The organism is Halomonas sp. 72 (genome assembly GCF_052379785.1).
Lineage (GTDB): Bacteria > Pseudomonadota > Gammaproteobacteria > Pseudomonadales > Halomonadaceae > Vreelandella > Vreelandella citrativorans.
Map to the genome: position 1 here is coordinate 1 of NZ_JBQSYY010000008.1, position 56,284 is coordinate 56,284.

Below are 56,284 nucleotides of genomic sequence, written 5' to 3' on the forward strand. Positions count from 1 at the left end.
AATGAAATTGCCACTTTCTAAAGCCCTCTCCATTGGAGAGGGCTGTTGGCATGGCTTGGATAGCATGAAACCGCATGGCTGATTTGAGTTGGTAAAGTGTGTTAAAGTTAGTGCTGATAATCCCTTAAAGCGTCAATGTGGTGGCAAGGATGTTTTCCATCGCTACGGTCCAAGTATGAAAACTGGTCAGACATTTAAATAACGAAAGGTGGCTTTGATAGAGCAGTAAGAAATCTTTTTTATAATTCGTGAAAACTCAATGTTTGTTATCTTTAGGGTTGGCGTTTTCAGTCAATGTTGATTGGGTGTTGTAAGTGATTGACGGGTTTGGTTAAGTTTTACTTTATTAAACCGTTAAAAATCGCTTAAGCGATGTTGGTTTAATCCACGTTATAAAGGCTGTGTTATGCCTTGCAGAGACGTATAAGTTAGCTACCTTGTTATGGCAATGACATTGGTCTGAAATTTAATCATACAAGGAGTGGATTAGATGACAGTCAGCAATCTATCTTTTCATAATGTGACCGCCCATAAGCATTACAGCGAGTTAGCGGATTCGCCCTCTTCGCAACATGCGAAATTTTATGATCCCTATCCATCGCGCTTGGCACAGCCTCCTCAAGCACTTTGGCAGGCGCGTCAGGACGCCGTTGTAAAAGGGCGTCACCTGTCAGGGCCTTTAAGCGAACCTCAACTGGATGAATTTGAACGTAAAGGCTTTTTGTTTATCCCGAATCTGATTAGCGGTAGTGAGCTTGATGAGCTACGTGCTGAGATGCAGGCACTTATGAGTACGGATACTTACCGCGATAAAGACTTCAGTATTACTGAGCCTGAAAGTAACGAAATTCGTTCACTGTTTGCGGTACACCACCTTTCAGAACGCTTGGGCGCACTGGCCAGAGATGAGCGCGTGGCGGGCGCCGCTCGGCAGGTGATTGGTGATGATCCTTATGTGCATCAGTCACGCATTAACTACAAGCCGGGGTTCGCCGGTAAGGGCTTTAACTGGCACTCGGATTTTGAGACTTGGCACGCTGAGGATGGTATGCCCGGCATGCATGCAGTGAGTGCGTCCTTGATCCTGACCGATAATCACGAATTTAATGGCCCGCTGATGCTGATTCCTGGCTCGCACAAGAAGTTTGTGCCCTGCATGGGGGAGACGCCAGTGGATAACCATAAGCGTTCGTTGAAAGCGCAGGAAGTGGGCGTGCCAAGCCCAGAGGCTCTCACTGAACTGGTCGCCGAGCACGGTATTGAAGCGCCGAAAGGTAAGGCCGGTGGGCTATTGCTGTTTGATTGCAATACACTGCATGCCTCAAACGCTAACTTGTCGCCGGACCCGCGCAGTAACGTATTCTTCGTCTTTAACCGCCCCGATAATCGCTGCCGCGAGCCATATGCGGCCCCGCAGCAGCGTCCGGACTTTCTAGCCCATGACCCAGGCCATGAGTGGCGAGTCGATAAGTGATTGGGAGGATGAACGATAACCTCGTATTAGGTTGTGGAACATGCACATAGGTAGGGTAAACTGTTGCGTCTGTTGTTAAGAACGCGGCACGTATAATGAGAAGGAGAGTACCCGCCATGCGTCTTGTTCCACAATTTACTGACGGTCAGGCATTTCCCCATGCATTGGGTAAAGTCGTATGTGTTGGCCGCAACTATGCTGATCACGCGAAAGAACTGGATAATCCCGTTCCCAGCGAGCCGCTGTTATTTATTAAGCCTGCGACGAGTGTCGTGGATATAGAGCAGCCGCTGAGCCCGCCTTTTTCTCAAGGCGATGTACACTACGAAACCGAACTGGCCCTATTAGTTGGGGAAACCCTCACCCACGCGACGCCGGATGAAGCGGAACGTGCGATTGTGGGTATTGGTTTAGCGCTTGATTTAACGCTACGCGATGTACAAACGAAGCTGAAAGAGAAGGGCCACCCGTGGGAGATCGCCAAGGGTTTTGATGGGTCTTGCCCGCTATCCAGGTTCCTGCCGCTAAGCCGAGTACCCAACTGGAATGCGCTGGCCTTTACGCTGGAGGTTGATGGTGAAGCGCGCCAGCATGGGGAAGGTTCGGATATGATCTTTGCGATTCCCTCGCTGGTCGCGGAAATGAGCCGTCATTTCACGCTTGAGCCGGGTGATGTCATTTTAACCGGCACCCCCGCCGGTGTCGGTGAATTAACTCGAGGCACATCACTGCGCTTAACGCTGACCGGCGGTCTGGAAGTGACAACCACTGTTACTGAATAAGCCAGCGTTGCATAGTGAAAGCGCCCCTTGGTCATCCAGGGGGGACGCTTTCTATTGGTGCTGAAAAGTAAGGCAAAAAAGTAAGGCGATAGCGTTACTCTAAATACGTATAGCCTTCCAGTCCTTCGTGCAGGCTTGCCGCAAAGCTTTCCTGCTCTTGCTCTGAGAAATCGCTATTGACGATCTGCTCAGTCAGCTTTTGCATAAGTTCCTTGGCGTCAAAGTTGACGTAGGCCAGTACATCGGCAACGGTATCACCCGCCAGCGGATTGGAAAGCACCCACTCGCCGTGCTCGTTTAATGCGGCGTCAACCGAGTCGGTATCGCCGAACAGGTTATGCAAGTCACCCAGAATTTCTTGATACGCCCCCACCAGGAAAAAGCCTAGCCAGCGCTCATCTTCCGAGGGCCATTCGGGAAGGGGTAGGGTGCTTTCTACACCTTGTCCATCAACGTAGCTGTCGATACGTCCGTCTGAATCGCAGGTAATATCCTGAATGACAGCACGGCGTGTTGGGGGTTGATTCAGCCCGCTTAATGGCAGTACCGGGAAGATCTGCTCAATGCCCCACACATCAGGCACCGACTGGAACAGCGAAAAGTTAACAAACAGCTTGTCAGCCAGCTTCTCGGCGAGCTCGTCCATAATTTCGCGGTGTGCCCGATTACGAGTATCCAATTGACTGCGCAAACGCGCACAGGCGGCCAAATACAGGCGCTCGCCTTCGGCACGGGCATTGATATCGCTCAGGCCCAGCACAAACCTGTCCTGTAACTCGCTTACTGCCTGCAAGAGGTCATGCCAGGCCTCGACCAGCATGCGCGGCTCCTGAGGCGTGGCAAGCTGGTCGAACACGCGCCACAGGGCATCAACCTGTATATCGTCCCGAGGCGCCTTCTCGGGCGGCGTATCATCAATGCGCTCTTCGCCAATCACATTGGTAATAAGCACTGCGTGGTGGGCCGTCAATGCCCGGCCCGATTCGCTGATTAAATGGGGCTGAGGTAAATGGGACTCTTCGCACAGCTGAGCAAAGGCGCTCACCACGTTACGGGCATATTCACGCATCGAGTAGTTGGCAGAGCAGTAACTGCGCGAGCGAGTGCCTTCATAGTCAATGCCTAGGCCGCCGCCCACATCGACCGTATCAATCGGTGCGCCAAGGGTAATCAGGTTCTGATAAAAGCGGGCACACTCACGCAGGCCACGCTGAATGTCGCGAATATTGGCGATCTGCGAGCCCAAGTGGAAGTGCACCAGCTGCAGGCTTGCCAAGGCGTCCTGGGCGCGCAGCGTTTCCACCACTTCCAGAATTTGGCTGGCAGTCAGGCCGAACTTGGATTTTTCACCGCCGGTATTTTGCCACTTGCCTTTCCCTACTGAGGCCAGGCGCGCACGCAGGCCAATACGCGGGGTAACATCCAGCTCCCGGGCCTCTTCCATGATCATCGCAAGCTCGGAGAGCTTTTCCACGACCAGGTAAACACGGTGGCCAAGCTTCTCGCCCAGCAGGGCAAGGCGCACGTACTCACGGTCCTTGTAGCCGTTACACACGATTAGCGATGACCCGCCGCCCGAGAGAGCAAGCACGGCAAGAAGCTCGGGCTTGCTGCCCGCTTCCAGGCCCACTCGGCCATTACCGCGCTCGGAAGTCGCCAGAATTTCCTCGACCACGCGGCGCTGTTGGTTAACCTTGATGGGGTAAACCGCCGTGTAGCCGCCCTGGTAGTCAATATCACTCATGGCAGCATCAAAGGCGCCGCACAGCTGTTCAACCCGGTCGTGCAGAATATCGCTAAAGCGCACCAGAATAGGCAGGCGTAGGCCCGCCTCCTGCAACTGAATCACCAGCTCACGCAGGGGCAGGGTAGGGCCTTCGGCGTCGCTGCCTAGGGGGCGTACCAGAGCTTGGCCGTGGTCGTCTACATCAAAGTAGCCGCTGCCCCATTGGTCGATATTCCATGTGCGGCGAGCACTTAGTGCTGACCCACTTTGCGTTGCACTCATAAGTCAGCCTCAGGAAGAGGTAAGGCGCCATACGCAATGCGCGCGTTTAAGATGGTATGAAAACGCTCGGGGTCGTGAGGTGTTAAATCGTGAGCCGGTGGGTCAACGTAGACGACCAACAGGCGCGATAACCAATAGCGTAGCGCCGTCATGCGCAGCATTATCGGCCATACGTCACGCTCATCGTGGGTGAGTGGTCGGCGTGCCAGGTAAGCCCCCAGCAAGGCATTATAGCGCTCTGCATTGAGCGTGCCGTCTTCATTTGATGCCCAGTCGTTAATCACGATGGCGAGATCAAACAGTAGGTCACCAGTACAGCCATTATAAAAATCAATGATGCCGCCAAGCTGATCGCCATCGAACAGCGTGTTGTCGCGAAACAGGTCACCATGGATAGCCCCTTGGGGCAGCTTGGCGTACTGACTGAAGGCGCTTTCAAAATCCTCGACTTCGTTTTTCATTAATGCCTGATCATCAGGGCTTAAGTACGCCAATACTTTATGGTGCATGGCCTGTAGCCAGTGCAAGTCGCGGGGGTTCGGACGATGGCCGGAGAAGTGCTGTGAGATCACATGCAAACGCCCCAGCGTGTCCCCAAGCGCCCGGCACTGCGCCAGGTTAGGGGCGACGGGATGACGGCCCGGCATACGCGGAAATAGCAGGGCCGGTTTATCCGCTAGGCTGTGCAGTGCAATGCCATCGCGGTCATGAACCGGGCCTGGCACTGGCAAACGGTGTTCATCCAGGTAGTCCAGCAGGTCGACGAAGAACGGCAGCTCTTCATGTTCACCTTGTTCAAACAGGGTGAGCACCAGTTCTCGGCGCTGCGTGGTAACAAAAAACGTTGAATTTTCGGTGCCGCCCGCGACTCCTTGCAGAGATACAAAGCCACCAACATCAAAGTTGTCTAAAAACGTAGCGACCTGTGCGTCGCTAAGCGGGGTGAATACAGCCATGAAAGTCTCGCCCAGGTTGCTAAGCTGATTATTGTAGCGGCTTGCTGGCTGAGTTGGCAGCGTTGTTAAGCGCTTAAGCGTATTTGTATCCGCCAGTTTATTTCAGCCGCTGGCGCTTAGCGCGTATCATGACCCTATACTTTTTTTGCAATGGATATTGGTTATGGCCCGTGCCCCGATCGTGCTCGTCGATGGTTCCTCGTACTTGTATCGTGCCTTCCACGCGCTGCCGCCGTTAACAACCTCTAATGGCCAACCGACGGGAGCCGTTAAGGGCGTGCTGAACATGCTCAAACGGCTCATAAAGGATTATCCGCAAAGCCCAATGGCGGTGGTGTTTGATGCGCCGGGCAAAACCTTCCGTGATGAGCTCTTTGAAGACTACAAGGCGCATCGCCCACCGATGCCGGATGATTTACGCAGCCAGGTCGCCCTACTGCATGCCTGCGTAAAGGCGCTTGGCTTGCCACTTTTATGCATTGACGGCGTGGAGGCGGATGACGTGATAGGTACGTTAGCGCACCGTGCCACGCAGGCGGGTCGGGATGCAGTGATCTCCACCGGCGATAAAGATATGGCGCAGCTGGTGAATGCGCATATCACGCTGGTCAATACCATGAAAGATGAAACCTTGGATGAGGCCGGTGTGGAAGGCAAGTTTGGTTTGCCGCCTGCTCTGATTATCGATTACCTCGCCTTGATGGGCGATAAGGTCGATAACATCCCGGGCGTGCCGGGTGTGGGCGAGAAAACCGCCTTGGGGCTGCTGCAGGGAATGGGCGGCGGGCTGGATACCATTTACGGGGATTTAGAGCGGGTTAAAACGCTCTCGTTTCGTGGGGCCAAAACGTTATCCAAAAAGCTTGAAGAGCACCGTGAGCAGGCCTATCTCTCCTATCAGCTCGCCACCATCAAAGTCGACTGCGATCTGCCGGTTGGGCTGGATAATTTAGATATTGCGCACCCGGATCGCGAACAGCTGGTTGCGCTTTATAAAGAGCTTGAATTCAGGCAGTGGCTGGCTGAACTGCTGGAGGGAAAAGATGAAGGCGTGGATGACGTAAAAGGCGGCGAACCGGTATCTGACGATGCTGAGGAAACCAGTGATGCGCAGTCAGCCAGCCCTCAAGAGCGCCAGGACCATGTCATCGTTGAGCAAAGCGAACTGGACGCTTGGCTCAAGCGCTTAAAAAGCGCCAAGCGGTTCTGTTTTGACCTGGAAACGACCAGCCTGAATTACATGGAAGCCGAAATTGTGGGAATTGGACTGGCGCTCGACGCCGGTGAAGCGGCCTATATTCCGCTGGCCCACGACTATTTGGATGCTCCCGCTCAGTTGGATAGAGCCAAGGTTTTAGCTGCGCTCAAGCCGCTGTTCGAAGATCAAAAGACCATCAAGATTGGCCAGAACCTCAAGTACGATATTTCCGTATTGGCCAACTACGACATTATCGTTGCTGGAACGCTGGCCGATACGATGCTGGCCTCTTATGTACTGAATTCCACGGCAACGCGCCACGACATGGATTCGCTGGCGCTTAAGTACCTGGGCGAGAAAACCACCTCGTTTGAAGAGATCGCTGGTAAAGGCGCCAAGCAGTTGACCTTCAACCAGATAGCGTTAGAGCAGGCAGCACCTTATGCCTGTGAAGATGTGGATATTACCCTGCGCTTGTACGATGTGTTGCGCCCGCAGGTAGATAAAGAGGGGCGCCTGGCCCAGGTGCTGGATCACCTGGAGCTGCCGCTGATCAAGGTGATTTCCCGCATTGAGCGTAACGGCGTGGCGATAGATGCTGAGCGCCTACACGCGCAGAGCCAACAGCTGGATAAGCGCATTCGTGAACTGGAAATTGAAGCGTTTGACCTGGCCGGGCGTGAGTTTAATCTGGGCTCGCCCAAGCAGTTAGGCGAAATTCTGTTTAATGAGCTGAAGATCCCTGTTCTCAAGAAAACACCCAAAGGCGCGCCATCAACGGCCGAAGCGGTGCTTGAGGAGCTGGCGCTGGATTACCCGCTGCCCAAGGTCATCATGGAGCATCGCGGGCTTTCCAAGTTGAAGTCCACCTACACCGATAAGCTGCCGCGCTTGATCAACAAGGCAAATAACCGGGTACACACCAGTTATCACCAGGCGGTCACCGCCACCGGTCGTCTCTCTTCATCGGACCCGAACCTGCAGAACATCCCCATTCGCACCGAAGAGGGGCGCAAGATTCGTCAGGCGTTCATTGCCCGGCCCGGCTATCGCATTGTTGCCGCTGACTACTCGCAGATCGAGCTGCGCATCATGGCGCACCTTTCAGAAGACAAGGGCCTGCTGGAAGCGTTTGCCGAGAATCGCGATATCCACACGGCCACTGCCGCGGAAGTCTTCGGCACCGCGCTGGACAAAGTGTCCAGTGATCAGCGGCGTAGTGCTAAAGCGATTAACTTCGGGCTGATTTACGGTATGAGCGCGTGGGGCCTTGCGCGCCAGCTGCATATCGAGCGCAATCAGGCGCAAACCTATATCGACCGCTACTTTGACCGCTACCCAGGCGTGGCTCGCTATATGGACCGGATTCGCACCCAGGCCGCGGAAGATGGGTTTGTGGAAACCGTGCTGGGGCGCCGCCTGTACCTGCCGGAAATCCACTCGCAAAACCGCAACCGCCGTCAGGGCGCCGAGCGTACCGCGATCAACGCGCCCATGCAGGGCACCGCCGCGGATATCATCAAACAAGCCATGATCGACGTGGACGCTTGGCTTGCAGAGGGCGAGTTCGATGCGCTGATGGTCATGCAAGTACATGATGAACTGGTGTTTGAGGTGAAAGAAGAGCAGGTGGAAGCGTTTATTGGTGAAGTGCAAACGCGTATGCAAGCCGCCGCCGAGCTTAAAGTGCCGCTGATTGTCGAAGCCGAAAGCGGGGTTAATTGGGATGAAGCGCATTAAAAAGTAAATAGTGCGCACATGAAAACGGCCCGCCAAGTGGCGGGCCGTTTTGTATGCGTGGGGAGGGCTTAGCGCCAGCCGACGCGGTCAAAAATACGAATGGCTTCGGGGTTATTCTCACCCAGCACATTAATATTCAGCTCATCCTTTTTGAAGTCACCCCATGACTCTAATACCGGGTCTTTCTTGACACCGTCGACGACCGGGAACTCATAGTTACGCTCGGCGAAGATTTCCTGGGCGCCATCAGATGATAAGAACTCCAGGAATTTAATGCCGTTTTCCGGGTTTTGCGCATTGGCTACCAGGCCTGCACCGCCAACGTTAACGTGGGTGCCACGGTCGTTCTGGTTGGGGAAAATTACCCCCACCTTGCGCGCTGCTTCACGGTCAGACTCGTTGTCGGAATGGAGCATACGAACATAGTAGTAGTGGTTGGCAACGGCCAAGTCACACTCGCCACTAGCGACCCCAAGAATCTGGTCAGTATCACCACCTTCCGGGTTACGTGCCAGGTTGTTAACCACGCCCTGGGCCCACTCTTCTGCACCCTCTTCACCGTGATGCTCAATCATGGAGGCAAGCAGCGACTGGTTATAGATGTTGTTGGAGGAGCGAATGCACAACTGGCCTTCAAACCGAGGATCGGCTAAATCTTCGTAGCTTTCGATCTGGCTGGGGTCGAAGTTATCGCGGTTATAGAAAATTACCCGTGCACGCTGGCTAAAGCCAAACCATAAATTGTCAGGCTGGCGCATTGACTCCGGCAGACGCTCGCTCAGTACCTCAGAATCCACGCTTTGGAACAGGCCGTCCTGCTCGGCGCGCCATAAACGGCCCGCATCGACCGTCAGCATGACGTCGGCGGGGCTGGCAATGCCCTCACGCTGCATGCGCTCCATCAGTTGGTCGGAGTCGCCTTCCAGAACGTTCACTTCGATGCCCGTCTCGTCGGTGAACGCTTTATAGAGGATTTCATCCGAATCGTAGTGGCGGGCAGAGTAAATGTTAACCGCATCGGCAAGTGCTGTACTTGATACAGCAGCGCCCGCAAGAATGGCGGCGATAGAGACTGAAAGACGTGTTGTTTTCATATAGTTAGCGTCCTAAATGATTATGAGAATAAGTTGCATTAAGTTTTAGTATTGAATACTTTCGCAGTACCCGCGTCAAGGGAAAAAAGAACAAGGTGTTCGTGGTTGTGCAACCCTGCGTGCATATCAAGCGAATGAAAAATACAATGGTGTTGATATTCAACGCAGCCTGCCTAGCAGCACGCCAAAAGTGCTGGCTAAGTGAGACGCTGATTAAATGAGGTAATGGTGACATTATGGCAGTAACCGTATCAGCTCCCGATAACGCCACGTTACAGGCGCTTTCGCTACACGATGTCCACCATACGTATGCAGCAAACCAGGTGGTGAAAGGTGTCTCGTTAGAGATTTCCCCTGGAGAAGTCGTGTGTCTGCTGGGGCCATCGGGGTGCGGTAAAACCACGCTATTACGTATTGCTGCAGGGCTGGAAGCCCTTCAACAAGGTAGCGTTAGCCTGGAAGGGCAGGCCGTCGCATCACCCGACCAACGCCACCTTCCGCCGGAAAAGCGTAATGTCGGCCTGGCATTTCAGGACTCGGCGCTTTTCCCTCACTTAAGTGTGCTGGAAAACGTCACATTTGGGCTCAAACAGATGCCCGCGCGTCAGCGCCGCGAACGCGCGGTCGAGCTGTTGACTCAGTTGGGGATGGCGGATTACATCGATACCTACCCGCACATGCTGTCTGGCGGGCAACAACAGCGCGTCGCTTTGGCCCGGGCGCTTGCGCCAACACCCAAGTTGATGCTGCTCGACGAACCCTTTTCGAGCCTGGATGCACGGCTGCGTGACCGCATTCGTGACGATACGCTGCACGTGTTGAAGAAGCTTGGGTCAGCCACGTTACTGGTGACCCACGACCCGGAAGAAGCCATGTTTATGGCCGACCGAATTGCCCTCATGCGCGATGGCCGAATTATTCAAACGGGCACGCCGCGCGAGCTTTATTGCACGCCGGTCGACCCGTTTGTGGTGACCTTTTTTGGTGAAGTAAATGAGCTCAGCGGCACGGTTAAGCAGGGCCGTGTGCAGACTCCGGTAGGTGAAATAGATGCCAGCTGGCTGCCCGAAGGCAGTAAGGCGCGGATTATGATTCGCCCTGAGGCGCTGCGGCTTCAGGAACGCGACTTGCCCGCAGCCGCCCACCGCCATAGCCACGTGGTCATGGCAAAGCTACTCGGGCGTTCCAGCCTCATTCATTTGTGCGCCCACGGGGCTGATGGCCAGGAGGCGCATCTACATGCCCGCGTGCTTGGCGTCTTTCTGCCCCAGGAGGGCCAGCCGATTGATATCGACCTGGACCACTCTCAGGTGTTTGTGTTTCAGGATGAAGCCTAGGTAGACTTCCCCGTAGATTTACTGAGTATGGCTGCCGGGCCGCGCCCGGCGCATGGCCAGGCTAAGCAGAATCACCGGCAAGATGCCGACCACCACAATAGCCAGCGACGCGGTGGAGGCCTCAGCCAAGCGCTCATCAGACGCCAGGCTATAAGCACGCACCGCCAGAGTATCGAAGTTGAACGGCCGCAGGATAATCGTCGCGGGCAGTTCTTTCATTACATCCACAAACACGAGAATTCCGGCGGCCAGCAGGCTGCTACGCATCAGCGGCGTATGAATACGGCGCAGCGTGCCACCTGCGGTTTGGCCCAAAGTGCGTGAGGCGGCGTCCATATTGGGAGTCACTTTGCCCAGGCTTGCCTCAACCGCATTAAATGACACGGCCAAAAAGCGCACGACATAGGCATAAATTAAAATAAACGCCGAGCCGCTAAACACCAAGCCGATAATTTTTCCGTAGTGGGCGTGTAGCCACGTATTCAGCGTGTTATCCAGCCAGGCAAAGGGAATCAAGATACCTACTGCAACCACCGAGCCGGGAATGGCATAGCCCATCGCGGCGATTCGGGTAAATAGCCGGGCCCCGGGCGAGTTATGTAGCCGGACGCCATAGCTCAACAGCACCGCCAGGCCCACGGCAATCAGCGCCGCGACCATGGCAAGGCTGAGGCTGTTGGTAGCGAAGCGGATAAAGCGCGTGCCCAGCAGGGCGTCGCCCTGCTGAATGGCAAGGTTCAGCAGAATGCCGCTGGGCAATAAAAAGCCGATGACGATAGGCAGCAAGCAGGCGAGCGTTGCGCCGAGGGCGCGCCAGCCATGCAGGCGGTACTCGGGCAACTGTTGGTAGCGGTTGGTGGTATGAAAATAGCGCCGCTTCCCGCGCGAGAAGCGCTCCAGCAGCACCAGCACAATCACAAACGTTAGCAGGCAGGCGGCTAGCTGAGCGGCTGCCACGGGCTCGCCCAGCCCAAACCAGGTGCGGTAAATGCCGGTGGTAAAGGTATCCACGCCAAAAAACTGCACCGCGCCAAACTCGTTGAGGGTTTCCATCAGCACCAGCGAAACGCCACCCACCAGGGCGGGGCGCGCCAGCGGCAGGGCAACGCTTGCAAACAGATGCCAGGGGCCGCGACCCAGCGTGCGCCCTACATCGAGTACGCACACCGATTGCTCAAGAAAGGAGGCGCGGGCGAGCAAATAAACGTAGGGATACAGCACAAACGTGATCAGCGTCGCGGCGCCGCCTAACGAGCGCACGTTGGGGAAGTAGTAGTCGCCGTACTGCCAGTCAAACCACCCGCGCAGCGCACTCTGTAGCGGCCCTGCCACCTGCAAAAAATCCGTGTAAGCGTAGGCGATGACATAGGTGGGCACCGCCAGCGGTAATAAAAGTGCCCACTCGAAGATTCGTTTGCCCGGGAAGCGGCACATCACCACCAGCCAGGCGCTACCGGCGCCCAGGATTAACGTGCCCAGCCCCACCCAGAGCACAAGCCAAAAGGTATTCGACAGATAGCGGCTCAACACGGTGCTCGCCAAGTGCTGCCAGACGCCTTCCGTCGGCACAAAGATATAGCTCAAGACAACCAGAATCGGCAGTGCCACCGTCAGCGCAATCAAGAACAACGCACATGACCAGGGTGTGAGTGATAGCCTAAAGCGGGATATACCGTCAGCGAGTAGCGCCAATCGTGAACGGCGAGCGGGAATGGGCACGTCGTTGTCTCCTAAGACGAGGCTGGCAGGCTGACTCGTCAATGCGAAAAAATAACAGCTGTAAATGGTATCACTTGGGTAGTGTTGCTGCAGCTATCCCTGCGCTCAACTGCTCGTTAAGGTAATCAGCACTCCGTTTAGCCAACGAGTGTTGTGCAATGGGGAAAAACGGCGAAAATAGACCTACTTTTCGAGCTGTTTTTACGCAATAACGCGTGTCAGGAGTCTTGATGCCAAGGTTATCACCACCAAGCGGATTGACGAGAACGTTAAGCATGATTAGTGAGCGGCCAGTTCAAACACTAGTTGCCCATTCCAAGCGGCTGGAGAGGAGGCGTTGGCGTCAACTGGTATGGCTAACCGGTAGGCCTTGCGAATGTCGTGCCCACGCGCATCGGCTGTGGCAGGCTGCTAACTGGACAGCACCTTTATGGGTTGCTCATCAGGCCGATGATGTGCCCGTTGCGCCCTGGATAACGCCCCGTAAGGCGCGCACGCGTTTAGGTGCAGAGCATCAGCTCATCGTGCTGGATGCCAGTGGTGAGGCGGGCTTTGATCCTGACGCGCTAGGCGCGCTGGCAGGCACGTTGACAGCGGGCGGCTTGCTGGTGCTTATGACTCCCAAGCCTTGGGGTCGTCATCCGGACCCGGATTACGCGCGTTTTGCTGACCACCCTTGGCACTGGGAGCAGTTAACGTCGCACTATCTGGCGCGATTGGCTCGCCTGCTTCATGAGCGCACAGATGTTGTCCCTTGGCATGCCCCTGGAGTGCCAAAGCTGCCCCGTTTACCCGCCAGCACGAATTGTCCACAGAGCGTTAGCGATAGCGCGTGTCTCACGGGGGATCAATCGGCTATCGTTGCCCAGCTTGTACGTTTGAAGCGCCGCCGCCCAGTGGTGATTACCGCTGATCGTGGGCGGGGTAAAAGTGCCGCGCTTGGGATCGCCTGCGCACGCCTTTTAGAAAACGGAACCTCGAATATCATTGTGACGGCCCCTAGGTTAAGTGCCGTGGAGAGCCTGTTCGCTCGGCTTGAAGCCCTGTGCCCTGACGGAGCGCGCATCGCCCCAGGGCGCTTTCAACTCGCAGATAACCGCGAGCTGAGCTTTTTGCCCCCGGATGTACTTACCGAGCACGTTGCGGCCAAACAGTTGGGAGGCGATGGCAGCTATTTAATGGTGGATGAAGCCGCGGCGATTCCTGCTGCCTTGTTGGGTCAGTGGCTGGCGGCGTTTCCACGTATTGCGTTTGCGACCACCGTTGATGGCTACGAAGGTTCGGGGCGAGGGTTTGCCTTGCGCTTTAAAGACGTATTGACCCGGCTGACGCCGCAATGGAAAGCCTTGACGCTGGACACCCCCATCCGCTGGAGTGCCGGTGATCCTCTTGAAGCCGCGATCAACCGGTTGCTGCTACTCAAGGCGCCTTTGCCAGCCTTGGGGCAACGTGACAATTACGCGGATAGCTCATATACACTCGAACGTGCCGGCCTTGCCCAGGAGGAAGCTGCTCTTGAAGCGCTGTTTGGCCTGTTGGTGCAGTCTCACTACCGGACCTCTCCAGGTGACGTGCGTCAGCTGTTAGACGGGCCCGGAACCACGCTGCGTCTACTGGGGCAGAAACATGCCCCTCAAGCGGTTCTGGTGGCACGAGAAGAGGGCGGTTTTGATGCCACGCTTGCCGAGCAAGTCGCACGGGGCGAGCGCCGCCCGCAAGGGCATTTGATGGCGCAGTCGCTGGCCGCCCACATGGGCAGCCGTACAGCACTGACCGCCCGCTGGCGACGTGTCGTGCGTATCGCCACTCATCCAGACCGCCGCCGGGAAGGCCTGGGGCAACAGCTTATTGCCGAGGATGTTCAGGAGGCCACGGAGCGAGGCATTGCGCTTTATGGCGCCACCTTCGGTGCCGAAGCGTCGCTACTGCGCTTCTGGCTTGCCCAAGGGTTTCAGCCCGTGCGGCTGGGCATCACCCGTGAAGCGGCTACCGGGGAATTTGCGGTGATGGTTGCCAAAGCGCTGAACGTTGAGGGGCACGCGGTACTGCATTCGTTAACGGCAGGGTTCAGCGCAGCGCTGCCCAGCTTGCTGGCGTTTGAATTAACCACGCTGCCCGCCGAGGTAGTCACACTGTTACTACGCGGGCTGCCTTCTACACCGCTAACCCCAGAAGAGCGCCAAGCCATCAACGATGTCGCCTATGCGCACCGTGACCCGGCGCTGGCGCGGCCTGCGCTACAAGCGCTGGCACGAGAAGCCAGCCACGTGCCCTCATCAGGCATGGCAACCGCGCATCACCAACTGGCGGCGTGGGCCTTTCAAAACCAGCCTTTAGCCGCCGCGCATAATGCGTCCGTTCGTGCACTACGCCAAGCGGTGGGGCAGGTGGCATCAATGCATGCTTTTCCCTCGTCGCCTTGAGGAGTAAAGTGGGTCGATTACCGATAATGAAGAGCTTTTATGAACGCACATTTAGACGCGTTAACGCCGCCTATCGTTTGGCGCCATTTTCGTACGCTGTGTAATACGCCGCGTCCCTCGGGTCAGGAAGCTGCATTGGTCGCGATACTAGAAGCCTGGGCCGATGCTCAAGGGCTTGCTCACGACCGCGATAGTTTTGGCAATTTGCGCATTTGTAAGCCGGCATCACCTGGCTGCGAATACGCCCCAGGGGTTATTTTGCAGGGCCATCTGGATATGGTGGCCCAGGCCAATGCTGGCAGCGCCCATGATTTTTCGCGTGATCCAATAAGCACCTACGTCGCCGATGGTTGGCTGCATGCTGAGGGTACGACGCTTGGGGCTGACAACGGAATGGGCGTGGCGGCTATTCTTGCCGTGCTTGAGGATGCAGCGCTTACCCATGGTCCGCTTGAAGCGCTGTTTACTCTGGAAGAAGAGACCTCAATGGGAGGCGCGCTGAACTTGGCAGAGAACTGGCTGAAAGGCTCATTGCTGCTTAACCTGGACAGTGAAGACCGCGGTGAAGTGTATATCGGCTGCGCGGGCGGTGGCGATGTGGTGGTGGATGCCCAGCTACCCGTTGCCAAGCTACGCGACGATGAGCAACTGGTCGAGATTGCACTGACAGGCCTTAAAGGCGGCCATTCAGGCATGGATATCCACAAGCCGCTGGGCAATGCCAATCGCCTGCTGGTGCGTGCGCTGCGTACCCTTGAAGGGTTTGATGGGCGGCTGGTTAGCTACCACGGCGGTACGCTGCGTAATGCGATTCCTCGTGAAGCGTTTGCTCAGCTGGCCTTGCCCGCTGACGAAGTGGATGCCGCCTTCGACGCGCTAAAAGCGCTGGAAAGTACCCTGCGTGCCGAGCTTGGCAGTGGCGATAGCGGTCTGGTGCTGACGGCAACGCGTGCGGTGAATAATGTGTCAGTAGACCCGCTAACCCTGGACGCCAGTGCCATGTTGGTGGCCGCGCTTCACGCAGCGCCCTGCGGCGTCGAGCGCATGAGCGCTGATGTGCCCGGTGTTGTTGAAACGTCCAATAATCTGGGCGTACTCAGCCTGGAAGAGGGGCGTTTGCATCTATGTGCGCTGGTACGCTCCTTGCACGATACCGCAATGATCGCTTTGGCCGACCGCTTTGAGGCACTGTTTGGGTTGATTGGCGCACGTGTCCGTGTCGAGAATAGCTACCCCGGTTGGGCGCCGAATCCTGGCAGTGCGCTGTTAGCGATTTTTAACAAACGCCATGCCGCGCTGTTTGAGAAAGAACCCGCTGTTAAGGTCATTCACGCGGGGCTTGAGTGCGGCATTCTGGGCAGTAAATATCCCCACCTGGATATGGTCTCGTTTGGCCCGCTGATTCGTGGGGCTCACTCCCCGGATGAGCGGGTGGAGCTTGCATCGGTCGATGAGTTCTGGCGTATGCTGCGCGCGTTGATGGAAGATTTGGCCCAGAAAGGCTAGCCAACCTCGGGCTAAACAAAACGGCACCGCGAGGGTGCCGTTTTTGCATCTATCGCTAAGAAGAGCGCTTATCACTTACCGAGATAAGCGTTCAGCATCCAGATGGTTTTTTCCTGCTCGCGAATGTAGTCGCTGGCTAGTGAGGCTGTCCCTTCATCATCAGCGTCAGAGGCGAGTGAGAGCACTTCGCGCTGAAGCTCAATTAGGACCTGGTATCCTTTGATAATGCCGTTAACGCAGGCTTTGCCGTCGTGTACGTCTTTATCTTCCTGAATATGCGAAAGCGTGGCGTAGTCACTGTAGGCATGTACCGGCTTGTGACTCAGGGTGAGGATACGCTCGGCGACTTCATCTACCTTGGTCAGCAGGTCCGTGTAAAACTCTTCAAACTTGGCGTGCAGTTCAAAAAAGTCGCTACCCTTCACGTTCCAGTGGTAGCCGCGCACGTTCATGTAAAAAATCTGATAGTTCGCCAGCAGGTGGTTGAGTTTCTCGGCAAGCTGGCTGGCACTGCCTTCATGAAGGCCGATGCTATTGGTATCGGTCATGCTGTCTCTCCTTGTTGGAGCCGTGTAGCACGGCTATCAAATCGTTTGATTAGCATAAAACGCTGCTGGAACATTGCAAAACAGGTTTTTTGCATCGTACTCATAGCGTTATGACATTACCGTGACGGCAACACCGCCCGGTTTTAATAACTGGATCTTAAAACGGACCATGTATCGACGTGGCTTTCACGAACGCTGCCTAACAACAGTAATGCTGCCGTTCGAGATGTTTTTCAAGGGGCCGCCGGGGTTAACCATAAACGAATAATTGTTTCACAGCGTGCCGCCAGCAACTCGGCTGTTCTGGGCAAAGCCTGTTCCAGCGTCATGGGGCCATCGGCCAAGGCAAAGGCCGCGGTTACACCTTCATCAAGACAGGCTTGCCAGCCATCGCCCAGGCTGCCCGCTAAAATAACCACAGGTTTACCCAAGCGCTTGGCCGCACGGGAAACGCCAATGGGGGTTTTGCCCGACATGCTTTGTCCATCCAGGCGTCCCTCACCGGTAATGATCAGGTCAGCGTTATTGAGCAGAGTGGGCATATTCGCGTGCTGCATAATCAATTCGATGCCCGGTTTCAGCGTCGCGTTAAGAAACGCGCTGGCTGCAAACCCCATTCCGCCTGCGGCACCTGCGCCGGGCAGGTCTCGGTAGTCATGCGCCAACGCGCTGGCGCAAATGTCGGCAAAGCGGGCAAGCGCCAAGTCAAGCTGAGCTACCTCTTCAGGGGAGGCGCCTTTTTGAGGGCCAAATACCGCACTGGCGCCCCGTTCACCCAGCAGTGGGTTATCCACATCCACCGCTGCTTCCACGTTGAGTGAGGCCAAGCGTGGGTCCAGCCCAGAAATATCCAGCGATTCAAGGCCTGCAAGCGCAGCACCGCCTGGCGCAAGTGGCTTGCCATGTGCATCCTGAAACCTGGCGCCCAGGGCTTGTAGCATGCCAGCACCGCCATCGTTGGTGGCGCTTCCTCCTAGCAGTAGCAGTACGTTTTCGGCGCCCTGGTTAAGCGCTGCGAGAAATAACTCGCCTACCCCAAAGGTGGAGGTTTGTAGCGCGTTGCGCTCTTGAGGGCTTAAGTGTTGTAATCCGCTGGCTTCTGCCAGTTCGATAAACGCGGTACGCTGTTCGCTAAGCCAACCCCAGGCGGCATCGCGGGGTCGTCCAAGTGCATCGTGAACCGTTTGATAGCACCGCTTGGCACCGGTTGCGGCAATTAATGCATCCAGACTTCCTTCGCCACCATCAGCCAACGGGCAGCAGTGTGTTTGCGCGCCGGGGACCGCACTACGTACGCCTTTAGCCATCGCCTTGGCTGCTAATTCAGCGCTTAGGGCGTCTTTAAAACTATCGGGGCAAAGCAGGATATTCATCGCACAATCTCCGCAAATGACGGTCTCTAATCTATTGTAATGATGAGAGGAGCTTAACGCGCTGCTTGCTGATAGACCAGTTGCTGATAGACCCGTTGTGATCATCGCTCGAGGATCTAACATGAAGTCGATACCGATTAGCTTAACCTGCCTGCTGGCGCTGGCTGGCTGCCAGGTGACGCCAGACCGTCTGCCCCAGGCCGAGCCTGCCCCCTCAGCGGCCTGCTATTTTTCTAACAGTGCTGAAAGAGACTCCCAGGAAGTGCTTCGCCAAAGCGTTGCGCTGCTCACCGAATCGGGATTTGAACTGAATTCGACGGATGCGACGTTAGGCCTGGTCACTGCTAGCCGCACCCAAGCGCTGCGTGGCTATTACGATCCTTATGATAACGCCTACGGTTATGGTCGCGGCATACGTGCCTTCGGCGGGTTTGGATTGGGAGGCGGCGGCGGTATCGGCATCGGAATGGGCTTTGGGGGCGGGCTGCAACAGCAGCCAGTCGAGGTCGAACGGGTCTCACTCCTGATCCACGACGACCATATTCGTATCTCGCGCGATATCCGCCGCTTCGACCATCTGGGCGATATGCGGGAGTCGTACAGTGCGAGCAACGATGATTTTTGTCAGCGCTTTCAAACGGCGCTTGAGCAATACAGGAGGCCAACCGGGAGAGGGTTATGAGGCGAGGCCGTTGGGATATCAGGTGGGTAGGCGTGATGCTTTTGAGTACATGGCTTACCGGCTGCGCAACGACGTCGCCGTCTGTCCCGCGTGAGCTTGTCTATCCAGCCTCGGTCGATACGACGTTTCGAAGTGCTGTTGAGCTGATGATGAAGCAAGGGTACGTGATACGCCATGCCGATTTGACCCTGGGGCGTGCAGAAGCCTCGCTAGCCCGCTGGCCTGAATACCGTTTGCAACTGCAGGTGAGTGAAGCCGGGAGTGGTAGCCAGGTGAGTGTCATGGCTTGGCGTGGCAATCAACCATTGGCGCCTTATTTATTGGATCCGTGGCTAGTGGATTTACAAGCAACGTTGGGATTAGCACCGTGAAGCAGTGTGGTGATCAAAGAGTAAGTACTTTTTATAGCGGCAAATGTTGGGCGCTGGGCGCTGGATTGATCGGCTTGCTGATGAGCCCGCTTGCAACCGCACATCCGCATGGCTGGATTGATTTCAGTATCCGAGTCATGACCGACGAGGAGGGCGTTGTGCGCGGGTTGCATCACGCATGGCGGATGGACCCTTTTTATAGCCTGGTGGTGTTTGAAGAGCTCCAGCATGTGGATGGCGTTAGCCTGGAGGTTGGGCTTGACCGGTTAGGCACTGAAATACGCGATAATCTTGCGGGTCAGCACTACTTTACAGACGTTCGTCTGGATGGCGAGCCGTTGGCATTGGGCGAGGTAACCGAATACACGGCCAGGGAGCATGACGGGCGGCTTAGCTTTACGTTTATCCTCCCGCTACAAACGCCCCAACCCTTGGCGGGCCACGTGCTTGATTATCAAATATACGATCCAACGTATTATATCGAGATGGTTCATGAGTCAGAAAATAACCAGCCTAAAGACGACGCCTTGGTGCTGCACGGGGAACCTGCCTGCGAGCTAAGCATCTTAATCGCCGAACCTGACCCTGAGCTGGTCCTGCAAGCTGCTCTGCTGGACCAGGATGAGGAAGCCGAACCAGGGCTTGGACGGTTTTTTGCCGAAACAGGGCGTGTTGATTGCCGCTAATCACAAGCTGCAGACCCGACGAATTCTATGAATGTATGAAATAAGGTAGTGCTTTATGCGATCACTCGTTATGCGCAGGCCCATTATGCTGATTGCGCTATTAGCACTTGCTGCTGGGGCAGTGATATTTTTATGGGAAGGGGGATTACAGGGCACAAGCTACCAGATGCTGGCTTGGCAGCGGAGCTTTAACCGCTCGCTCACGCTGGCGATTACCGAGCTTGCCCGCGAACCTTCTCAAGCCACCTGGTGGGTATTATTGAGCGTCAGTTTTGGTTACGGCGTTTTTCACGCGGCAGGGCCTGGGCACGGGAAGGCGGTGCTGGCAACGTATCTGGCCTCTCATGGGGGCGCCGTGCGGCGAGCATTAGGGCTTTCGTTTGCCGCGTCGCTGTTGCAAGGCGTGACTGCCATCGTCATGGTAGCCATTCTGGTGCACGGCCTGGGGTGGCTAACGCGTCAGGCCATGGGCAGTGTTGTTTGGGTTGAGCAGGCCAGTTTTTTACTCATAACGCTATTGGGTGTTTGGCTATGCGTTCGGGCTTACAAGCAGCTGCGCCGCGCTTATCAGCCTATTGCGTTTTATCCGGTTCAGCACGACCACGGCAATGGCCATCATCTCAATCACGATCACAGCCATGGCCACCACCACTGCTGTGGCGGCGCGCATCATATTGAACCCGAGCAAGCGTTGGATTGGCGTACCGCCATCATGACGGTCGGTGCGATTGGTATGCGTCCTTGCAGTGGCGCGGTACTTTTACTCGGCGCCGCCAGCCTATTGGGGCAGTTTTATATTGGCGTTTTATCGGTACTGGCCATGTCGTTGGGTACAGGAATGACGGTGTCGGCGTTGGCGCTTGCCAGCGTGTTTGCACGCCGCTGGGCAACGCGGCGTTTAGCCAGGCAGCAGCACGCTTCTCAGTCGGCGCATAAAGTGGTGGGCTGGGCGGCGCTTGCCGGCGGCATATTGATTGTTCTATTGGGCGTTATGCTTGTCACGACGAGTGTTTCTCAACCTGCCGGGGCGCCCTTGCTTGGCGAGCCGCCCGCAAGGCAAAGCAGCCCGCTTTTAAGGCCCTGACAGCAGCTAAGCGTTTAAGCGGTCAATATGCGCAATAAGTTGATCGCGCAGGTCGGCAAGTGACTCCAACTCATACGGTTCGGCGCTGCCATTGCCCCATACCGGCGCAGGCCAAGTGGCATCAGCCTGGTGGCGCACGACCACGTGGATATGCAGCTGTTTGACGACGTTGCCCAAGGTGGCGATATTCAGTTTATCGCCCTCGAAGAGGGTTTTCATCACGCTGCCCAGTTGGGTGGCTTCCCGCCATAGCTGGGCCTGGTCAGGCTCGGAAAGCTCAAATACTTCGCTGATATTATTCAGCCGAGGCACCAGAATCACCCAAGGATAGCGCGCATCATTCATTAACAGCACACGGCAAAGTGGCAGGTCGGCGATGGGGAAGGTGTCAGCGTCCAGACGTTGGTCGAGAGTGAAATCGTTCAAAGAGCGCGCTCCAGGTAGTCTTCAATGGTGTATATGATAGCCGATGCTTTGGGTAGATGACGCGGTGTAGGGAGCAACCTTCGGGAAAACAGGCGAAATTACCCAAACACTGTTACGCTAAAAGTACCCCTTGGAAAGGGTAGGCGCTACCAGAGGCGCTGTTGCTAGACACGTTAAGGAGAACTCAAATGAAAAAGCTTTTAGCGACTGGTTTTATTCTACTTATGACAGCAGGCGCGTTGGCCGGTTGTAACACGGTGGCTGGCGCAGGCCAGGATGTGGAAAGAGGCGGCCAGGCCGTTCAGGACGCCGCAAGCTAAGGTCCATGAACCCTTGACGATGTTGAGTGGGCCAGGCAATTGCCTGGCCCACTGTGTGTTTGGCCTGCAGGTTAATAATCATTCGGGGTAGGTTTATGAATACGTGGCGATCCACTTATGGGTTTCAGTACATGAAATTATTAGCCGCCAGCGGCGGCATTATTCTGCTTTCTGCATGCGCTGCCGGTTCTGACACGGCTAGAACGTCGGGTTCGGGCGATCAAAATGGCCAACCGGTATCCATGGACAGCTGCGATACCGCCTCAATTCGCTACGCCATAGGCGAGGCCTTCGATGAAGCGAACGTTTCGCAGTTGCAAAGCGAAAGTCAGTCGCGCCAGGTGCGCGTGCTACGTCCAGGCGATGTGGCCACTATGGACCACCGGCCGGACCGCTTGAATATCCATGTTGATAGTAATGAAACGGTCGAAGCTTTACGCTGCGGTTAGCGCAATATCAGCACTACACAAGCGGCGGTGAGCACTCCCATGGTGACGTTAAATATTCGCCAGGCACCGTCGCTTTTAATCCAATGACCGATCGCCATGCCAAACCCCGCCCATAGCGCCAAACAGGGGAAGGCAACCAGCTCTACAAAACCCACCAGGATTAACGCGTTTGCAACGGTTGAACCCTGATCAGGAATAAACCCCGCGATTAACGCAAGCCCCATGACCCACGCCTTGGGATTGGCGAATTGAAACGCGGCGGCCTGCCAGAAGGTAAGGGGTACGCTGTGTGCCTTGCTCTTTAAATCAGGCGGTGGCGCGCTGGCAATTTTCCATGCGAGGTAGAGCAAGTAAGCACTGCCTAACCAGCGCAGGGCGAACTGTAGGGAAGGATAGCGCTCAAACAGCACGCCTAACCCCAAAGCAATACTGAAAAACAGCAAAAAGCAGCCGCCGACAATACCCACCATATGTGGCAGCGTGCGTTTAAAGCCAAAGTTGGCGCCTGACGCGGTCAACATAATGTTATTAGGGCCGGGCGTTAGGGTCATCGACATCATGTAAAGGGCGGCTGGCCCAAGAATAACCCACTGACTATTCATAACGATCCTTCCAACGCTGGCGATTCACCTGCTCTTTAAGCATTTCAAGCATATCGTAAAGCACCAATTCTGTGATTCGTTGGCTGCCTTCATCGACGGTCAGCCAGCTGTTAAAGCCGCTCTCTGCGGTGCGTTCAACCACTTGCCTAAACTCGGGAGAATGGATACCCAGCGCAAGCTCATCCACTAACCGTTGGGCAACGCCGCTAATAGATGCCTGCATGGCATTCGTGGCGGTTTGGCCCATCGGCAGGCGGTGCAAGCGCTGAATCTCGGGGCTTTCACGTAGCGTGCGGCTTACAAGTTCATCAATGGCTTGCATCGCGTGCGTGCGATTTTGTTGGTACGCCTCGCCCACGGTACTTTCCAGACGCTGCACAATTTCACTAATCAACTGCTTTTTGCGCGGCATGATGACTCGGTCGACCACCCGCTCAGTTAGCGAGTCGCTGGACAGAATTTGCTGCTGTACATTGCCCAAAAGCCGTAGCGCGATACGATCAGAAAGTTCTTCAAGCAGGATATCGTAATATTTAAAGAAAAATTGATATATCGACCAGTGAGTAATATTAATAAGCCGCAGACGATGTAAGCGATGAAGTAATGACACCACACGCAGTATTCTGAGTAGGCGAAAACCGCTTAATGGAATACAGCCCAGAACGTCATACCAGTGCACAAAGGGGTAGAAAAACCAGCGATGATAGCGCCTTTCGGCCACGGCGACGGTCCAGCCCAGCAGAACATCGGCAACAAAAAAAGCGACAAAGAACAGATCAATCGTAAAAAAGCGGCTATGGACTTGGGTGTCGTAAAATGTATAAAAGGTGGGTGCCAGGCCTGCAATGGCCTGGTTAACAGGCTCGATTAAAAACAGTGAATCAAACAGCAAAAGCCCTAAATTAAGCACCACCGCGATGAGAATCAGTAAATCCCAGCCAATATGAGCGTACTCAACGGGCTTGGGCAATTGTGGGTAGCGCCGTCTGGTGGGCATGTAACCTCCTTGTGAATGGGTATTAAAGCAGCATCAAGCGCTTAGCCCACCTGATTCGGCCGCTGCCTGCGACACCTCGTAATATCCGGGCTAGCCTATTAAGCCTGCGCCTGGCAGTTAAGCCTGCGCCTGATAGTGCTGCTGGGTAAGTTTTTCTTCCTGCTCTGTCTGTTTACGATGCTTTTTTCGCAGTGCTGCTTTTTCAAAACGGAGCTGTTGAATAGGGGTGGTAAGCGTCAAAGGGGGAACGCTGGCAGGTTTTCCGTCAGGGTCCACCGCGACCATGGTGAGGTAGCAACTATTGGTATGGCGGATGAGCTTATTACGGATATCTTCGGCGACCACCTTAATGCCGATCTCCATTGAGGAGCGACCAACATGGTTAACGCAGGCCAAAAAAGTGACGAGTTCGCCCACGTGAATGGGCTGTTTAAATAGCACCTGGTCGACGGAAAGGGTGACGACATAGTGCCCCGAATAGCGGCTGGCACAAGCGTAAGCGACTTCATCCAGTTTTTTAAGAATAGCGCCCCCGTGTACTTTACCGCTGAAGTTCGCCATATCGGGCGTCATTAGTACGGTCATTGACAGCTCATGCTGCCCTGGTAAGGCCGTGTGTGCGGCATCTGACATAACGTGTCCTTGGTTAACGCTGCCCGCCCTGTGGGGCGGGCAGATAAAAGCTTAGAACCAGACCAAGCCTATGGAAATAATCACCCCGGTGACAAACAGCTGAATCAGGCAGAAGCCCATAATATCTTTGGCTTTTAGGCCTGCGATGGCAAGCACCGGCAGCGCCCAGAAAGGTTGCAGCAAGTTCGTCCAGGCATCGCCCCAGGCAACGGCCATAGCCACCCGTGAGATATCGGCACCCAGCGCCTGGGCCGCTGGCAGCATCACGGGCGCTTGCACTGCCCACTGGCCGCCGCCGGAAGGCACAAACAGGTTAACAATGCCCGCGCTAATAAACGACCAAAAGGGCAGCGAGGTTGCTGTCGCAAACGAGATTAGCCACTCCGACATGCTTTGGGCCAAGCCTGACTGCACCATAATGGCCATAATGCCGGCATAAAACGGAAACTGAATAACGATGCCAGCGCCACCCTTAATGGCTTCGTTAAGGCTAATCAGTAAACTGCGTGGCGTGCGATGAAGTACGATAGCTAAAAACAGAAACAGAAAGTTCACGATATTCAGGTTTAAGCCGCCGCCCCGAAGAATAAAGTGATCAAGCAGATACAAAAGCCCTGGCACGCCCACCAGTAGCGAAAGTACCAGGCTATTTTCGAGTTTTTCCGCCGGGCGGGTAATACGCTCCTTCGACGCGGGGGCATCTTCAAGCAGCTTGTTATCGACATACACACTGTCTTTTTCGTCGGGCAGCATTAACCGATTAACCAGTGGTACCGCAATAAACAGACACACAACAATCGCCAGGTTAAAAAAGGCGAAGATCGTTGAGCCGGTGCCAATCACGCCAATCGCATCGGCAGTGAAGTGTCCTTCGGTGGCGATAGTCAGCGGCACGGAACCCGCAAGGCCACCGTGCCACACGATGAAGCCCGAGTAGGCACTCGCCACGAGCAAGCGGTAATCCACGCGTACCAACCGAGCTAACTCCTTGGCAAACAGTGCCCCCACCACCAGGCCAAATCCCCAGTTAATCCAGCTGGCCACAAGCGAGACCAGCGTCACCAGGATAATCGCGCCACCGGCACTTTTTGCCGTTCCGGCAAGCTTTTGCAGGATACGCTTCACGGGTGGTGAGCTTGCCAGCATAAAGCCGGTTACCAGGACCAGCAGCATTTGCATCGAGAAGGTTAACAAGCCCCAAAAGCCGTCTCCCCACATGCGCATCACCGCAAGGGGCGTTTGGCGCTCCACGGCAATGGCGGCAGCGGCCGCCACGATCGTCAGTAGCAAAACAAAAATATACGGGTCGGGTAGATAACGCTCAACCAGCTTAACCGCTGGTTTCGATATCATTTTTAGCATGGCGGGCTCTCTTGTTTGTTATAGGAAGTACATGGCTAATATACGGTGATGCGCCATGGCTTTCACATTTAAAGACGTACTTTAGAACGATAGCGCAGCTAGCCAATAACGGGAGGACGGGTTTAAACGCTTATTGCCAACGCGAGTGCCGGTAGCGTCGATAGTAACCAATCAATACACCCGAGCGCACCGTAATAAACAGGGTAAAAGCGAACCATAAGCCATGATTGCCTAGCCCTTGGGTCAGCCACCAGGCCGGCAGGTAAACCAGCATGGCGATAAAGATACTATTACGCATTTCACGCACGGCGGTAGCACCAATAAATACGCCATCCAGAAGATAGCTCCAAACGGCAATCAGCGGCATCACCACCATCCACGGAAGGTATAACGCGGCGGCAGTGCGTACTTCGTCAAGCCCGGTTAAAAGTGCCACCAACTGATTGCCGCCAAGGGCAAACCCCAGTGAGGCACCGGCCGCTGTCCAAAAGGAGAATTGGGCTGCCCTGCGAACAATGAGTGAAAGCTCCTGCCAGTCACGGCGACCAAAGGCGCGACCCACCAGCGATTCTGCCGCGTGGGCAAAGCCATCCAGGGCGTAGCTGGTGAGCATAATAAATTGCAGTAGCACCGCATTGGCGGCCAGCACCGTATCGCCTTGGCGCGCCCCTTGAGCCGTAAAGAAGGCCATGACGAACAGCAAGCCAAGCGTGCGTACAAACAGGTTGGCGTTGATATTGAAAAGGGCCGTATAGGCCGACAGTGCCAGCAGGTGTACACGCGATAAATGCCCAGAAAGCGTTTTAAGTTGGCGCGTCACCAAATAGCCGCCAAACGCTAGTGCACTGTAGTCGGCAATAACGCTTGCCCAGGCAACGCCATTGCTGGTCATGCCCAGGCCCACCACAAACCACAGGTCGAGCACGATATTGACGCTGTTGGTCAGCAACAAAATCATCAGCGTAACGCGAGAGTTTTGTTGGCCTAAAAACCATCCCAATATTGCATAGTTGGCCAACACGGCTGGCGCCGACCATAGGCGTATTTCGGCATATTCACGGGCCAGCGGCGTAGCTACCTCGCTACCGTCCAGCAACCAAAGCCCCAGGGAAATAAGCGGTGACGAGAAAAGAATCAGCAGTGCACCAATCGCCCCAGCAATGATCAGCGATTGGCCCAGTAACAGGCGCACATCGCTATCACTTTCACGGCCGATAGCCTGAGCGACCAGCCCGGTGGTGCCCATGCGCAAGAAACCAAAGCCCCAGTAAAGAAAGCTGAAAAGAGTGGCGCCCAGCGTCACCGCCGCCAGATAACGTGAATCGGGCAGATGCCCAACCACCGCAGTATCGACCAGACCCAGCAGCGGGACGGTAATATTGGAAAGGATAATTGGCCATGCGATGGCCCATATACGCACGCGATCGTCGCTTAGGCAGCGGTAATAATGCGGTACTTCTCTAACAGCTGCTGCTGCGTTTCCTTGCGTGCCGGGTCAAGCGGAATACAGTCTACCGGGCAAACCTGCTGGCACTGTGGCTCATCGAAATGGCCAACGCACTCGGTGCACAGGTTTGGATTGATGATGTAAATCTCTTCGCCGGGCGAGATAGCATCGTTCGGACATTCGGGCTCGCAGACGTCACAATTAATGCATTCATCGGTGATCATCAGTGCCATGGGCATACCTCGCAAATGGCTGGCACACCCGGGAATAGCGGCAAGAAATACCCGAGTGTTTTACTCAACAATGTTAGTGGTTACGTAGTGTAGTGCTTACGCAAGGCTTCTGCGACCTGGGAAGGTACCAGTGGTGAAATATCGCCGCCCAATTTGGCAATTTCACGCACAATCGTGGAGGAAATATACGAGTTTTCTACGCCAGGCGTTAGAAAAACGCTTTCCAGCTCCGGGTTTTGAGCGCGATTCATGTTGGCAAGCTGAAGTTCGTACTCAAAATCGGATGCGCCACGCAGACCACGTAAAATGATGGTGGCGCCTTGCTCGTGCATAAAGGTCGTCAGCAGATTGGAAAAACCCACTACTTCAACGTTGGAAAGCGACGCACAGACGTCTTTAGCCAAGGACATGCGGGCTTCTAAATCAAGGCTTGGCCGCTTGCCGGGGCTGGCTGCTACGGCAATGATGACCTTCTCGAACATCCTCGCGCCACGCGCTATAAGGTCCATGTGACCGTTGGTAATCGGATCAAAAGTGCCAGGGTACACGGCAATATTGACGCGTGGCGTGTTCATTCCGAGGGCTCCTCGTTGATGCTACCAAAGGGGTTATCACTGGTAAGTGATACCGCCTGGGCATAGCCTGGAATATGAATGCGGTCAGCGTGAATATCCAGCTCCGGCCCTTCCAGCACCTCTTCGCCAAACTGATAGCGCGGCGCATAGTGGCCTCTATCCGCTTGAGCCAGATAGGCATCTGCCTGGGCGCGTACGGTTTCACGACGCGTTTTCCAAGCATTGATGGCATCGGCGCCATGGCGCTGGAGCAACAGGCGCTCAGTAACATCGGGTGAAAGCACCACGCCGGTGGCGTTATTGCCGCCAAAGCCCTTGGCATTAATAAAGGCAGCATCTGCCTTAAAGGCGATAGGGGGTTGGAAAAAACGCAGCCGGTCGGCGTAGACATCGTCAGCCACTTCATTAAGCGTGGGGATGCCGGGCAATATGTCATGGGCAAAACTGCCGAGCGCGCTTACCAGCTGGTCGCCCGCTGCCGAGCCTTGGGAGTGGCCAATAAATGACTTGATGGCGACGACTGGCCAGTCGGTAATCCCATTCGCACGGGCAATTTCATCCAGCACATGGGACTCAGTCGTGCGATTTTTCGGCGTACTGGTGCCGTGAGCATGCAGAAAACTGCGCTCTCTTAGTGCTTTTTCGCCTAACAGGTCACGCACCAGCGATGCGGCCTTGCCCAGGGTAATGTAATTGCCAATACCCGGCGCGGAAATCGAGCGTTTAAAGCCGTCAGCGTTAACAAAGACATCCGGTACCGAGCCCAGAATGTCTGCGCCCAGTTCAAGCGCCAACGCGTCATCCATCAACAGGATAAACTGGCTGGCTTCGGCCATGGTAAAACCACAGTTAAGCGCAAACGGTCGGCTGGCGCGCTGGTAATCCGCATCTGTTAATAGCTCCAGGGCATCCAGCGCTTTTAAGCTAGCGTCGTCTGCCAGGGCGCCCATCGCGCGAAAACCTTCAATAATTTCCGGGGTGATCGGCGCGTCAGCGGTGCCTACCATGACCACTCTGCGTCGCCCCGAACGAATATCTTCAGTACCCAAGCGCAGGTTATAGAGAAAACTGGCGCAGGCGCCTAATACCGCCCCGGTACTGCCAACGCTACCCAGCACATAGGCATTTAAAAAGTCGGCGGGCATTTGCCCGTACCCTAACGGCATCTGTTTTGAGGTGGCGCGTTGACCGCTCACCAAACTCTTCATCAAACCGCCCCAGCCAGCATCATCCAACTGACCAATGGAGTTGCCTGCATAAACAGCGATGTGGTCAGGATTAAGCGTTTGGCGCAGCGTCTCCCAGGATAAACCGCTGGCACCCAAGCAGTCGCTGGCGCCAAAAATCGCCATCGAGAGTCCGCGAGGGTGATGCACGCTGCGGTACAGGCTTGCCGGTTCAAAACCGTGAGGAAGCTGCGCTGCTGCACATACTTTGGGGCGCTGAGCATCGGGCAGCAGCGTCTCAAAAACGCCTGCCGGTACGGTGACCTCTACCTCACGGGCGCCCAGTTCGCGGACCTGCCAGTTTTCCGGTAAATTCTCTGGAAGCTGGCGGCGGCGCAGCGTAAAGCGCAGCGGCTCGCTCAACTGAAGGCTGGCCTGACGATTGGCAGGCAGCCCCGGCTCCAGGAACCTGGGGTCCTCGTTGCGGCGAACCAATGTGTGGTTAAGCACCTGATCACGTAACGACTGAGCAGGCGAGTTTACGGGCTGGCCTGCGCGATCGTGCCACCCTTTTTCGGAGTGCTCGACAAGCTGCATAAGGGCCGCCAGGCCCTCCAGGGTCTGGCGCTGCTGGTCAGCGGGAAGGGCATCAAGCACGGTACGACGGAAGGCCTGATGGCCTGAGGTCCTGCCGGCGGGATTGATGCCGCCCATGCCGACAATCACCGGTAAGTGTGACAAGCCGGGTTCCTCGTGGTGCGGTGGTTTTTAATAACAGTTATCGTCAATGGCAGGGTAAAAAGTACGCGGCCATTGAGCTTAATAAATATCTCGGGCGTGATCATAGCACCGGGCACCTTATGACGTCATGCTGCAAGCGCAGGAGACTGATAGAATCACCTCTTTTTAAGTCTGAGGGATGGCATGCAGAACACTTCTCGCCCCGTTATATCCAATCAGCCAGGCCCTCACCATGATCTAGCGCGCCGGGTCGATCGAGCGTTGGCGACGCCACTACGTAAACCTATTGCGGCTCATACTCAGGAAGCATTTGAGCAGGCTAACCGCTGGTATCAAGCGCGTCATGCTCCGCTGATCATCGATGCCGGGTGCGGTGTTGGAATTTCGACCCGCCAACTGGCTGCACAGTTCCCTGACCATGCCGTGATCGGGGTCGACCGCAGTGAAGATAGGCTAGGGCGTGATCATGGCGCGCTACCGGATAATGCGTTGCTGGTCCGGGCGGACCTGGTTGACTTTTGGCGCCTAGCGGATCAGGCGCGGTGGCAACCTGAACGCCACTATTTGTTGTACCCCAATCCGTACCCCAAGGCCGCTCATTTAAAGATGCGCTGGCATGGGCACCCGGTTTTACCCACACTGTTGGCACTTGGTGGCCAGCTTGAGGTGCGTTCCAACTGGCCGCTTTATATTGAGGAGTTTGCCTTGGCAGTCGCGCAAGTGACGGGAAGGCAAGCAGACATCGGCGTATGGACGCCCGATAGTGAGTACTTAACCCCCTTTGAAGCTAAATACGATAAAAGTGGCCAAACGCTTTGGCGCTTACAGGTTCAACTCGAGCGCTTATAACGTTTGTGTTAGGTGAAAAACCTGGCCTGTCCGCGCGGGTGGATATCGCCCTGATAGTGGTAGGTGTGGTGGTGATGCACGTGTTTTCAAAATGAATAGACATTGAGGCCGATAACAGTGACGTACTTCTTTAAAGCAACGGTGCGCAAGTGGCGTGTGACGATGATCGCCGGGGTAGCCGCCGCTTCACTACTGGCGAGCCCTGCGCTATTTGCCGATTTTAGCCGTTTGGGGCGGTTGCAGGATAAGGGGTTTTCGATAAGCGCGGAGGCGCGCCTGCTTGATACTGATGCGTCTGAGTTGCTAGGAAGCATTAACCCGGCGAGCCAGATGGCGCCCGCCTCTGTTACCAAGGCCTATATGGCGGCCGCCCTGTTAAATCGCTTTGGCCCTCAGCATCGCTTTACCAGCCAGCTGGTAAGCAGTGGCGTGATCGATAACGGCATTTTGCGTGGGGACCTGGTGTTTGAAGGCGGCGGCGACCCTGGGCTTACGACAGAAAATCTATGGCGCCTGGTGCAGCGCTTACAAATGGCCGGTGTTAATGAAGTGGATGGTGCGCTCGTCGTAAGCCAGTGGCGTTTTGGCCCTGTCGACTGTATTACCAGCGACCGCTGCAACGCCCGCACCCGTGTGACCAATGCTTATAGCGCGCCGCTTACCTCCGCGGGGGTTAATTTCGGCAGCTGGTGTGTCAACGTAGCCCCTTCTCAAGTGGCGGGTGAGCCCGCTCGTACCACGCTTTGCGATAGCCAGTTACCATTAATTGATATCGATAACCAGGTCATCACACGTCCGGCCAATAGCGGAACCGAAATTAGCGCCGAGCGCGTAACCGATGAGCGTGGCGATGTAATGCGCCTGAGTGGGCAAATTTCGACCAACGCCATGGCTCGGGATATTTATCGAGGAGCCGGCGACGCCGCTGAAGAGACCGCGCAGATACTGCTTGGCATGCTAAACCAGGCGGGCATTGCTGTCAGGGACCCATGGCGTGTCACTTCCACTCAGCCTCTTGCCAGTGCGAAGCGCTTGGCGGCGGTGGATAGCCAGCCGCTACAAGAGCTCCTGCTGCGCACCATGAACTACTCCAATAACTATATGGCTGATGTGCTGGCCTTAAACCTGGTGGAAACGCCGCAAGCCCAGCTGCGTCAGGCGGGTTCAGCGCTGGAAGTTTATGCCGAGAGCTTATCAGGCCACGGTCCTGTCACCTTATATAGCGGTAGTGGACTGACGACAGAAAACCGTACCTCGGCTCATGGCGTTAATGTAATGCTGGAGGACATGTATCTGAAGAGTTCGCTGTTTCCAAGCTTCGTGGCCGCCTTTCAGTCGCCTGCCAACGGCGTCATGCGATTTATTCGACGCGGCTCATCCACGTTTCAAGATAACGTCATGCTCAAAACAGGTACGCTGAATCAGCCTTTTGCCGTACGCGCTGTAGCAGGTTACTTTCGTACGGCCTCCGGGCGTTGGGGTGTTTTTAGTGTATTGGTGAACGGAAGTGGTAACACTCCTTATATAAGCTGGTCTGAGGTGCTTGATCCGTTGTCGCTCGATTTGGACGCAATGATTCTGGCTAATTAATTTCCTCGACGCTTAAAGTGAGACGACTTGCATGAAACCAGAGCATACCGGTCTAACCCATTTGGTGTACTCAACACGCTACTCTTGGAAAGGATTAAAGGCTGCCTTTCGTAACGAAACGGCCTTTCGCCAGGAAGTGTGTATTACCGCCGTGTTGTTGCCTTTTGCCTGGTGGATCAGTAATGACTCGCTAAGCTGGTTACTGCTGGTGGGCAGCTTGTTTCTCGTGCTCATTGTTGAGCTGTTAAACAGTGCGATTGAAAATGTGGTCGACCGCATTGGTACAGAGCATCACGAACTTTCCGGGCGGGCCAAGGATATTGGGTCCGCCGCCGTCATGCTGTCGTTAATAATGGCTGGGCTTACCTGGGGGCTCTTGGGTTGGCAAAAAATCTTTGGCTAGCGTGTAAGCGCTTGGCGGTGAGGTAGCTATGCAACAGGATAATTCGTTTATATCTTTAAACGCGCTGCCTGAGGTGCTTCAGCAAGAGGGCCAAAAGGTGGGCCAGCGGCTGAACGATGCGCTTGGTCAAGCGGATAATACTGCCTCATTGACCCAGCAGCCGCTGCCCTCGGAAGGTTGGCAAGCGCTTACTCAACCACGCCGCGAGGCGCTGGCCAAGGTGCTAAGCGTATCTACCTTTGTGCTGGATACGTTCACCCGCTACCCGGGCTGGCTTGCAACGCTTGAAGCCAACGGCGAATTGGATACGGCACCGGCCCGCCATGATCAACAACAGTGGCTGCACGACGCACTGGAACGCGCAGAAGATGAAGCGGCCATGCAGCGTGTGTTGCGGCGTTTTCGGCGTGCACGAATGGTGGGCATCATCTGGCGGGATCTAAATCGGCCTGATGGTTATACCATGTGGGATACCACTCACGCGGTTTCTCAACTGGCTGAGTTGTGTCTTGAAGCCGCTTTACGTTGGCTTGAAGGTTTTTATGCGCCTCGTTGGGGTATGCCAGCGCCCCGTGCCGATGGCGCTGCCCAGCGCTTGGTCGTTCTTGGAATGGGGAAGCTGGGCGCAGGCGAACTGAATCTCTCCTCTGATATCGACCTGATTTTTGCCTTCCCTGAAAAAGGCGAGACGCAGGGCGGGCGCAAGCCGCTGGAGCATCAGGAATACTTTACCAAGCTGGGCCAAAAGCTGATTGCCGCGCTGGATGCCATGACCGCAGATGGCTTTGTCTTTCGGGTGGATATGCGCTTGCGGCCGTTAGGCGATGGCGGACCGCTGGTAGGCAGTTTTGCCATGCTCTCAAGCTACTATCAGGACCAGGGACGCGAGTGGGAGCGTTACGCCCTGCTCAAGGCGCGCCCGGTGGCGGGAGATATAGAGGCGGGGGTTGAGTTATTGGCTGGCCTGCGCCCGTTTGTATATCGCCGTTACCTGGATTTTGGCGCCATTGAGTCGCTGCGCGAGCTAAAAGCCATGATTAACCGTGAAGTAAAGCGCAAAGGGATGCAGAGCAATATCAAGCTCGGCCCTGGCGGCATTCGCGAAGTGGAATTTGTGGTGCAGGCGTTCCAACTGATTCGTGGCGGGCGGGATACGGAGCTGCAGGTAACGTCGTTGAACACGGCCTTGAATCGCTTGCCCGAGCTGGGGCTACTGCCCCAAGCGGTGGTCGATGAACTAATGCCTGATTATGCATTTCTGCGCGACCTGGAGCACGTCATCCAAGCGCTTGAAGATCGCCAGACGCAAATGCTGCCAACAGATGAGACCGACCAGGCCCGGATTGCTTTTGCCATGGGCTATCAAGACTGGGCACTACTGATGGCGGCGCTTGATGATGTTCGAGAGCGTGTTCGGCGCCATTTTGATGCCGTGATTGCTGACCCCGAGGAGGGTGCGGAAGAAACCAACGACGCAAGCTGCTTGGCGCCTGCGCAGTGGCGTTTGATCTGGCGCAACGAGCTGGAAGCGGACGAAGCAACCGCTTACTTACACAGCGCAGGGTTTGCCGAGCCCGATAAGGTATTGAAGCATCTGCAGAGTTTCTATCAATCGCGCCAGGTGCAAAGTATGCAGCGAATCGGTTTTGAGCGTCTTGATGCGCTAATGCCGCTACTGCTGGCCGCCGTGGCTGAAAATGAGACACCGGATATCGCGCTTGCCCGCGTGCAGCCTTTGATTGAGGCGGTACTAAGGCGAACCGCCTATTTAGCGCTGCTGCGTGAAAATCCTCAGGCGCTTGAGCATCTTATGCGCTTATGCGTTGCCAGCCCATGGATTGCCGAGCGCCTTTCTCGCTATCCGATTCTGCTGGATGAGCTGTTAACGCCAGAAACTCTTTACACCCCAGCGGATAAAGCACGCTTGGCCGATGAGTTGCGTCAAACGTTAAACCGGCTGCCTGAAGATGATGAAGAAGCCCAACTTGAAGCATTGCGGGTATTTAAACATGCCAAAATGCTTCATGTTGCCGCCTCTGATGTCGCTGGTACACGGCATTTAATGAAAGTAAGTGATTACTTAACCTATATCGCTGAAGTGATTCTGGACGCCGTTTTGGCGATGGCCTGGAAACATGTGACCCGTAAGCACGGAGTGCCCAAGGGGCTTAACGACCATGAACCGGCTTTTCTGATTATTGGCTATGGAAAGTTGGGCGGTATCGAGCTGGGTTATGGCTCTGATCTTGATCTGGTTTTTCTGCATGATAGCGACGGTAAAGGGGCTACCGACGGTCATCGACCCATTGATACGCCGCTGTTTTTTACCCGTTTGGGTCAACGCATTATCCACCTGCTAACCGCGGTGACGCCCGCAGGCAGCTTGTACGACGTCGATATGCGCTTGCGCCCCTCAGGCAATGCGGGGCTATTGGTGACCTCGCTTGATGCCTTTGCCGACTATCAACAGCAAAATGCCTGGACCTGGGAGCATCAGGCGCTAGTGCGCGCACGGGTCGTCGCCGGAAGCAGTGCGCTTGCCGAACGGTTTAACCAGATTCGTGGAGACATCCTGGGCAGGCAACGTGATAAACACGCCCTGCGTGATGATGTAGTCAACATGCGCCACAAAATGCGAGACCACTTGGGCAGTAAAACCCAGGAACCGCGCTTTAATTTAAAGCACGATGCTGGTGGCATGGTGGACATTGAATTTCTCTGCCAGTACGCAGTGTTAGCGCTGGCTAACCAAACACCCTCGCTGGCTACCTACAGCGATAATATGCGTATTTTAGAGATGCTTGCCGAGAGTGGGCACTTACCTTCAGAGGAGGCTGAGCAGTTAAAAGAAGCTTATCTGGCCTACCGCAGTAGAACACACCGCGCAGCACTGACTGGCGAGAAACTCATTGGTGAGGTCGATGACTTTAAGGAGCATCGCGCTGCCGTCGAAGCCCTTTGGCAACGCTTTTTAGAGCCCTAAACCAGGGCTTGAAAGTTGGGCTCGAGTAGTTTGTTCTGGAGAATTAGCTTTGCGTCTTTCAGTCAAACGCCGCTATTCAGAACAGAGGAGCCGTCATAAAGGCTTCCTTATTGCTTTGGGAAGCCTCATGCCGATGATTAGCGCCGTTAATCACGCGGCGTTGCCTTGTTATCTTCGTGTGTTTTTACCTCGTAACTTCCTTCCAGAACATCCTGCTGATGTGACCGCGTATGAGGCTCTGCGTAGCCGCCGCCAATATCCTGAGCTTGCTCAGCGCGCATCTGCTCCATTCGCTTTTTCATTTTATGGCGCACAAAAGGCATCATGGCCCAGCCAATTAAAAGAAAGAACAGGCCTAATATGACGCCAACCACCATTAGCACGCCAAACGCCAGCCACGTTAGCAGCAATTTTAAGCTGCCCATTAGCCCGCCGGGCTGCGACTGCGCTGCGCGTGTACGCCATTGTTGAGCAGCTTGCCAAGCGGCGTTACGTTGATCGCGATTCATCTGTGGCATAAAAGCCTCCATCGTCGTGTGCCTTATTGGAACATAGTTTGTTAGCCAAGTTCACTGAAGGCTGGCCTATATCTTGCTTTACTAGCGTTAGGGAAACGGTTTGCCTTGAAATACCTCCTATAAGGAACGCTCATGCAAGATAATAGTATTCTTGAACTTGCTTACGGCATTACAACGATTACGCGAGAAAAAATCGGCATGATTGAAAAAATCATGCAGCAAACTGAAATTTTGGCTTTGAATGCACGTATAGAAGCGGCAAGAGCAGGTCCCAGCGGTGCGGCCTTCTCCGTCGTTGCTCAGGAGATGGGACGTGTATCCGGTGCGATCAATGAAATCGCCCGTGATTTTCGACACCAGGTGGAGGCGCACACTGAAAGTATTGAAACGGCCGGTACGTCAATGGCCAATGAGTTTCGCGGGCAGCGCTTTACCGATATTGCTTTGAATGCAGTTGAAATCATTGACCGTAATTTGTTTGAGCGCTCCTGCGATGTGCGCTGGTGGGCGACGGATAGCGCTGTGGTCGAGGCCATACAGCATCCCAATCAGCAGCGCTGTGATTATGCGAGCCATCGGCTGGCCACTATTCTGCGCTCGTATACCGTTTATCTGGATTTATGGGTGGCAGATGCAGAAGGCAATGTGATTGCCAGCGGTCGTCCTGACCACTATCCTGGCGTAAAAGGTGTAAACGTAGCCGACAATGAATGGTTCAAGCGTGCCATGAAAACACCTGATGGAGACGCGTTCGTGGTTAACGATATTGAGCACAATGCCCTGTTGGACGACGCAGCGGTGGCAACGTATGCCACGGCTATTCGCAAAGGCGGAGAGAGTGATGGTGTTGCCATTGGCGTTTTAGGCATATTTTTTGACTGGGCCCCTCAGGCAAAGGCGGTTATTGAAGGGGTCGGGTTAACCGAAGAGGAGCAGGCTTGTAGCCGCGTTTTATTACTCGACTCCAAGAATCACATCATTGCAGATACTCAGCAAAATACCGTTGGCAACCGGTATCCGTTAGCACGCGACAGCGAACAACGCGGGTATTATCAGGAGAAGGGGAGCTTGATAAGTTTTGCTGAAACGCCCGGCTATGAAACGTATCGAGGATTAGGCTGGTTGGGTGTTGTTGAATATCAGGTAATAGATAATCCGACTGGATAGGATCGCTAGCACCAAAATGATGCGGCTTGGCTAAAAAAGAGCATTTAATGTTTTATTTTGGTGCAGTGAGCGCGCTAAAGAAGGTGACGGAAAACAATTGTTTGCCCATTTAGATAACGGCGTTAAATACGCATGCCCTTCATGAATAAACGAAGACTGTACATAAACATCGTTAACCCGCTAGGGTTACAACGTCTATGTATAGTTTCTTTCATTCAATTACTTATCTAACAAGGTGGTTGTATGGCAAATCATGGAGGAAAGTCGGTGTTTATTGCATCGGCTGTCATCATTTTCAGCCTGGTAGTAGTGGGCGCAGCCTTTCCCGAAGGGTTCGGAGGTGCAGCCGAGTCGGCTCTCGCATCGGTAACACGGCTTTTTGGTTGGTTTTATCTGTTCTCTGTATTTGGGTTTGTTGTGTTCCTGTTTTCACTCGCCTTTAGCAAGTATGGCAAGGTACGTTTAGGGCCTCAGGACAGTACGCCCAACTACACTTTTTTCTCATGGATCAGCATGCTGCTGGCGGCCGGGTTTGGCGTAGGGCTTGTGTTTTATGGCATGGCCGAACCCATGTCGCACTATATTGAGCCGCCCTACGGTGATGTGCCCGCCGAAACAGAAGCAGCCGCCCGCTATGCCATTCAATACAGCTACTTCAACTGGGGTATTCATCAATGGGCGGCCTTTTCGGTGGTGGGCCTGATCATTGCCTATTTTCAGTTCCGTAAAGGTCAGGCAGGGCTTGTGTCATCGGTGCTCTCATCCGTTACCGCTAAAAGGCCACGGCTTCGCCCGTATGCCTCGTGGCTGGATGTGTTTGCGGTTGTCGCGACCGTGATGGGGGTGGCTACCTCGCTAGGGCTAGGGGTATTACAGATGAACGGCGGCTTGAACGCTGTTTTTGGCCTGCCTGAAAATGGGGTTTGGCAGTTTATTATTCTGCTGGTAATGTTCTGCGCCTATATGGCGTCGACTTGGTCCGGGCTTGATAAAGGTATTAAGCGCCTTTCAAACCTGAACATGGTGCTGTGCATCGGGCTAATGGTGTACGTATTGGTGACCGGCCCGACCATTGCGATCCTTGAAACGATTACGCTAGGCATTGGTGACTACCTTCAGAACTTTATTGGGATGAGTCTACGTATCTCCCCGTATAGTGATAATGAGTGGGCCAGTAGCTGGACGATTTTCTATTGGGCCTGGGTCATTGCATGGTCACCGTTTGTAGGTACGTTTATTGCGCGCGTGTCCCGTGGCCGTACGATTAAAGAGTATGTGTTTGGTGTATTGCTGGTTCCGCCGCTGTTGGCTTGTCTCTGGATTGGCGTATTTGGGGGAGCAGCGCTAAACATGGAGCTTAACGGCACCGATGTAGGGCTAGCGGCCGCCACTCAGGAAAATATCACCGTGGCGCTGTTTAAAATGTTCGAACTGATGCCGTTCTCTAACGTACTTTCTGTTGTTGCCATGATGCTCATCTTTATCTTTTTGGTAACATCGGCCGACTCTGCTTCTTATATCGTGGCGCAGATGACCGACAACGGCTCTATTAATCCCCCGCTTTATAAACGTATTATCTGGGGTGTGCTGATTGCGGCAATTTGTTTAACGTTGATTGTGGCGGGAGGCCTTTCCGGGCTTCAGTCAGCAGCGGTGCTGTCGGCACTACCGTTTACCTTTATTCTGTATATGATGGTCATTGTGCTGGTACGTGAGCTACGCGCAGACCGTAAGGCTATGTTGACCCAGCTTTATCGTCGCCACGGTGAAACGCCTGTTGGCGCCGATGCCTTTGAAGCTGAGCAGATGGGCGAAGAGGAGCGCTTACGCCGTGCACCGAATGTTATCAATCGGCGTATTAATAGCTAGCTGAACTTAATCAGGTCTTCAGGAGCAAACACATGGAGCGAGGATGCTGATGGCTCGGCGAGGACGCCACGGTGCAACACGACGCCAGCCCAAGGGGCAGGCGCTTGAGCGTTGGTTGGATCGCTGGCTGGACCGCGTCGTTACGGTCGCCGTTGTAACGGCACTGGTGATTGGCCTGTCGGCTGTCCTGGCACATTGGCTTTTGTAGGCCAACCTGGTGTAACGCAGTCCTGATTGAAATGCAGTCAAAGCGCCCGGCGATAAGCCGGGCGTTTTCTTATACAGTAAGCTTTAAGCGTTTTGTCATACTTTACAGGCGCTAATGTGCAGGCTTGCCACTGCCCCTAAAGAGAGACTCCCGATGTTGCTAAATGATGCTGCCAAGGCTGCTTCTTCCTACGCTTCACGCCGCGAAATATTCGGCTGGGCCATGTTTGATTTCGCTAATCAGGCGTACACCTTGCTGATCATTACGGTGGTGTTTGGTGAGTTGTTTACCACCGTGATTGTAGGGGATCGAGGCGATGGTTTTCGGTTGGCCAACTTTCTATGGAGCTTGGCGCTAGCGGTCAGCTATTTAATGGTGGTCGTAACGGCCCCACTTTGCGGTGCGATTATGGATTATCGGGCCGAGAAAAAACGCTTTCTGTTTTTTAGCTATCTGGCCACGGTCGTCACCACCGCGATGCTTTACTTTGTATCTCCCGGCTATGTCGTGCTGGGGCTTGTCCTGATTGTGCTGTCCAATTACGCCTACTCCATGGGGGAGTCCTTTATTGCGGCCTTTCTACCGGAGCTTGGGCCGCCTGAAAAGCTTGGCAAGATTTCCGGGTTTGGCTGGTCACTAGGATATATTGGCGGGCTGTTTGCGGCGGGCTTTACCCTCGTCGTACTGGGGGAGGCAACCGTTGAAAACTATGAGCGTATCCGCTGGGTAGGGCCCTTCGCGGCCGGTTTTTTCTTGATTACCGCTATTCCCACCTTCCTGTGGCTTAAAGAGCGCGGCACGCCCAAACCTTCTGGGGTGGCGTACTGGGATATTGCTCAACAGCGCGTACGGTCAACCCTGCATGAGTTGCGCTATTTCAAAGACTTGAGTGTGTTCCTGGTCTCGCTGCTGTTTTCCATGGCGGGGGTCTACATCATTATTGCGTTTGCGTTTATCTATGGTGCCCAGGTGATTGGCTGGGATGAAAGCGTACGTAATATCATGTTTATTATCGTTCAGATAACCGCGGCGGCCGGAGCGCTCGGGTTTGGCTGGCTTCAGGATCGGTTAGGCGCGAAACACACCTATCAAATAACGCTTGGCCTGTGGGTGGTTGCGATTATTGCCATTTGGGCAACGCCCGAAATAACCGCTTGGGCCAATGTGCATTTTGGTTGGCAGTGGCAGGCACAGCATGTCTTTCTAGCGGTTGGTTGCCTGGCGGGGCTCAGTTTAGGGTCTAGTCAGTCGGCAAGCCGCGCCTTGGTGGGTGTGTTTTCACCGCTTGAAAAATCGGCTGAATTTTTTGGCTTTTGGGGTCTGGCGAATAAATTGGCAGGCGTGATGGGCATCGTGATGCTGGGTGTACTGCAAACGATGGTTGGCCTACAAGCGTCTATCCTTTTATGTGCAGGCCTGTTTGTTATCGCAATGCTGATTTGTGCAAACGTTAATGAGCGACGAGGGCGTGATGCCGCCATCGCGTGGCAGAGCGCTTAATATACCGCAAACGGGGAGCACATAATGCAGACAGCACAGCGTGGCAGCATCGTGATGATGCTGCTTTTCTGGGTACTGTTAATCGGCTTGGGTACCTGGTGGCTGGATGGGGGGATGGAAAAAATACTGAACCCTAATGCCCATATCGTGCAGACTGCGACTGACGGCGGCCCCGTTACTTTACAGCGTAACCGTTCGGGGCACTTTGAAGCACCGGGCGAAATTAACGGTGAGCCGGTGACGTTTTTACTGGATACCGGCGCTACCTATGTGGCCGTTTCAGATGAGCTGGCCAATCGGCTGGGGCTCGAACGTGGGCGCAGCGCTTGGTTTAATACGGCCAACGGTCGTGTACAAGGAAACCTTACTCAGCTTGATGAAGTAACGCTGGGGGGGATCAATATCCGCAATGTACAAGGCTCCATCAGCCCCGGCATGGAGAACCATGTCGTGCTGCTGGGGATGAGTTTTTTGCATCTGCTGAATATTGAAATACGCAGCGGCGAAATGGTTCTGAGCCTACCCGATGCATAAGCGATACTTGTGAATAGTGTATTGGTGTGCTTAGCTAAAAGCCCACGGAAACAAATAGGCAAGGAGTGGCTATGGGTATTGAAGTCGGTGGATTACTCGGTCTGATTTGGCTCATTATCATTATTTGGGCCATTGTCAAAGTTGCTAAAAGTTCAGCAGGCGGTCTGGCTAAAGTGCTGTGGATATTAGCGCTGCTGATCTTCCCACTGGTAGGCCTGATTGCATGGCTACTATTAGGGCCCAAAGGATAGCCAGGCGGGCTAAAGGCTGCGCTGCCGGTTAGCGGTGGCGCTGCAAATATCGGCTTTAAAAAAGGCAGGCATCGCGCCTGCCTTTTCTATAAGTATGTACCATTACGCACTGTTTCCATTACTGGGCGGCGCTTTATAGTGGCCAGGGATGGTTACTCTTTCCCCATTGGGTAAATCGCGCACTTGAGTAGGAACATAAACACGCTTGATAACACTTTTAGCTTTACCATCTTTCATGGCTTACTCCTCCAGCCAGATTGTCGACAGTCCGCTGTCTACATTAGTCCTCTGTTTTGGAAGAATCAAGCGGTGCGCGACGGCGAGTAGAGAAAAGCGGCTGCTGCTCAGGAGAAGTGTTTGCTGGGTTTTGAGGTATCCTGTGAACAGGTAACCGGCTACCTTTTGAGAACGACTGACGACATGAATGACTAACTGCCTAAGCGGAGTGAAGGATAAGATGGATAATCACTTGGAACAGAAATTTCAGGCGCTTGGGTCACAAGAAACCGTTATGCCTGACTATCCCGTTCAGGATCATATTCTGATCATAGAGGATGATCAGCGCTTGGCTGAGCTGACTCGCGACTATCTGGAAGCCAACGGTTTCCAGGTCACGCTAGAGGCAGATGGGGTGAAAGGGATGGACCGCATTCTTACGCTACAGCCTGACTTGGTCATTTTGGATTTGATGTTGCCCGGCGAGGATGGTTTGTCGATTTGTCGCCGAGTGCGGCCCAATTTTGCGGGCCCCATCATGATGTTGACGGCACGCACTGACGACGTGGACCAAATCCTTGGGTTGGAAATGGGGGCAGATGACTATGTGCCCAAACCGGTGCAGCCTCGTGTGTTGCTCGCCCGTATGCGTGCCTTGCTACGGCGTGCAGATGGCCCTGCGCCCAATGGCGAAATGCGCCTACGGTTTGAAAATCTGGAAATTGATAATGCGACCCGAGAAGCGTGGCTTGCCGGTGAACGTATTGATTTAACCAGCGCCGAGTTCGACCTGTTGTGGTTACTTGCCCGCAATGCGGGCCGGGTATTGACCCGTGAAGAGATCTTCAATGAGTTACGTGGCATTAAGTACGATGGCCAGGATAGTTCTATCGATGTACGCGTATCGCGTATTCGCCCCAAGGTGGGCGATGACCCCAACCAGCCTCATCGAATCAAGACAGTGCGCAGCAAAGGCTACCTTTTCGTGAAAGACAGCTGATCAACACAGGTAAGGAAAAGGATTTATGCAGCGGCTGCTTAGCCATAGCGCGTTTTTAAAATTCTATCTACTGCTAGGCTTGGCGCTTTGTGTCGTACTGCTCATCGCGCTCGGCGGCCGCTCTTTTATTGAACAAGTACGGCGTGAGGATTACCACGAGCAGCTGGCAGCACTGCCCATGTCATTAATGACCCAGCAACTGGCCGGTGTCTCCGAAGAAGAAAGAAATTCGCTGGTTAATTACTTTGCCGAGCGGCTGGGTATGCAGCTTACTTTGCGGCGTATGAGTGAGGTAGAGCTTGGCTACTTCGCTGATAAACGCATTGAGCGTGGTAGCGTATTGGTGACTGAAGATCCTTGGCGTCTTCGTCAGCGAGTGCCTGAAAGCCAATGGTTTTTGGAAGCGACCCTGCCTGCCTGGAGCGAGCGCCAATGGGAGGGCAGCCTGCTGCTGCTGGGCGAGTGGCTAAAAGCCTTGCCACGTGACGAGCGAGAAGCCAATCTGACGTCGCTGCGTTCCGGCAACTGGCCGCTCACTCTGCTTAATACGCTGCCCGATAACATAACGTCTCAACAGAAAAGCCAACTGGCGTTAGGCAACGTATTAACGCTGCTCGTATCCGAAAAACTGGCCGTTAGCCTGCTTTATCAACTGCCCGATGAAGACGTCTGGTTAATGGCCGGTCCTGTCTCGCGCGGTGATACGCTGCCCATGAATTTACAATTGCCGCTGTTGATTGGTGTCATGGCTGTGCTGGGTTTAATTATCTATCTGATTATGCGCAGCATCGAAGCACGTATGGCGCGCCTTGAACTGGCGGCTACCCGGATTGCCAGCGGCCGTCTTGAAACGCGCGTAAAAATAGAAAGTGACGACTTTCTGGGCCGATTAGGCATGGCGTTTAACGGCATGGCAAGCCAAGTGCAAACGCTGCTGCGTGGCCAGCAAGAGATGATTCGTGCGGTCTCCCATGAGCTTCGCACGCCGGTGGCGCGTATTCGCTTTGCCGTACAGATGGTCGAGGACATGACTGATCAGCCCGCTATTCGGCGCCAGTTGCAGGGAATTGATGCCGATATTTCGGAGCTTGACGAGCTGGTGGATGAAATCCTTACCTATGCTCGCTTGGGCGGTGAAACGGTGAACGGGGCCGAGCTTGAAATGGCGCTGGTGGACTGCCGGGCAATGGCCGAGCGTGTGATTGATACGCTGGCGCCACTCAATGAAGGGCTTACTATTGAACTGGCGGATGGGCCGGATATTGAGCTTTTAGCCGAGCCTCGCTATTTACAGCGGGCGCTGCAAAACCTGGTGGGTAACGCCTGCCGCTATGGCAAAAAACACCTTATTATCCGGCTTTGGAGCGAAGATCAGCTGGTGCGTATTGATGTTGAGGATGACGGCCCAGGCATTCCGGCAGATGCCCGTGTGGATATTTTTAAGCCGTTTACTCGGCTGGACGATAGTCGGGCCCGCAGCCTGGGAGGCTACGGCTTGGGCCTCTCCATCGTGCAAAAGATTATGGCGGGCCACGGCGGCAGCGTCACCGTGGATACCAGCCCTGCGCTGGGTGGCGCACGCTTTACGTTGCTGATTCCTCGTCGTGAGTCGCTGGTTTAATGCCTGTGAGTACCGCAAACGAGGTTTCACGTGCGGTACGTAGAAAATCCTTCATCCAGGGCGCTTCCAGCGTCTCTTCTCGAACGGCCGCATACAGCGTGCTCCAAATGCCGTTTTCACCCAGCTTAACGGCACTGACGTAATCGCGCTCCAGATACTCCGTTAGCGCCCAGTTGGGCAGGGCACATACGCCTCGGCCGCTGGCGACCAACTGCATCATCATGATGGTAAGTTCGGCGGTGCGAATCTCCTGAGGACGTACGTTTGCTGGGTCTAAAAACTGCGTAAACACATCCAAGCGTGCCTGCTCTACGGGGTAGGTGATCAGCGTTTGGTCTGCCAGGGCTTGAGGCTTGATAAAGAGCTTCCCTGCATAAGCGTGCTGGCGCGCTACGGCCAAAAGCCCTTCATAGCGAAACAGCGGCGCATAGTGAACACCCTCCAGTGCCTGAGGGTCGGCAGTAATGACCAGATCCAACTGCTCGCGTGCCAGCGCTGGTAGCGGGTCAAAGTGATGGCCGCTGGGAATATCAATTTCCACTTCCGGCCAGTGGTCGCGAAAGTAATCGACGGTAGGCATTAGCCATTGAAAGCAGCTGTGGCACTCAATGGCCATGTGCAGCCGCCCCTGCTCGCTCCCCGCCAGCCGGGCCACGTCGCGTTCGGCTTTACGCACTTCCGGAAGTATCTGGTCGGCCAGGGCTAATAGCCGTAAACCTGCCCGAGTAAACTCGACGGGTCGTGTTTTACGCACAAAAAGCGGGCTGTTAACCCGACCTTCCAGGTCTTTGAGCTGGTGCGAAAGGGCCGACTGGGTAAGGTGAACGCGTTCGGCGGCCTCCACCAGTGAACCCGTTTCACGTAGGGCAAGCAGTGTGCGTAGGTGGCGTAACTCAATCATGGATAATATCTTTCAATTTGAAAGGATTTATCATGACAGTCTCTCATGTACTTGGCTATTGGCGTAGGCGTCTTTGCATGAGTTTAAAAGTGTGAGAAGCGTGCTTGCCAGCAGTAAAGCCGCTTATTAACGGCATTACTGCGCTTACTGGATTTTTCCGGTCATGCACATTGTGCTAGCTTTTGGATGCGAACGCGTAAAGCAGGGTCTCCTGAGCGCTGATCGCATCGCTATCACCGGGGTCCTGCAAGCGATAGGAGCCATCGTTTTGCAGCAGCCAGCTCTGGCAATTATCGACCAGGTAGGTTTCCAGGTCTTTACGCACTCGGGTGGCGAGCTTTTTATCCAATAGCGGAAAGCAGGTTTCTACCCGATGGAACATGTTGCGCGACATAAAGTCAGCGCTTGAACACCAGGTTTCCGATTTACCGTCGTTATGGAAGTGAAACACCCGGGTGTGCTCCAGAAAACGGCCAATAATCGAGCGCACACGAATGTTTTCAGAAATGCCCGGAAGGTTGGGTTTTAGGCAGCACATGCCACGGATAATCAAATCGCACTCAACGCCCGCCTGGGAGGCACGGTAAAGCGCTTTAATCAGCTTGGGCTCGGTGAGTGAATTACACTTGATAATGATATGCCCGCGCTTACCCTTTTGTGCCAGCTGTGCTTCACGGTCAATCATCTCCACCAAACGCTCATGCAGCGTAAACGGTGCGTGCAGCAGCGTATCAATTTTGCGCGCCCGGCCCATCCCTGAAAGCTGCTGGAAGACCTTGTGCACATCGGCACATAGCGCTTTGTTGGCGGTTAACAGGCTGTAGTCGGTGTAAAGCTTGGCGGTTTTAGAGTGATAGTTGCCCGTGCCCATGTGCGCGTAGTGGCGCAGCTCGCCCTTTTCACGCCGGACAATATGCAGCATCTTGGCGTGGGTTTTATACGCCATAATGCCGTAAATATCGATGGCCCCGGCTTCCTGTAGGCGTGAGGCAAGCTGAAGGTTATCTGCTTCGTCAAAGCGTGCGCGTAGCTCGATAACGACGGTGACTTCCTTACCTTGACTCGCGGCATCCACAAGCGCGCTCACAATAGACGATTCGGCGCCGGTGCGGTAAAGCGTCTGTTTAATGGCTAGAACGTTTGGGTCGCGAGCCGCCTCACGCAGTAGTTCCTCAATAGGTGAGAACGACTGGAAGGGGTGGTGAAGCAAAACATCGTTCCTGGCAATCGAGTCAAACATGGAGCTGATTTTAAGCGTCTTGGGCACACTCGGCGTATACGGGCGATACACCAGTTCGGGGCGATCAACATCTCCCAGCACCGACATCATGCGGGTCAGGTTAACGGGCCCTTCAACGCGATAGAGATCCTCGGCATCAAGCTCAAACTGGCGCATTAAAAAGTTGGTCAAGTCGTCGGGGCAATTATCGGCGACTTCCAGGCGTACGCCTCTTCCATAACGGCGGGCCAGTAGCTCGCCTCGCAGCGCCGAGGCCAGGTCAGAAACCTCTTCCGGGTCGACGGTCATGTCGGCGTTGCGCGTCAATCGGAATTGATAGCAGCCGCGCACGCGCATACCGGGAAATAGCTCCTCAGCATGGGCGTGAATCATGGAGGAGAGGAAGATATATTCAGAGTAGCCTTCGGCGCAAAGCGCTTTGGGAAGCGCCATTAAACGCGGGAGCGAGCGAGGGGCAGGAAGAATGGCCATGCCGCCTGCACGCCCAAAGGCATCTTTACCTTCCAGCTCAACAATAAAATTAAGGCTCTTATTGACCAGCCGTGGGAAGGGGTGCGAAGGATCAAGGCCTATCGGGCTGATGACGGGCATGATCTCGTTATTAAACATCTCATGTACCCACTGCTTTTGCGCTTCGGTCCACTGTGCGCGGCGCCGAAAACGCAGGCCCTGTTGCTCCAGGGCGGGTAGCAGCGTGTCGTTAAGAATTTTGTACTGACGAGCGATCTGCTGGTGGGCAATATCGGAAATTTCAGCAAGCACCGCCTTGGGCAAACGGCCATCGGCCGCTGTTGTATCATCGCCCATGGCCATCTGGTGTTTTAAACCCGCCACGCGAATTTCAAAAAATTCATCCATGTTGGATGAGAAAATAAGCAGGAACATCAGTCGATTAAGCAGTGGATGCGCATCGTCCAGTGCCTGTTCCAGAACGCGAATATTAAATTGAAGGTGGGAAAGCTCGCGGTTTAAATAGAGTTGGGGATCATCCAGATCGGTTTCACTAAGGGTATCCTTGGCGTGCACACCGTTGGGCGTACGATTAATGCGTAACGGTAAACCATCCATTTCAACGTTGGGTAGTTCGCTCAGTGATAGCGCTGTAGATGGTGTAACGTGATCGTCCATATAAGGCTCCCCCGCATTAATGGCTTCAAACTAGCATAGCGTGATACCTGCCGTGCAAAGCAGTATGCGGGAGAAAGATGACAGAAAAATGTCATATATCTGTCATCTTGAGGGCGGGCTTCTAGCGTTGGTTCTGCAATAGTCGAGCGGCTTCCAGTGCAAAATACGTCAAGATACCGTCGGCCCCGGCACGTTTAAAGCACATCAGTGATTCCAGGATCACCGGCTCGGCTTCCAGCCAGCCGTTATCGAACGCGGCGCGGTGCATGGCGTACTCACCACTTACCTGATAGGCAAAGGTGGGCACTTTAAGCTCGGTTTTAACCCGATGCACCACGTCCAGATAGGGCATGCCGGGTTTCACCATGACCATGTCAGCGCCTTCACTGATATCCATGGCCACTTCGTGCAGCGCTTCATCGCTATTGGCCGGGTCCATCTGGTAGGTACGCTTGTCGGCCTTGCCTAGATTGGTCGCCGAGCCGACCGCGTCACGAAATGGGCCGTAGTATTTGGAAGCGTACTTGGCGCTGTAGGCCATGATCCGCACATTGTGCAGAAGCTCTTGCTCCAGTACTTGGCGGATAGCGCCAATGCGACCATCCATCATGTCTGAAGGCGCGACAACATCCGCCCCGGCTTCAGCATGGGAAAGTGCCTGCTTAAGCAGCGTTTCTACCGTGCGGTCGTTCTGAACGTAGCCTTGCTCATCTAAAATACCGTCCTGGCCGTGGCTGGTGTAAGGGTCCAAGGCGACATCGGTAATAATGCCCAGCTCAGGCAACGCCTCTTTAAGCGCGCGCACGCTGCGCTGAACCAATCCGTTGGCATTATAAGCCTCTTCGGCAAGCTCGCTTTTCTGCTCGGTACCTACCACTGGGAAGAGCGCCAGCGCGGGAATACCTAACGCAAACGCTTCCCTGGCTTGTTCAATCAATAAATCAATCGACAGGCGCTCAACGCCGGGCATGGAAGCAATGGCTTCACGCTGATTTTCACCCTCTAAAACAAACACCGGCAAGATTAAATCAGACGGTGTCAGGGTCACTTCCTGCATCAACCTACGGGAAAAATCATCGCGGCGCATGCGGCGCAGCCGAGTGTTAGGAAACTGGCGGGGAGTGAGTGTGCTCAAGAGGTCTCTCCGTAATAAAGGGTCATAAATAAAGATGCCCATAGGCTTGGATTGAGTATATCAGGCATGTCTTACGGCGAAAGCCGTCTTGTGGCAAACCGCCACACTGACTAAAGTGAGCGATTGCTTTGCTGTATTGCATTCGGCAGACACTGCGATAAGGGAGATAGGCATGACCAAACAGGTGGCAGTGGTATTAGCGGGTTGTGGCGTTTTTGATGGTTCTGAAATTTATGAAACCACGTTAACGCTGTTGCGTTTGGACCAGTTGGGCATCGGTTATCGCTGCTTTGCGCCCGATATTGAGCAACATCATGTTGTTAACCACCTCACTCAGGAAGCTGTAGAAGGTGAGTCACGCAACGTGCTTCAGGAGTCAGCGCGCCTTGCGCGTGGCGACATCCAGCCGATGGCTGAGCTAAAGGCTGATGAGTTTGACGCGGTCATTGTGCCGGGTGGGTTTGGCGTGGCGAAGAATTTGTCTGACTTTGCAAGCGCAGGGGACGGCATGCAGGTGTTGGAGGCACTAAAAGACGCGCTTTCCGGCTTTCGGGAAGAGGAAAAACCGATTGGGTTAATGTGTATTGCGCCGGTATTGGTGCCACGGCTTTTGGGTGAGGGTGTTGCGGTTACCGTGGGCCATGACCCAAGTGTGTCGGGGGCTATCAGCGCCATGGGTGGCCTGCATCGCAGCTGCGCAGTGGGTGACATTGTGGTCGACCTGGAGCACCGAGTGGTCACCACGCCCGCCTATATGCTGGCAACGCGTATCAGTGAAGCCGCCACCGGTATTTTTAAGCTGGTAGACCGCATTGACGAAATGATGGGCTAATAAGCGGTAGACGCTGCGCTATAAAAAAGCCTCTGTCATGAATAATGACAGAGGCTTTTTAACGTGGTGATAACGTCAATAACGATGCGGCTTTCAGGTGATAGAAGCGCTGTTTACGGCTCCTGTTCTTCGGTGGCTTGCTCATCACGCCGCTTGCGCACCAGGCGACCAAATAGCAGGCCTACCTCGTAAAGCAGGTACATGGGCAGTGCCAACAGGCTTTGTGATACCACATCTGGCGGCGTTAGCAGCATCCCTATGACAAAGCAGCCCAGAAAAACATAGGGCCGCTTTTTGGAAAGGCTCTCTACGCTGGTGGCGCCCGACAGGATTAGCAAAAAGGTCGCAATGGGGATTTCAAACGCCACGCCAAAGGCGAAAAAGAGCTTCAGTACAAAGTTCAGGTACTGGTTAATATCGGTCATGACCGTGACGTTTTCAGGCCCGGCCTGGGTGAAAAAGGCAAACAGTAGCGGAAATACCACATAGTAGGCAAAAGCCGCACCCGCATAAAAAAGCCCAATACTTGAGACCAGAATAGGGATGGCCAGGGCTTTTTCATTATCGTATAGCCCTGGCGCGATAAACGCCCATGCCTGATGCAGTACAAAGGGTATAGCGATAAAAACGGCGACCACCAGGGTTAGCTTAAAAGGCGCCAGAAAGGGCGAGGCTACTTCGGTCGCAATCATCTGCGAACCCGGCGGTAGCAGAGCCATCAGCGGCTCGGCCACAAAGCCATAGATATCATTGGCAAAAGCATAAAGGCCCAGAAAAACCACTAAAATGACCACCACCGCACGGACAAGGCGCATGCGAAGCTCAATCAAATGCTCAATCAATGGGGCCTGCTGCTGATCGTTCTGGGATTCCCGAGCGTCGCCAGGGGTACTCATGGGTTCTGACTATCCTTTTTAGAGGTCGCCTTTAAGGGCTCGTTGGAGGTATGGGGCGCCGCTTCGTTCACTTCCCGCTGCGCTTCATCCAACTGGGCACTTGCCTGGGCTACACGTTGCTCCGTTTCACTCTGGCTTGTCGATGAAGAAGTGCTGCGCGAGGAGGGAGTGTCGAGAATACTCTCAACGTCTTTTTTAGCACTCTTCAGACTATCTTTAATGGTCTTTTGCTGTTCGTTCAGCGTTTGGCGCAGCTCTTCTGCTTCAAGCTGCGCGCTAATTTCGCGCTGCATGCCGGATATCGTGCGCTTGATTTTACCAACCCAAAGGCCTGCCGTACGCGCCGCCCGAGGGAGGCGCTCAGGGCCAAGTACCAGTAGTCCCACGACACCGACAAGCATCAGTTCAAGAAAGCCGATATCCAACATAAATTATTTGGGCTCTTCGTTACGGGCCTTGCGATTTTCTTCGGCCTGAACGTCATAAGTGTTGCCAGGTTCTTCGTGGCTAACCTTGGCATGTGGAGGCTCGGCGTCTTTCTTTTCGTCGTCTTTCTCGTCTTCATGCACCGCTTTTTTAAAGCCTTTAACCGCGCCGCCCAGGTCGGTGCCCACATTGCGTAGCTTTTTGGTGCCGAAGATTAAAATAATGATGCCTAAGACAATTAGCAGCTGCCAAATACTGATGCCACCTAACATATGCGTATCCTCGTTAATTCAAATGCGTGTTATTTATTATGGCGTACGTGCGGCTTTTTCGACATGGCCGGAAATGCCAAAGCGCCGCGCCAACTCGTTTAACACATCCTGATGATCCAGCTCCAGGTGAGAGAGCATAACCAGCGTATGGAACCAGAGGTCGGCGGTTTCCGAGACCAGAGCCTGGCGCTGCTCGTGGCTGCCGTGTTCTGCATCCTTTGCGGCAAGCAGCGTCTCGGTGGCTTCTTCACCCACTTTTTCGAGTATCTTGTTCAAACCCTTATGATGCAAGGAGGCAACGTAAGAATCTTCAGAAGAAGCGCTGCGCCGCTGCTTTAGTACCTCGGCGAGGGTGTCCAGTACGGGGGCGTGATTAGACGTTAAAGAGGTATTCATGAGTCTCCTTTACAACAGTGAGCATCATCATTCGTAAGTGAAAGTCCCACCACGTGCGAACGTCCAACCACGTTTATAACAACGCTATTGCCATAACAGTAGCAGCAAGCCAATGGCGGCTGCGCCTAAAATCGGCCAATCTTGAGTAGCGGCCCAACTGACAAGCGGCTGCCAGGCCAGTGCAATCGCTACCAGGAGCAGGCCAATCCGTAAGCGGTGATGGCGTTTTCCTTGATCCGCCATTTGGCGCTGCATGTGATGAATCGAGTCGACCTGTTGGTGACGCTGGCGATGTTCAACTTCCATCCGGGTCAGCGCCTGGTGGGCAAGAACGGGCAGTTCAGGCAACTGATGAGAAAGCTCAGGCGCTTGGCGCTTTAACGACTCCCACAGCCCGCTAATGCCCGCGCGGTCTTTCATCCACTGCTCAAGATAGGGCTTGGCAGTGCTCCATAGATCCAGTTCCGGATAGAGCTGGCGGCCAAGGCCTTCAATATTGAGCAGGGTCTTTTGCAGCAGTACCAACTGAGGCTGGACTTCCATATTAAAGCGCCGAGCCGTTTGAAAAAGCCCTAACAGTACTTGGCCAAAGGAAATGTCTTTTAAAGGCTTTTCAAGGATCGGCTCGCAAACGGTGCGGATGGCCGCGGCAAACTCATTCGCGCGAGTATTCTCGCCCACCCAGCCAGATTCGATGTGCAGCGCGGCGACTTCATAATAGTCTTGATGGAAAAATGCCAAAAGGTTACGCGCGAGATAGTCCTGATCCTCGCGGGTTAAACTGCCCACAATCCCACAGTCGATCGCAATGTATTGAGGATCTTCGGGATTATCGCAATTAACAAAAATATTACCCGGGTGCATATCCGCGTGGAAGAAGTTGTCGCGAAATACCTGGGTAAAAAAGAGTTCTACGCCGCGCTCAGCGAGTTTCTTTAAGTTGACCCCACGGGCGGTCAGCGTCTCCATATCCGCGACGGGTACACCGCGAATACGCTCCTGAACCATCACGTGTCGACGTGTGAAAGGCCAATAAATAGTCGGTACAAACAGCAGCGGCGAATCCTTGAAGTTACGCTTGAGCTGTGAGGTGTTAGCCGCTTCTTTATAAAGGTCCAGTTCGTCGAATAGCGTGGCCTCATAGTCGCGAATCACTTCGACCGGGCGCAGTCGGCGGGCTTCAGGCACCTTGGCAAACAGTTTGGCAACTTGATACATCAGCGCCATGTCCTGGCGCATGATGCGGTCGATACCGGGGCGGATAATTTTAACCACCACCTCTTCGCCGGTATGTAGCTTGGCCGCATGTACCTGAGCGATGGATGCCGAGGCAAGTGGCGCCTGCTCGAATTCAGCGAACGCTACATCAAGTGACATCTCCAGCTCTTTTTCGACCCGGGCGGCGGCAAGTTCGCCCGGAAAGGGCGGCACCTGATCCTGTAGGCGCCTAAGCTCGTTGGCGACATCATCCGGCAAGAGGTCTCGACGCGTGGAGAGCATCTGGCCAAATTTGATAAAAATAGGCCCCAGCGCTTCCAGCGCCAGGCGCAATCGCTCGCCACGACTGCGATGACCAACCGAAAAAAGTCGCAGCGGTGAAAACCATAAAAGCGCTCGCAGCCAAAACGGCAGCCGCTCCATGGGGATCAGAGTGTCTAGCCGGTGGCGCGCAATAATCCAAAGAATTTTGAACAGACGCAGGCTCATGCCGACGGCTCCTGTGAGGCAAGCGATGAGTCACGCACCAGACGGCGATGGAGTCGGTTAAAGCGGGCTTCCAAACGGTCAGTTGCCACTTCAAGTTCGGTTAAGTGGTCACGCAGCACATCACGCTGCTGGCGGCCTGGCAGTAAACGCGCTTCTTCAAATACATACTCTGAGACATCCTGAAGAAGCTCATTCTTGGTACGCAGCCCCCAGCGCGTCAGGCGGCGCACGCCTTCCGCCAACGAGTGAGCGGGGATATCGCCCAACCAATTGGCAAGCTCGGCTTCCCAGTCGATATCCAGGTCAAACAGCAGGTCGCGGGTAGCTTCCAGCAGATGAAGGCGTCCGCGCACCGCGAGCTTGCCGTCAAACATGAGCCGCTCAATGGAGGCGCCGCTGATCCATTCAGAGAAGGTTTCAGGTGTGAGTTCTACCACTGCGTCGACATCGGCTTCGTCTACGTCATCGCCACGGAGTAGGTCAATACCCGCCAAATGGTAATGCAGTACCAGCTGCAGATGTGGCTTTTCCAAACGCACCAAAAGCCGACTGCCCGCCAGGGCTGCTAAGCGAGCCGGTGCGGCAGGGTCGCGAGCGAGCAGGGCATTAAGCGTACGTTCACAACCGGCCAACACAAGTGTCGGGGTTAACAGCATGCTGACCTCGTGATCGTTGATACCACTATCGACGATAACGTCATAACTTGATGCCACGGTGCAGGGCCACAATGCCGCCCGTCAGGTTGGTGTACTCCACCCGCTCAAGGCCTGCTGCTTCCATCATCGCTTTAAGCGTTTCCTGGTTCGGGTGCATGCGAATGGACTCCGCTAAATAGCGGTAGCTTTCGCCGTCTCCAGCGACAAGCTCGCCCATTTTAGGCAGCAGGCGGAAAGAGTACTCATCGTAGGCTTTAGAAAGCAGCGGGTTATTGGGCTTGGAGAACTCCAGCACCAGCAAGCGGCCACCCGGTTTTAGCACGCGGGCCATGGAGCGTAGCGCGGCGTCTTTGTTGGTCACATTACGCAAGCCAAACGCAATCGTAATACAGTCAAAGCTATTGTCAGGGAAGGGCAAGCACTCAGCGTTGGCCTGAACGTATTCAACATTGCCACCGACGCCATTATCCATCAGCTTGTCGCGGCCAACCTTCAGCATGGAGGCGTTGATGTCGGCAAGCACGACTTTGCCGCGCGGGCCAACAATACGTGAGAACTTAAGGGTTAAATCACCGGTCCCCCCCGCGATATCTAAAACGTGGTGGCCGGGGCGAACGCCCGCACGCTCAATGGTGAAGCGTTTCCATACACGGTGGATGCCCATCGACATTAAGTCGTTCATAACGTCGTAACGGGCGGCGACAGAGTGGAATACATCCGCTACACGTGATGCTTTCTCGTCGACCGGGACTTCTTGATAACCAAAATCGGTGGTGCGCTTTTCCGTGGGGCTCATGGGGCTTTAGCTCCCGAGTTCGAGGCGGTAACAATCGACCAGATGGTCGTCGTATAAAAAGTTTGGCGATATTGTAGCCTTGTCTGCCCCAATTTGTCTGCGCCTGGTCGGATGCGCTGGGTCATGGTTTTTGAGTTTGGTTCTTGGCTTATGGTTCTTGAAGCATGCTTCTCGAATCACAGCTGCTTGAATTGGATACCTGCCGGCTCGCGCGATGCACCGGCTTCTTTTAGCCGCTGCAGGTAGTTCTCCCAATAGGCTTTTTGATGCGTGGCGAGTTCAAACAGGTATTCCCAGCTATAAATGCCGCTGTTATGCCCGTCATCAAAGTAAAGCTGTAGCGCATAGTTGCCTGTCTGGACGATGTTTTGTAGCCCAACATCCTTTTTACCGACTTGAAGCACAGCGGTATCACCGCCATGACCACGTACCTCTGCAGAGGGCGAGTAAACCCGCAAAAACTCTATCGGCAGCCGGAAGCTCTCACCGCTGGCATAGCCAAGCTCAAGTTCGCGGGCCTTTTTATGATAGTGAACCCGGTTGGGGGCGGGAGCGTTCATGCACAAACCTCTTGGCTCATTGCCGAGATAGCTTGCCCACCTTCTGCGCCCCATTGAAACAGGCATCAGTGGGCAAGCGATTTAAGCGATCATTACAGGATATAGCGCGACAGGTCTTCGTCGACAGCCAGTTCACCTAGTTGGGCATTCACATAATTGGCATCAATGACCAGCGGGCTGTCCATATCGCCGCCCTTGAACGAGGCTTCTTCCAGCAAGCGCTCCATCACGGTGTGCAAGCGGCGAGCGCCGATATTCTCGGTGCCTTCGTTAACCTGCCAGGAGATCTCGGCGATACGCTCAATCCCGTCAGGGGTGAACTCAATACCCAGCCCTTCGGTTGCCAGCAGCGCCTGGTACTGTTTGGTCAATGATGCGGATGGCTCGGTCAGAATGCGCTTGAAGTCGCCCGGCGTTAGCGCATCAAGCTCCACGCGGATCGGCAGACGGCCCTGTAACTCGGGGATCAAGTCAGACGGACGCGCCAAGTGGAAAGCGCCGGATGCGATGAACAGGATATGGTCAGTTTTCACCATGCCGTACTTGGTGGAAACCGTAGAACCTTCGATCAACGGCAGCAGGTCACGCTGAACGCCTTCACGAGACACTTCACCACCGCTGGACTGTCCGCTGCCCTTGGCAACTTTGTCGATCTCATCCAGGAACACGATGCCGTGCTGCTCTACGGCCTCAACGGC

The 56,284-nt window shown here is 54.7% G+C and carries 54 protein-coding genes (1 of these 54 cut by a window edge); 25 read left to right on the forward strand and 29 right to left on the reverse strand.

The genetic code is table 11. The annotated features are described in order from the left end of the window. Window positions 1-490: 490 nt before the first annotated feature. Together thpD and ACT3T6_RS09465 are read left to right on the forward strand one after the other, a co-directional pair. Window positions 491-1,474 carry an ectoine hydroxylase gene (gene thpD, locus ACT3T6_RS09460; protein ID WP_193053325.1) on the forward strand — a complete coding sequence of 328 codons (984 nt, stop codon included), beginning with the start codon at window positions 491-493 and terminating at the stop codon, window positions 1,472-1,474. A gap of 116 nt (window positions 1,475-1,590) precedes the next feature. Then, on the forward strand, window positions 1,591-2,256 hold the full coding sequence (locus tag ACT3T6_RS09465; RefSeq protein WP_172117345.1) for a fumarylacetoacetate hydrolase family protein: 666 nt from the start codon (window positions 1,591-1,593) through the stop codon (window positions 2,254-2,256). Window positions 2,257-2,350: 94 nt separating this feature from the next. On the opposite strand, the gene speA is transcribed toward ACT3T6_RS09465, so the two are convergent. Beyond that, a complete protein-coding gene (gene speA / locus ACT3T6_RS09470; RefSeq protein WP_193053324.1) occupies window positions 2,351-4,264 on the reverse strand; it encodes a biosynthetic arginine decarboxylase in 1,914 nt (637 codons plus the stop codon). Further along, window positions 4,261-5,220, reverse strand: a complete 960-nt coding sequence (locus ACT3T6_RS09475; RefSeq protein ID WP_193053323.1) for a homoserine kinase — start codon at window positions 5,218-5,220, stop codon at window positions 4,261-4,263. Before ACT3T6_RS09475 ends, speA begins: the two co-directional genes overlap by 4 nt. Window positions 5,221-5,383: 163 nt before the next feature. On the opposite strand from ACT3T6_RS09475, the gene polA reads away from it, so the two are divergent. Next, window positions 5,384-8,158: a DNA polymerase I gene (gene polA / locus ACT3T6_RS09480; RefSeq protein WP_172117348.1), complete on the forward strand. Its 2,775-nt coding sequence runs from the start codon at window positions 5,384-5,386 to the stop codon at window positions 8,156-8,158. A 68-nt stretch (window positions 8,159-8,226) separates the two neighbouring features. Here polA and ACT3T6_RS09485 read toward each other — a convergent pair whose 3' ends face one another. Next, the gene (locus tag ACT3T6_RS09485; RefSeq protein WP_172117349.1) at window positions 8,227-9,252 is read right to left on the reverse strand and encodes a Fe(3+) ABC transporter substrate-binding protein; all 1,026 of its coding nucleotides are present in this window, start codon (window positions 9,250-9,252) and stop codon (window positions 8,227-8,229) included. Between the two features lie 236 nt (window positions 9,253-9,488). On the opposite strand from ACT3T6_RS09485, the gene ACT3T6_RS09490 reads away from it, so the two are divergent. Further along, entirely contained in the window at window positions 9,489-10,589 is a 1,101-nt protein-coding gene (locus ACT3T6_RS09490) for an ABC transporter ATP-binding protein (RefSeq protein WP_193053322.1), read from the forward strand. Window positions 10,590-10,607: 18 nt separating this feature from the next. Here the strand turns inward: ACT3T6_RS09490 and ACT3T6_RS09495 are convergent, their stop codons facing one another. After that, window positions 10,608-12,308, reverse strand: a complete 1,701-nt coding sequence (locus ACT3T6_RS09495; protein ID WP_193053321.1) for an ABC transporter permease — start codon at window positions 12,306-12,308, stop codon at window positions 10,608-10,610. A 230-nt stretch (window positions 12,309-12,538) separates the two neighbouring features. Between ACT3T6_RS09495 and ACT3T6_RS09500 the strand changes: the two genes are divergently transcribed. Next, window positions 12,539-14,731 (forward strand): tRNA(Met) cytidine acetyltransferase TmcA, encoded by a 2,193-nt coding sequence (locus ACT3T6_RS09500; protein ID WP_319022129.1) that lies wholly within the window; start codon window positions 12,539-12,541, stop codon window positions 14,729-14,731. A 39-nt stretch (window positions 14,732-14,770) separates the two neighbouring features. Next, complete coding sequence (locus ACT3T6_RS09505) at window positions 14,771-16,237, forward strand: aminoacyl-histidine dipeptidase (protein WP_193053320.1); 1,467 nt, start codon at window positions 14,771-14,773, stop codon at window positions 16,235-16,237. A gap of 71 nt (window positions 16,238-16,308) precedes the next feature. Here the strand turns inward: ACT3T6_RS09505 and ACT3T6_RS09510 are convergent, their stop codons facing one another. Together ACT3T6_RS09510 and ACT3T6_RS09515 are read right to left on the reverse strand one after the other, a co-directional pair. Continuing rightward, the gene (locus ACT3T6_RS09510; protein WP_172117354.1) at window positions 16,309-16,785 is read right to left on the reverse strand and encodes a Dps family protein; all 477 of its coding nucleotides are present in this window, start codon (window positions 16,783-16,785) and stop codon (window positions 16,309-16,311) included. Window positions 16,786-17,018: 233 nt separating this feature from the next. After that, window positions 17,019-18,158: a glycerate kinase gene (locus tag ACT3T6_RS09515; RefSeq protein ID WP_193053319.1), complete on the reverse strand. Its 1,140-nt coding sequence runs from the start codon at window positions 18,156-18,158 to the stop codon at window positions 17,019-17,021. A gap of 121 nt (window positions 18,159-18,279) precedes the next feature. Between ACT3T6_RS09515 and ACT3T6_RS09520 the strand changes: the two genes are divergently transcribed. Genes ACT3T6_RS09520 through ACT3T6_RS09535 form a run of 4 tightly spaced genes read left to right on the forward strand, consistent with a single transcriptional unit; the run spans window position 18,280 to window position 20,981 of the window. Then, window positions 18,280-18,840, forward strand: a complete 561-nt coding sequence (locus tag ACT3T6_RS09520) for a hypothetical protein (RefSeq protein ID WP_193053318.1) — start codon at window positions 18,280-18,282, stop codon at window positions 18,838-18,840. A 35-nt stretch (window positions 18,841-18,875) separates the two neighbouring features. After that, window positions 18,876-19,211, forward strand: a complete 336-nt coding sequence (locus ACT3T6_RS09525) for a hypothetical protein (RefSeq protein ID WP_226913402.1) — start codon at window positions 18,876-18,878, stop codon at window positions 19,209-19,211. Window positions 19,212-19,264: 53 nt separating this feature from the next. After that, a complete protein-coding gene (locus ACT3T6_RS09530) occupies window positions 19,265-19,897 on the forward strand; it encodes a DUF1007 family protein (protein ID WP_264298632.1) in 633 nt (210 codons plus the stop codon). Between the two features lie 55 nt (window positions 19,898-19,952). After that, window positions 19,953-20,981: a nickel/cobalt transporter gene (locus ACT3T6_RS09535; protein WP_226913401.1), complete on the forward strand. Its 1,029-nt coding sequence runs from the start codon at window positions 19,953-19,955 to the stop codon at window positions 20,979-20,981. Window positions 20,982-20,987: 6 nt separating this feature from the next. Here the strand turns inward: ACT3T6_RS09535 and ACT3T6_RS09540 are convergent, their stop codons facing one another. Then, on the reverse strand, window positions 20,988-21,407 hold the full coding sequence (locus ACT3T6_RS09540; RefSeq protein WP_193053317.1) for an HIT domain-containing protein: 420 nt from the start codon (window positions 21,405-21,407) through the stop codon (window positions 20,988-20,990). Between the two features lie 188 nt (window positions 21,408-21,595). On the opposite strand from ACT3T6_RS09540, the gene ACT3T6_RS09545 reads away from it, so the two are divergent. Beyond that, window positions 21,596-21,727, forward strand: coding sequence for an entericidin A/B family lipoprotein (locus ACT3T6_RS09545; protein WP_087105855.1), 132 nt, complete (start codon window positions 21,596-21,598; stop codon window positions 21,725-21,727). A gap of 131 nt (window positions 21,728-21,858) precedes the next feature. After that, on the forward strand, window positions 21,859-22,176 hold the full coding sequence (locus ACT3T6_RS09550; protein WP_226913400.1) for an I78 family peptidase inhibitor: 318 nt from the start codon (window positions 21,859-21,861) through the stop codon (window positions 22,174-22,176). On the opposite strand, the gene ACT3T6_RS09555 is transcribed toward ACT3T6_RS09550, so the two are convergent. The 8 genes from ACT3T6_RS09555 to ACT3T6_RS09590 form a co-directional block, all read right to left on the reverse strand. Continuing rightward, entirely contained in the window at window positions 22,173-22,778 is a 606-nt protein-coding gene (locus ACT3T6_RS09555; RefSeq protein WP_172117361.1) for a LysE family translocator, read from the reverse strand. The two genes, ACT3T6_RS09550 and ACT3T6_RS09555, sit on opposite strands and share 4 nt — an antisense overlap. Then, complete coding sequence (locus ACT3T6_RS09560) at window positions 22,771-23,775, reverse strand: ion transporter (protein ID WP_193053315.1); 1,005 nt, start codon at window positions 23,773-23,775, stop codon at window positions 22,771-22,773. The genes ACT3T6_RS09555 and ACT3T6_RS09560 overlap by 8 nt, the downstream gene beginning before the upstream one ends. A 117-nt stretch (window positions 23,776-23,892) precedes the next feature. Continuing rightward, on the reverse strand, window positions 23,893-24,408 hold the full coding sequence (locus tag ACT3T6_RS09565) for an acyl-CoA thioesterase (protein WP_193053314.1): 516 nt from the start codon (window positions 24,406-24,408) through the stop codon (window positions 23,893-23,895). Between the two features lie 51 nt (window positions 24,409-24,459). Beyond that, window positions 24,460-25,770 (reverse strand): short-chain fatty acid transporter, encoded by a 1,311-nt coding sequence (locus ACT3T6_RS09570; RefSeq protein ID WP_193053313.1) that lies wholly within the window; start codon window positions 25,768-25,770, stop codon window positions 24,460-24,462. Window positions 25,771-25,900: 130 nt separating this feature from the next. Further along, entirely contained in the window at window positions 25,901-27,190 is a 1,290-nt protein-coding gene (locus ACT3T6_RS09575; protein ID WP_193053312.1) for an MATE family efflux transporter, read from the reverse strand. A gap of 11 nt (window positions 27,191-27,201) precedes the next feature. Then, window positions 27,202-27,450, reverse strand: a complete 249-nt coding sequence (locus ACT3T6_RS09580; RefSeq protein ID WP_087105869.1) for a YfhL family 4Fe-4S dicluster ferredoxin — start codon at window positions 27,448-27,450, stop codon at window positions 27,202-27,204. Between the two features lie 80 nt (window positions 27,451-27,530). Beyond that, a complete protein-coding gene (gene coaD / locus ACT3T6_RS09585) occupies window positions 27,531-28,025 on the reverse strand; it encodes a pantetheine-phosphate adenylyltransferase (protein WP_193053311.1) in 495 nt (164 codons plus the stop codon). After that, a complete protein-coding gene (locus ACT3T6_RS09590; protein ID WP_193053329.1) occupies window positions 28,022-29,905 on the reverse strand; it encodes a beta-ketoacyl synthase in 1,884 nt (627 codons plus the stop codon). Before ACT3T6_RS09590 ends, coaD begins: the two co-directional genes overlap by 4 nt. Window positions 29,906-30,115: 210 nt before the next feature. Here ACT3T6_RS09590 and trmB point away from each other — a divergent pair, with 210 nt between their 5' ends. From trmB to glnE, 4 genes are all read left to right on the forward strand, one after another. Then, window positions 30,116-30,781, forward strand: a complete 666-nt coding sequence (gene trmB, locus ACT3T6_RS09595; protein ID WP_193053310.1) for a tRNA (guanine(46)-N(7))-methyltransferase TrmB — start codon at window positions 30,116-30,118, stop codon at window positions 30,779-30,781. A gap of 162 nt (window positions 30,782-30,943) precedes the next feature. Further along, window positions 30,944-32,371 (forward strand): D-alanyl-D-alanine carboxypeptidase/D-alanyl-D-alanine endopeptidase, encoded by a 1,428-nt coding sequence (gene dacB / locus ACT3T6_RS09600; RefSeq protein WP_193053328.1) that lies wholly within the window; start codon window positions 30,944-30,946, stop codon window positions 32,369-32,371. Window positions 32,372-32,402: 31 nt separating this feature from the next. After that, window positions 32,403-32,774, forward strand: coding sequence for a diacylglycerol kinase (locus ACT3T6_RS09605; RefSeq protein ID WP_193053309.1), 372 nt, complete (start codon window positions 32,403-32,405; stop codon window positions 32,772-32,774). A 28-nt stretch (window positions 32,775-32,802) separates the two neighbouring features. Beyond that, window positions 32,803-35,757 (forward strand): bifunctional [glutamate--ammonia ligase]-adenylyl-L-tyrosine phosphorylase/[glutamate--ammonia-ligase] adenylyltransferase, encoded by a 2,955-nt coding sequence (glnE, locus tag ACT3T6_RS09610; RefSeq protein ID WP_193053308.1) that lies wholly within the window; start codon window positions 32,803-32,805, stop codon window positions 35,755-35,757. Window positions 35,758-35,903: 146 nt separating this feature from the next. On the opposite strand, the gene ACT3T6_RS09615 is transcribed toward glnE, so the two are convergent. Further along, entirely contained in the window at window positions 35,904-36,275 is a 372-nt protein-coding gene (locus ACT3T6_RS09615; RefSeq protein WP_172117370.1) for a hypothetical protein, read from the reverse strand. Between the two features lie 132 nt (window positions 36,276-36,407). Between ACT3T6_RS09615 and ACT3T6_RS09620 the strand changes: the two genes are divergently transcribed. From ACT3T6_RS09620 to ACT3T6_RS09645, 6 genes are all read left to right on the forward strand, one after another. After that, on the forward strand, window positions 36,408-37,442 hold the full coding sequence (locus ACT3T6_RS09620) for a methyl-accepting chemotaxis protein (RefSeq protein ID WP_193053307.1): 1,035 nt from the start codon (window positions 36,408-36,410) through the stop codon (window positions 37,440-37,442). A gap of 243 nt (window positions 37,443-37,685) precedes the next feature. Then, window positions 37,686-39,311, forward strand: coding sequence for a BCCT family transporter (locus tag ACT3T6_RS09625; protein WP_193053306.1), 1,626 nt, complete (start codon window positions 37,686-37,688; stop codon window positions 39,309-39,311). A 43-nt stretch (window positions 39,312-39,354) separates the two neighbouring features. Further along, entirely contained in the window at window positions 39,355-39,519 is a 165-nt protein-coding gene (locus tag ACT3T6_RS09630) for a hypothetical protein (protein WP_172117332.1), read from the forward strand. Window positions 39,520-39,672: 153 nt separating this feature from the next. Then, window positions 39,673-41,019 carry an MFS transporter gene (locus tag ACT3T6_RS09635; RefSeq protein WP_193053305.1) on the forward strand — a complete coding sequence of 449 codons (1,347 nt, stop codon included), beginning with the start codon at window positions 39,673-39,675 and terminating at the stop codon, window positions 41,017-41,019. Window positions 41,020-41,043: 24 nt separating this feature from the next. Next, complete coding sequence (locus tag ACT3T6_RS09640; protein WP_172117374.1) at window positions 41,044-41,553, forward strand: retropepsin-like aspartic protease family protein; 510 nt, start codon at window positions 41,044-41,046, stop codon at window positions 41,551-41,553. 71 nt (window positions 41,554-41,624) lie between these two features. Further along, window positions 41,625-41,804 (forward strand): PLDc N-terminal domain-containing protein, encoded by a 180-nt coding sequence (locus ACT3T6_RS09645; protein WP_172117375.1) that lies wholly within the window; start codon window positions 41,625-41,627, stop codon window positions 41,802-41,804. A 102-nt stretch (window positions 41,805-41,906) separates the two neighbouring features. Here the strand turns inward: ACT3T6_RS09645 and ACT3T6_RS09650 are convergent, their stop codons facing one another. Continuing rightward, window positions 41,907-42,041, reverse strand: a complete 135-nt coding sequence (locus ACT3T6_RS09650) for a hypothetical protein (protein ID WP_254908543.1) — start codon at window positions 42,039-42,041, stop codon at window positions 41,907-41,909. A gap of 220 nt (window positions 42,042-42,261) precedes the next feature. Here ACT3T6_RS09650 and ACT3T6_RS09655 point away from each other — a divergent pair, with 220 nt between their 5' ends. Then, complete coding sequence (locus ACT3T6_RS09655) at window positions 42,262-43,020, forward strand: winged helix-turn-helix domain-containing protein (protein ID WP_287078335.1); 759 nt, start codon at window positions 42,262-42,264, stop codon at window positions 43,018-43,020. 25 nt (window positions 43,021-43,045) lie between these two features. Beyond that, window positions 43,046-44,641 carry an ATP-binding protein gene (locus ACT3T6_RS09660; protein ID WP_193053304.1) on the forward strand — a complete coding sequence of 532 codons (1,596 nt, stop codon included), beginning with the start codon at window positions 43,046-43,048 and terminating at the stop codon, window positions 44,639-44,641. On the opposite strand, the gene ACT3T6_RS09665 is transcribed toward ACT3T6_RS09660, so the two are convergent. The 3 genes from ACT3T6_RS09665 to hemB all read right to left on the reverse strand — a co-directional run bounded on the left by ACT3T6_RS09665 (window position 44,604) and on the right by hemB (window position 49,045). Continuing rightward, window positions 44,604-45,542 (reverse strand): LysR family transcriptional regulator, encoded by a 939-nt coding sequence (locus tag ACT3T6_RS09665; protein WP_193053303.1) that lies wholly within the window; start codon window positions 45,540-45,542, stop codon window positions 44,604-44,606. The genes ACT3T6_RS09660 and ACT3T6_RS09665 overlap by 38 nt on opposite strands. Window positions 45,543-45,717: 175 nt before the next feature. Beyond that, window positions 45,718-47,910 carry a polyphosphate kinase 1 gene (gene ppk1, locus ACT3T6_RS09670; RefSeq protein ID WP_193053302.1) on the reverse strand — a complete coding sequence of 731 codons (2,193 nt, stop codon included), beginning with the start codon at window positions 47,908-47,910 and terminating at the stop codon, window positions 45,718-45,720. Window positions 47,911-48,031: 121 nt separating this feature from the next. Continuing rightward, entirely contained in the window at window positions 48,032-49,045 is a 1,014-nt protein-coding gene (gene hemB, locus ACT3T6_RS09675) for a porphobilinogen synthase (RefSeq protein ID WP_193053301.1), read from the reverse strand. Between the two features lie 172 nt (window positions 49,046-49,217). On the opposite strand from hemB, the gene elbB reads away from it, so the two are divergent. Then, window positions 49,218-49,877 carry an isoprenoid biosynthesis glyoxalase ElbB gene (gene elbB, locus ACT3T6_RS09680; RefSeq protein ID WP_193053300.1) on the forward strand — a complete coding sequence of 220 codons (660 nt, stop codon included), beginning with the start codon at window positions 49,218-49,220 and terminating at the stop codon, window positions 49,875-49,877. A gap of 113 nt (window positions 49,878-49,990) precedes the next feature. Here elbB and tatC read toward each other — a convergent pair whose 3' ends face one another. The 9 genes from tatC to hslU form a co-directional block, all read right to left on the reverse strand. Continuing rightward, the gene (gene tatC / locus ACT3T6_RS09685; protein ID WP_193053299.1) at window positions 49,991-50,773 is read right to left on the reverse strand and encodes a twin-arginine translocase subunit TatC; all 783 of its coding nucleotides are present in this window, start codon (window positions 50,771-50,773) and stop codon (window positions 49,991-49,993) included. After that, window positions 50,770-51,201 carry a Sec-independent protein translocase protein TatB gene (tatB, locus tag ACT3T6_RS09690; protein ID WP_193053298.1) on the reverse strand — a complete coding sequence of 144 codons (432 nt, stop codon included), beginning with the start codon at window positions 51,199-51,201 and terminating at the stop codon, window positions 50,770-50,772. Before tatB ends, tatC begins: the two co-directional genes overlap by 4 nt. Before the next feature lie 3 nt (window positions 51,202-51,204). Beyond that, complete coding sequence (tatA, locus tag ACT3T6_RS09695; RefSeq protein ID WP_193053297.1) at window positions 51,205-51,471, reverse strand: Sec-independent protein translocase subunit TatA; 267 nt, start codon at window positions 51,469-51,471, stop codon at window positions 51,205-51,207. 36 nt (window positions 51,472-51,507) lie between these two features. Further along, entirely contained in the window at window positions 51,508-51,867 is a 360-nt protein-coding gene (locus ACT3T6_RS09700) for a phosphoribosyl-ATP diphosphatase (protein WP_193053296.1), read from the reverse strand. 84 nt (window positions 51,868-51,951) lie between these two features. Beyond that, entirely contained in the window at window positions 51,952-53,574 is a 1,623-nt protein-coding gene (ubiB, locus tag ACT3T6_RS09705) for a ubiquinone biosynthesis regulatory protein kinase UbiB (protein WP_193053295.1), read from the reverse strand. Then, complete coding sequence (locus ACT3T6_RS09710; protein ID WP_087105919.1) at window positions 53,571-54,230, reverse strand: ubiquinone biosynthesis accessory factor UbiJ; 660 nt, start codon at window positions 54,228-54,230, stop codon at window positions 53,571-53,573. Before ACT3T6_RS09710 ends, ubiB begins: the two co-directional genes overlap by 4 nt. A gap of 40 nt (window positions 54,231-54,270) precedes the next feature. After that, window positions 54,271-55,026, reverse strand: a complete 756-nt coding sequence (ubiE, locus tag ACT3T6_RS09715; protein ID WP_172117386.1) for a bifunctional demethylmenaquinone methyltransferase/2-methoxy-6-polyprenyl-1,4-benzoquinol methylase UbiE — start codon at window positions 55,024-55,026, stop codon at window positions 54,271-54,273. A 176-nt stretch (window positions 55,027-55,202) separates the two neighbouring features. Continuing rightward, window positions 55,203-55,586 (reverse strand): gamma-butyrobetaine hydroxylase-like domain-containing protein, encoded by a 384-nt coding sequence (locus tag ACT3T6_RS09720; protein ID WP_193053294.1) that lies wholly within the window; start codon window positions 55,584-55,586, stop codon window positions 55,203-55,205. A gap of 92 nt (window positions 55,587-55,678) precedes the next feature. Then, window positions 55,679-56,284, reverse strand: partial view of an ATP-dependent protease ATPase subunit HslU gene (gene hslU, locus ACT3T6_RS09725; RefSeq protein ID WP_172117388.1) — the final stretch only. Its footprint extends 717 nt past the window's final position; the window shows 606 of its 1,323 coding nt (coding positions 718-1,323); its start codon lies beyond the right edge, outside the window — the gene reads right to left on this strand; it ends in the stop codon at window positions 55,679-55,681.

Bases quoted from the DNA above. Each gene is read 5' to 3' on its own strand.
- ACT3T6_RS09615 (WP_172117370.1), bottom strand. From the start codon at position 36,275: ATGCCACAGATGAATCGCGATCAACGTAACGCCGCTTGGCAAGCTGCT.
- ACT3T6_RS09515 (WP_193053319.1), bottom strand. From the start codon at position 18,158: ATGAATATCCTGCTTTGCCCCGATAGTTTTAAAGACGCCCTAAGCGCT.
- ACT3T6_RS09710 (WP_087105919.1), bottom strand. From the start codon at position 54,230: ATGCTGTTAACCCCGACACTTGTGTTGGCCGGTTGTGAACGTACGCTT.
- ACT3T6_RS09720 (WP_193053294.1), bottom strand. From the start codon at position 55,586: ATGAACGCTCCCGCCCCCAACCGGGTTCACTATCATAAAAAGGCCCGC.
- ACT3T6_RS09520 (WP_193053318.1), top strand. From the start codon at position 18,280: ATGAAGTCGATACCGATTAGCTTAACCTGCCTGCTGGCGCTGGCTGGC.
- ubiE (WP_172117386.1), bottom strand. From the start codon at position 55,026: ATGAGCCCCACGGAAAAGCGCACCACCGATTTTGGTTATCAAGAAGTC.
- glnE (WP_193053308.1), top strand. From the start codon at position 32,803: ATGCAACAGGATAATTCGTTTATATCTTTAAACGCGCTGCCTGAGGTG.
- ACT3T6_RS09590 (WP_193053329.1), bottom strand. From the start codon at position 29,905: ATGGGCGGCATCAATCCCGCCGGCAGGACCTCAGGCCATCAGGCCTTC.
- trmB (WP_193053310.1), top strand. From the start codon at position 30,116: ATGCAGAACACTTCTCGCCCCGTTATATCCAATCAGCCAGGCCCTCAC.
- ACT3T6_RS09525 (WP_226913402.1), top strand. From the start codon at position 18,876: ATGCTTTTGAGTACATGGCTTACCGGCTGCGCAACGACGTCGCCGTCT.
- ACT3T6_RS09650 (WP_254908543.1), bottom strand. From the start codon at position 42,041: ATGAAAGATGGTAAAGCTAAAAGTGTTATCAAGCGTGTTTATGTTCCT.
- ACT3T6_RS09700 (WP_193053296.1), bottom strand. From the start codon at position 51,867: ATGAATACCTCTTTAACGTCTAATCACGCCCCCGTACTGGACACCCTC.
- ubiB (WP_193053295.1), bottom strand. From the start codon at position 53,574: ATGAGCCTGCGTCTGTTCAAAATTCTTTGGATTATTGCGCGCCACCGG.
- ACT3T6_RS09630 (WP_172117332.1), top strand. From the start codon at position 39,355: ATGCTGATGGCTCGGCGAGGACGCCACGGTGCAACACGACGCCAGCCC.
- ACT3T6_RS09665 (WP_193053303.1), bottom strand. From the start codon at position 45,542: ATGATTGAGTTACGCCACCTACGCACACTGCTTGCCCTACGTGAAACG.
- thpD (WP_193053325.1), top strand. From the start codon at position 491: ATGACAGTCAGCAATCTATCTTTTCATAATGTGACCGCCCATAAGCAT.
- ACT3T6_RS09570 (WP_193053313.1), bottom strand. From the start codon at position 25,770: ATGCTAAAAATGATATCGAAACCAGCGGTTAAGCTGGTTGAGCGTTAT.
- coaD (WP_193053311.1), bottom strand. From the start codon at position 28,025: ATGAACACGCCACGCGTCAATATTGCCGTGTACCCTGGCACTTTTGAT.
- ACT3T6_RS09580 (WP_087105869.1), bottom strand. From the start codon at position 27,450: ATGGCACTGATGATCACCGATGAATGCATTAATTGTGACGTCTGCGAG.
- ACT3T6_RS09555 (WP_172117361.1), bottom strand. From the start codon at position 22,778: ATGAATAGTCAGTGGGTTATTCTTGGGCCAGCCGCCCTTTACATGATG.
- tatA (WP_193053297.1), bottom strand. From the start codon at position 51,471: ATGTTAGGTGGCATCAGTATTTGGCAGCTGCTAATTGTCTTAGGCATC.
- ACT3T6_RS09485 (WP_172117349.1), bottom strand. From the start codon at position 9,252: ATGAAAACAACACGTCTTTCAGTCTCTATCGCCGCCATTCTTGCGGGC.
- ACT3T6_RS09605 (WP_193053309.1), top strand. From the start codon at position 32,403: ATGAAACCAGAGCATACCGGTCTAACCCATTTGGTGTACTCAACACGC.
- tatB (WP_193053298.1), bottom strand. From the start codon at position 51,201: ATGTTGGATATCGGCTTTCTTGAACTGATGCTTGTCGGTGTCGTGGGA.
- ACT3T6_RS09535 (WP_226913401.1), top strand. From the start codon at position 19,953: ATGCGATCACTCGTTATGCGCAGGCCCATTATGCTGATTGCGCTATTA.
- ACT3T6_RS09645 (WP_172117375.1), top strand. From the start codon at position 41,625: ATGGGTATTGAAGTCGGTGGATTACTCGGTCTGATTTGGCTCATTATC.
- ACT3T6_RS09565 (WP_193053314.1), bottom strand. From the start codon at position 24,408: ATGTCAGATGCCGCACACACGGCCTTACCAGGGCAGCATGAGCTGTCA.
- ACT3T6_RS09550 (WP_226913400.1), top strand. From the start codon at position 21,859: ATGAAATTATTAGCCGCCAGCGGCGGCATTATTCTGCTTTCTGCATGC.
- ACT3T6_RS09545 (WP_087105855.1), top strand. From the start codon at position 21,596: ATGAAAAAGCTTTTAGCGACTGGTTTTATTCTACTTATGACAGCAGGC.
- ACT3T6_RS09640 (WP_172117374.1), top strand. From the start codon at position 41,044: ATGCAGACAGCACAGCGTGGCAGCATCGTGATGATGCTGCTTTTCTGG.
- ACT3T6_RS09505 (WP_193053320.1), top strand. From the start codon at position 14,771: ATGAACGCACATTTAGACGCGTTAACGCCGCCTATCGTTTGGCGCCAT.
- polA (WP_172117348.1), top strand. From the start codon at position 5,384: ATGGCCCGTGCCCCGATCGTGCTCGTCGATGGTTCCTCGTACTTGTAT.
- dacB (WP_193053328.1), top strand. From the start codon at position 30,944: ATGATCGCCGGGGTAGCCGCCGCTTCACTACTGGCGAGCCCTGCGCTA.
- ACT3T6_RS09465 (WP_172117345.1), top strand. From the start codon at position 1,591: ATGCGTCTTGTTCCACAATTTACTGACGGTCAGGCATTTCCCCATGCA.
- ACT3T6_RS09625 (WP_193053306.1), top strand. From the start codon at position 37,686: ATGGCAAATCATGGAGGAAAGTCGGTGTTTATTGCATCGGCTGTCATC.
- tatC (WP_193053299.1), bottom strand. From the start codon at position 50,773: ATGAGTACCCCTGGCGACGCTCGGGAATCCCAGAACGATCAGCAGCAG.
- ACT3T6_RS09490 (WP_193053322.1), top strand. From the start codon at position 9,489: ATGGCAGTAACCGTATCAGCTCCCGATAACGCCACGTTACAGGCGCTT.
- elbB (WP_193053300.1), top strand. From the start codon at position 49,218: ATGACCAAACAGGTGGCAGTGGTATTAGCGGGTTGTGGCGTTTTTGAT.
- ACT3T6_RS09655 (WP_287078335.1), top strand. From the start codon at position 42,262: ATGGATAATCACTTGGAACAGAAATTTCAGGCGCTTGGGTCACAAGAA.
- ACT3T6_RS09500 (WP_319022129.1), top strand. From the start codon at position 12,539: ATGCCAAGGTTATCACCACCAAGCGGATTGACGAGAACGTTAAGCATG.
- ACT3T6_RS09560 (WP_193053315.1), bottom strand. From the start codon at position 23,775: ATGCCCACCAGACGGCGCTACCCACAATTGCCCAAGCCCGTTGAGTAC.
- ppk1 (WP_193053302.1), bottom strand. From the start codon at position 47,910: ATGGACGATCACGTTACACCATCTACAGCGCTATCACTGAGCGAACTA.
- ACT3T6_RS09635 (WP_193053305.1), top strand. From the start codon at position 39,673: ATGTTGCTAAATGATGCTGCCAAGGCTGCTTCTTCCTACGCTTCACGC.
- ACT3T6_RS09620 (WP_193053307.1), top strand. From the start codon at position 36,408: ATGCAAGATAATAGTATTCTTGAACTTGCTTACGGCATTACAACGATT.
- speA (WP_193053324.1), bottom strand. From the start codon at position 4,264: ATGAGTGCAACGCAAAGTGGGTCAGCACTAAGTGCTCGCCGCACATGG.
- ACT3T6_RS09475 (WP_193053323.1), bottom strand. From the start codon at position 5,220: ATGGCTGTATTCACCCCGCTTAGCGACGCACAGGTCGCTACGTTTTTA.
- ACT3T6_RS09660 (WP_193053304.1), top strand. From the start codon at position 43,046: ATGCAGCGGCTGCTTAGCCATAGCGCGTTTTTAAAATTCTATCTACTG.
- ACT3T6_RS09510 (WP_172117354.1), bottom strand. From the start codon at position 16,785: ATGACCGATACCAATAGCATCGGCCTTCATGAAGGCAGTGCCAGCCAG.